The sequence below is a fragment of the Paraburkholderia sp. IW21 genome, assembly GCF_041321145.1.
Lineage (GTDB): Bacteria > Pseudomonadota > Gammaproteobacteria > Burkholderiales > Burkholderiaceae > Paraburkholderia.
This window is the reverse complement of the sequence record NZ_JBGGWA010000012.1, coordinates 55434-112256: the sequence shown is the minus strand read 5'-3', so window position 1 is coordinate 112256 and position 56823 is coordinate 55434. Positions and strand designations below refer to the sequence as shown.

Here is a 56823-nt window from a genome sequence, read left to right as displayed (position 1 = left end):
GCCACCGCCCTCACGCTTGCACAATTGCTGGCGCTGTGCGGCGCTTACGGGCTGCAATTGCAGGTCCGCGACAAGAACCAGCCGGTAGCTGAGCCGGCGCCTTTGGTCGAGTGGTGAGCATGGGCCGTCAGACTCATTCGCGGGCACTTTCGGTGTGGGCTAATGGCGAGCGCGTCGGCGCCTGGCGCCTGCCCGCCCGCGGCCCCATGGAGTTCGCTTACGATCCCACGTGGGTCGCCTCGCCTGCGGGCCGGCCGCTTTCGCTCTCACTGCCGTTCACGCCGAGCAACGTGGCGCAAAAAGGGCCGCGGGTGCTCAACTATTTCGACAACCTGCTGCCCGACAGCGAGGCGATCAGAAAACGCATCGCCCAACGCTACCAGACCGATACGCTGGATGCGTTCGACCTGCTGCAAGCCATCGGCCGGGATTGCGTGGGCGCCGTTCAACTGCTTGCCGAAAGCGACGCGCCGACCGGGGTCGAACGGATCGAAGGCACGCCGCTGTCGGACAACGAGATCGAGACGACGCTGGCGCGCACGGTCAGCAATCCCGCCCTCGGCACGCCCGACGAAGCGGACGATTTCCGCATCTCGCTCGCCGGCGCGCAGGAGAAAACCGCGCTGCTGTGGCACGGCGGCAAGTGGCAACGCCCGCACGGCGCCACGCCCACCACGCATATTTTCAAGCTGCCGCTCGGGCTGGTCGGCAACAAACTCGCCGACCTCAGCACCTCGGTCGAAAACGAATGGCTGTGTCTGCGGATCCTGCGCGCCTACGGTCTGCCGGTCGCCAATACCGAGATCCTGACGTTCGGCAAGCAACGGGTGTTGAGCGTCGAACGTTTCGACCGGCAACTGCATTCGAGCGGGCAATGGCTGTTGCGCCTGCCGCAAGAAGACTTCTGCCAGGTGTACGGCGTACCTTCGCATCGCAAGTACGAAAACGAAGGCGGCCCAGGCTTGCTGGATCTCGCGCGGATTCTCCAGCAATCGGTGTCCGCCCAGCAGGACATCGAGACGCTGCTGGCGAGCCAGATCCTGTTCTGGATGCTGGCGGCGCCGGACGGCCACGCCAAGAACTTCAGCATTCGCCTGCTGCCGGGCGGCCAGTACCGTCTGACGCCGCTTTACGACGTGATGTCGATCTGGCCGGTGGAAGGCAACGGTCCGAACCAGTGGTCATGGTTCAAGGCCAAGCTCGCCATGGCGATGTGGTCGCGGAGCAAACACGACGCCTTTCGCGACGTGCAACGGCGCCACTTCAACGCGATGGCGCTGAGGTGCTCGTATGGGGCGAACGCCGAGCCTTTGATCCAGCGGCTGATCGACCAGACACCCAAGGTCATCGAACAGGTCTCGGCCGAGTTGCCCGAGCGGTTTCCGGGCAAAGTCGCCGAGCGGATTTTCAAAGGCCTGAAAGCCTCAGCGGCCAAACTCGAAAAAATGTCAGCAACATAAGGTGGCCTTAAGGCTTATCTGAAATATTCCTGCACAAATGCGGCGCTGTTTCATCGTGTCCGTATCGCCCCCACAACCACCCTTAAGAAGGCGGATCCTCACGCAGTATGGCTAACGAAACAAACTCACCCGACTCCATCGCAGTCGCCGAGCGTGTGCGCGAGTTGATGAGCCGACACGGAATCGGCAAACGCCAGCAAACCACTGAACTGTGCCGCGTCCTCGATCTCAGTTTTTCGCAAGGGCACCGCAAGCTGCGCGGCAACAGCCCGTGGACCCTCTCACAGATCAAGAAGGTCGCCGAAGTGTTCGGCGAACCCGCCGCCCAGCTATTCGGCGCGCAGTCGCTCGATCCGGGCATGGTCGGCGCAATCGCCCAGGAAGCGGTGTTCAGCATCGGCGCGATCGAGCTGGCCTGCACCGCATGGGTCGGCGCCGCCCTCGAACCGGGCAGCCGCCCGGAATTTGTCGCGTACTCCAAGCTCGGCCAATGGCGCGTTGCACGTCACGACGGCGCGCTTTATCAAAGCGCCTACGAAGTCCACAAGATCGAGATCTATCCGCGCCGCGCCGAAACCGACAAGCCGACCATCGCCGTGGTCGACGACGATCAGGCCTCCGCCGACAACCTGCGCGACTATCTCGAACGCAGCGGTTTCGCGGCCGTGGCGATCTACGGTCTGTCCGCGTTCGCCGAACAGCTGCAAACGCAGATCTTCGACGGCGTGGTGATCGACTGGCTGTTCGGCTCGCAGACTTCGGCGGCGGCGATTCGCGCGGTGCGCGCGTCGGAAAATCCGGACGCGCCGATTTTCGTGCTGACCGGCGAATTGCTGACCGGCAAGGCGAGCGAATCGGAGATCAGCCAGGTGATCCGCAATTACGACGTCGCGTGCTATGAGAAGCCCGCGCGTATGGCGATCCTGGTCGCCGATCTGTCAAAGCGGCTCAACCGGCCCTGACGAGCCCGCACGCGGCGGAAGGTGTGTGCTCAGGGTGAGCCCTCCTCCATCTGCACGCCTTTGGACATCGCGTCAAACCGTATGCCGCGAAGCCAAAGCGCGCTGCAATGCGACGCGCAACTCCTCGTAATGTACGGGCTTTAATAACGCTTCGAAGAACGGCTGCGAGCCGGTCCCTGCATCCTCGTCTTCCGCAGCGCCCGCCCCCGGCGCATAGGCGCTGACCACGATCACCTGAGCCCCCGACGAGGGACCGCTGCGCGCGGCAAAGTCCGCGAGAAACGTATAACCGTCGCGCTGCGGCATATGCAGATCCAGCAACACCACATCGCAGTGGCCCGCATCGAGCCACGCGAGCGCGTCGTCGGCGTTGGCGACGGCCTGTGCGTCGAAACCCATGTGCGCGACCATTTCGCTGAGCGACTCGCGAATCAGCCGGTTATCGTCGACGATCAGCACGCAGGGGCGCACCCCGCCCGGCTCGGCGTGTGCCACCACGTGAGGCGGCTCGGACGCCACGACCGGCCTGACCGGAATCGTCACCGTGAAGATCGTGCCCTCGCCGACCTTGCTCGCCACGTCGACGGCGCCGCCGAACAGCTTCACCAGCCCCTGCACGATGGCCAGCCCCATCCCCGCGCCTTCGAAGCGGCGCGTGCGCGACGCGTCCAGCTGCGTGAACTCCTGGAAGATCAGCGGAATCTGCGCAGGCGGCACCCCCGGCCCCGTATCGCTGACGACGAAGATCAGCACCGCCGGCCGCTGTTTCAGGTGCACGCGTACCGTACCGGTTTCGGTGTAACGGATTGCGTTGGTGACGAGGTTGTTGACGATCTGGCGAATGCGGTGTGGATCGGAATCGACGAGGCCGCGCATGCCGCTCATCTCGCTTTCGAGCCTGAGCCCGCGTGCGGCGGCCGACATCGTGTGTTCGTCGACGATCGACGCCAGCAGTTCGCGCGGTTCGAAATGCTCGTGACGCAACTCGAGCTTGCCGGCGCCAAGGCGTGCGTAGTCGGTCAGATCTCTCATCTGGGCTTCCAGATGCCGCCCCGCGGTTTCGAGCCGCTGGATCACCTTGCGGTCAGCCTCGGAGTGATAGTTGAAGCCCAGCAATTCGATCGACGACACGATCGCGTGCAACGGCGTACGCAGTTCATGGCTGATCATGCCGAGAAACGCGTCCTTCGCGAGACTCGCCTCGCGCGCCGCGCGGCTCGCCTGATGCTCCGCGTCGAGCGCCGCCTGCTGCTGATGCATCAGGCGCGTGCGGCGCCGGCCGTTGAGCACCAGCAGCATGGTCGCGGCCGCCGACAGCAACAGCAGCAACATGCCGCCCGCGAACAGCATCCGGCGCTTGTCGATGAAATCGCGGTTCATCGCCTCGCGGTCGGCCACGTCGGCGAAACGGCGGCTCAACGCGAGATCGTTGACCTCGTCCCAATGCTGGCGCAACGCCATGACGATCTGACTGGCGCGGCTGCGGTCGTTCGGCAGCGCATCGACCTCAGGCTGAATCCCGACCAGCAGATGACCGAGCGACTGGATCGCGTCCAGTTGCCGTTGCAGCAGCGCGGGTTGCGTGGTCAGCCGGCGCGTCGATCCGGCCATCACGTGCAGCTTCGATTGCAGCAACTGGTCGCGCAGCATGAGCCGCTGATAGTCGTCGTCGACACCGGATTGATACAGCAGCAGCTGGTTCTCGAAACGCGCGTAGGCGATCTGCAACTGCGCAGCGTCCCAATAGAAGCCGTCGTACGTGCCGGTCAGCTGTTCGGTTGCGTGCGGATTAAGCAGGTTCGCGTACAACAGATAGCCGATCGCGCCGGCCGGCGCCGCGAGCGCGGTCAGCCAGATCAGCACATACAGGACGCGGCGCCATGGACGGCGCGCTATTTGACGATGAGTGCCTTGATCTGCCATACGAATTTCGAATCGCCCGAGGCGCCCGTGAGTTCATCGGGGAACGCGTCGCGCGGGTAGATAAGAAACAGCGGCCCGAAGTCGCTGATCTTCAGGCGGCGGCCGTTCATGCTGTACGCAACCACCACGCCGTAGCGATCGCAATCGGACACTGGAACGGTGTAGGTATAGTCGTCGAGCGTATGGATCTCGACTTCGCTGCCGTATGCGCCGACTGTCTTCAGAATATCCGCGAGCAGCGGCCCTGTGAAGGTGGAACGCGGAGTCCAGGTCGTGACGGTCGTAATCGAATGGACCGGCAGCGCGAGCAGTTGTGCCTCGCTGAAGTGATAAAGCTGGTGCGACGCGTCGGTGGTCTTGCCGATTTTACCCGCCACGTCGAGCGACAACGGCAACGACTCCGCCTGCGCCTCTGCCTGCATGCTCCACGCGGCCAGTGCGAAGATCAGGCCCAACGCCCACCCTACGCCCCTGTCAGCGCTTTTCCTGCCACCCACCCCTGCGGTCGCCTTGGTCATCTGCCTGCTTATTCCGTTGTTTGTTTTTTTTCGGGCGGCTGCGCTGCGCCGACGCCGCCGGCTATCGAAACTGCAGCCCCTTTGCGCGACTGCGGCGCCGCTCTCACGCATGCCCCATCCGGTGCCGCGCGTCATGCCGACGCGCGATCCTTGGACGCATGCATAATATCTCCAAAATTCTTTGTCTCAAAAAAACGAGGGCAGGCTGCGGCACCACCGCCGAGCGCCGCGCCCCGTATTCGAGACACCCGCCCCACGTGCGCAACGCGACGCCATACGAGTCATGAACAAGCCGGTTTTACCCCTGACGTACGAACAACTGGATCACTGGATCGAATCGCTGCAGCCGGCGTTGCTGGCAGAGCGCTTCACGATGGCGATCGGCATTCTGCGCGGCGGCGCGCCGCTCGCGCTGATGGTGTCGCATGCGGCCGGCATGCCGGTCGCCTTCCTGCGCTACGACCGCCGGTCCCGCACGGTCGCCTGGGACTCGACGCTGCCGATGCCGCCCACGGGCGCCAAAGTGCTGCTGTGCGAGGACATTGCAGGGCGTGGCTTTACGCTGACCGATTGCATCGCGTTCCTCAAGCAGCACGGCCTCGACGTCAAGACGCTGACGGGCGCGGCCGACGACCTGAGCCGCATGCAACCCGACTACGCGATCGATGCACGCGGCTACTTCACGCTCTTCCCGTGGGAGCGCCAGGCCTACACCGAACGTTATCGCGAAGACTGGGCACGCGTCGAAGCAGGCACTGCACCCGCGATGGCCGACGATCACGAATACGCAACCTATGCGATCGACCTGGACGGCATCCTGCTGCCCGACGTGCCGCTTGCTCGCTACGACGAGGATCTGGCCGCCGCGCTCGCCGAACGCGACGCCCTGCTGCCGTTCGACGTGCTGCCGGGCATCGATCTGCAACGCGTTCGCACGATCATCACCGGCCGGCCGGAACTGGATCGCGCGCGCACCGAAGCGTGGCTCGCGCGGCACGGTTTCGGTCATATGGAACTGGTGATGCGCACGCCCGACACGCACGACGAAAGTTCCGCCGGCGCCGCTGCTCACAAGGCCGCCGCGGCATTGCGCGGCGGCGTCACGCATTTTGTCGAGAGCGATCCGGTGCAGGCACTGCTGATCGCACAGCAAGCGCCGCTGCTGCGCGTGATCTGGTGGGACGCGCACACGCGAACCGGCATGCTGGTCGGCGCCCGCGCGTGGACTTGAGCGGGCACGCCTGACATCAGGCTTCTTTTGCCTCGCCGATCTCTTTGACTTCCTGGACCTCTTTACCGTCGCGCAGATGCAGATGCCGCGCGGCCCGCTGCGACGCGACGATGATCAGCTTCATCGTCGCACGCGTGGCGCCGACGAACAGTTTGCGCGCGATGCGCTCGTCGAAGGCATCGAAGTCGACCTCGGTGAGAATCACGCACGGTGCCGCCTGGCCCTTGAAGCGATAGATCGACTCGAACACCACATCCCCCTCTCGATACTCCGGGTTGCCGAACAGATCGTACTTGCCGGTGAAACTACGCAGCCGATGCGGCCCGAGATGATCCTGCGCGGTCATCGCCGAGCCTTCGCGGCCACGAAACGACAGCACCGCGATATCCTGCTTGCGAAACCCGAGCGACAGTGCCTGCGTAATCGCCCGCTTGGTCGCCTCGATGCTGCCTTCGGCGGCATTCGCCTCGTCGTAGACGGAGAGCGAAATATCGGAACCGTCGAACGGACTGCCCGATGCAAGACCTGCCGCGACCGGTACCGAGGCGCCGACCACGTCGCGCACATAATCGAGAATGTCGCGCGGACTGCGGTAGTTGGTGGTCTCTTTCAGTGTGGTCCAGCCGGGCAGCTCGACCGGTTCGCGCATATACAGGTTCTGCAGCGGGTCTTCGAGCCACCACCACGCGGCGCCCGGCCGCAACAGACGCTCCAGCGCGGCGACCCACGGCTGCTGGAAGTCCTGCCCTTCATCGACGATCAGAACGTCGAACTGCCAGCGCGCCTCGATCGGCGTTTCGGCGAAAACCGTTTCGAGCTGATCGAACGCCCTGAGGGAAGTCCCCCGCCCCGAAGAAAGTCCCCTTGGGGGATGGGGGGACACGTCGCCGGACTGGAAATCCGGTGCACGTCCTACGTCGCGCGCGATCCAGTCGCATAGCTGGTGATAGTTCGCCACCTTCGCTTCGGGCGGCGCGACCCGCGCGATGTGATCCGCAAGCGGCCGGTTGAAGCACACGTACAAAGGCCGCTGCCCGCGCGCCACCACGTCCTTCATCACCTGCACCGCCAGTTGCGTCTTGCCGGAGCCAGCCGTGCCGATCACGCGCAGGCGGAACGGCGAGAACTCGAGCCGCCGCGCCCAGGTCGCAAGACCGCCCGCCAGCCGCGTGACGAGCGTGCCGGCCTGGCCGACCAGCGCACTGGTGTCGGGCGTGAGCGCGAGTTCGTCGGCAAGAAAGTGGTGGATTTTAGGCGCGCAGGCAAGGCGCGGCTCGTCGGCCGGCAGCGCCTCGCGGATGACCGCTGCGAGCCGGTTCTTGCGCGTTGCGTCGACGATCCGCGCGGGATTCACGCCGGCAATCGCCGCGTCTTTGACGATGTGGTCCGGGCAATACAGCAGTTCTTCGACAAAATAGGTGCCCGCGCCGAACGCCGCGGTAAAGCGCCGGTGCAGCGTTTCGATGGTGTGCGCGAGCGCGATCGCCACATTGCGTTCCGTCTGAAGATAGACCTTGACGAGCCCCTTAGGCGTTTCGCGCAGAAACCCGGTTTTCTGTTCGATGATCATCACGCGCCCGGCCGGGCTGACGATCACGAAATCGGCCTCGCCGAACACCGAAAAACTCTGGTTCAGGCGGGTCCAATGCACGCCGTGATAAACGGTGTAGCCGTCGGGGAGCGCCTCTTCAAGCAACGCGAGAGTTTCGCGTTCACGTGCCGCCGCGCCGGTGGCGGCAAGGCTCTTCCAGTCGTCGGGGACAATGCGGGCCATGCGGTGCCTCGTCGTATTCGGGTGCGCTCATTGTACGCAACGCCCGCGCCCTGCCAGCACGCAAAACCACCGCATCGTGTATCGTTACTGGCTGAACGCCGCGCTGCTTGCGCAGCTTGCCAATCAAAAAGAAAAGGATTTGCAGGATGATAACAATCTGGGGACGCACCAACTCTGTCAATATTCAGAAAGTCTTGTGGTGTTGCGACGAACTGGTGCTGCCGTACGAGCGCATCGACGCGGGCCTGCAATTCGGCCGCAACAACGAGCCCGACTATCTCGCGATGAATCCTACGGCCAAGATTCCGACACTGGTCGACGACGACTTCGTGCTGTGGGAATCGAACTCGATCCTGCGTTATCTGGTGCTGCAATACGGCGAATCGAGCCTTCTGTATCCGTCCGAGCCGAAACTGCGCGCCAGCATCGACCGCTGGCTCGACTGGTCGCTCTCCACGCTGCAACCCGCCGAGCGTCCGGTGTTCTGGACCCTCGTGCGCACGCCGGCCGCCGAGCGCGACGCCGCCAAACTGGCCGCCGACTTCGGTGCGGTCACGCTGCTGTGGCGCATGCTGGACAACCATCTGCAAGGCCGCTTCTTCCTCGAAGGCGAGAAGTTTACGCTTGCCGATATCGTGATCGGCGCGTACGCGAAACGCTGGTTCGGGCTGGACGGCGTCGAGCGTCCCCCGCTGCCGAGTCTGGAGCGGTGGTATTCGCGGATTGCGACGCGCTCGGGCTTCAAGAAATACGTCGACTTCCCGCTAACCTAAGCCGTCCGGCCGCTCTTGCCTGATCACGGCGCCCAGCCGCGGCCGGCAGGCGCGCCGCGCGCTGGCACAGCGCGGTGCGTTGGCCTTTATAATCGACGCATGAAGACCGCCAAGCCCGCCGCGACCGCCGACCAAACCACCCCTGCCGCCTCCACTCATCGTCATGAGCCGGGGCACGCACACGGTGGTTCTCAGGAAGCCGCACTGACGCTCGCGGAAGAATATTGCCGCGAACGTGGCGAAAAACTCACGCCGCTGCGCCGCAAAGTGCTCGAATTGCTGCTGAATTCCGGGCGCGCCACCAAAGCTTATTCGCTGCTCGACGACATGCGCCAGATCCATCCCGGCTCGGCCCCCCCCACGGTTTACCGCGCGCTGGACTTTCTGCTCTCGGCTGGGCTCGTGCATCGGATCGAGTCGATCAATGCGTTCACCGTCTGCCACGACCTGACCCAATGCCAACACGGCATTCTGGTGGTCTGTCAGCAATGCGGCAACGTCACCGAACTGCACCAGCCGAAGCTTCGCCAGGCGCTTGTTGCGCAAATCGAAGACGCGGGCTATCGCCTTGCCAGCGATGAAATCGAATTGAAGGGATTGTGTTCCGCCTGTCAGGCCGTGGAAGCGGCCAGCGCTGGCGCTGCAGCACCGGTCGTGGCCGCCAGATAGCAACACGAACAGCAGCGCGAACGCCTGCGCCCACCGCCCGCCCGCGGCCGATCAACCCGCCGCGCGAGCGTCGATTGCGTCGTGCAGCAGCTTCACAAGATCTTCCGGTAATGCGGGCTTGGTCATGAAATGCTGAAAGCCCTCGCCGATGCTGCGCAAGCGGTAAGCGTCGTCGGTATGGCCTGTGAGCGCCACGGCTACCGAAGGCACGTGATCGCCACGAATCTCGTGATCGCGTAGCCGCTGGATCAGATAAAAGCCGTCCATGGCCGGTAATTCGAGGTCGCACACCACTGCGTCGGGCAACAGTCGCAGCGCCGCTTCGACGCCCGCTTCCGCATCCGCCACGGCGACGACATGCGCCCCTTCCGCTTCGAGTAATAAGGTCAGCGATTCCCGGCTATCCGGGTCGTCTTCGACGAGCACGATCACGGCCTGATCGAGTCTCAATGCTCCGTTCATTTTCTGTTGTTGCTCTAAAAAACCGGTTAGGCCCTCGGACGCGGCCAATGTATCGCCCTGCTGTTTGCCGCCGATTTGCACGGCTGCGGTATTGCTGTTCATGATCCGACTCGATTTCATGCGTCGAGTTGCATGCAGGCCCACGATTGTAAAACATGGCCCGAACGCAACGCGTGCATACAGTAACGCGCCAAAATTGCACGCTGATGAAAAGCCGGCATTCGGCGCCATTGCCATGACAGACCGATGCCGACACCCGATTCGCTGTGGCAGCTCGTACAAACCCTGTTTGTACCGCCTTTTACGCCCAGCGTCTTTTCCGACATTCGTATTCTTTGCGACGCGACCACGTTGCGTTCCCGCACGGCGCCCACCTCCCTCTCTCGAATAGCACGCTGCGTGCCACGGCGGTTTCGACATCACGCCGACATGTTTGCGCGAGCCGTCCGCCCCGGGGGCGGCGCTATCATCGCGTACACGAGACCGCAGCGGCTGCGTTCCGCCGCTGCGATGCAGCACGGCATGTGATTGCCATCTCTCCATTCCCCAAAATCTGAGGCGCTCGACACCATGTCCGATCTCGGCGAGCGCGGCAGCGCATCGTTCGGTTCGATCCTGATGCAACGGTTGCAGGTGCGCGGCGTGGCGGGCATGGTGTCCGATGGCCCGGTGCGACAGCACGACGATCGCCGCGCTCGGCCTGCCAGTGTTCTGCGCGGGAGCGAGCGCGCCGCCGAATCTGATTCGCCACCATGCGGTGGACATCGATGTGCCGATCGGCTGCGGCGGCGTAGCCGTATTTCCGGGGGACGTGATCGTGGGCGATACCGATGGCGTAGTGGTGATCCCACTCAAAATGGCGGCCGAAGTTGCGCAAGCCGCCGCCGAGCAGGAGCAACGCGAAGCGTTTCTCACCGAGCGTATTCGTGAAGGCGCCGCTCTGCCCGGCACTTATCCGCCGAACGAAACAACACGAGCTGCGTATGAAGCGTGGCGGCAGAAAATCAAGGCATGAACTGTCTTTTTACACGGATAGGCGGACCGCCCGCAAGCACAAATCCATCTCTTTATCGAAACCATTTCGTAATGATATTTCGCATACCGTAACTATTGAACTTAAGCTTCGTGTCATGCATCTACGTACCGTTACCCACATGATCGGTAAGTACGATGCAAAGAAATCCTCAACATCCGGTTGGCAATGAAATCGACGACCTATCATCCAATTCTCGCCGTCGCTTCATGTTCAAATCAGCTGCCTTGCTTCCCGCAGCCGTCACGCTCGCTGCCTGCGATTCAAGACAATCATCGACAACCAGCACGCTGGAACCAGCAGGCAAGTCCTACAGTCCTCGCTACTTCAACGCGGACGAATGGACCTTCATCCATGCTGCCGTCGCGCGGCTGATCCCTTCAGACGACATAGGCCCAGGCGCACTCGAACTCGATGTGCCCGTGTTCATCGATAAGCAGATGGAAGGAGAGTTCGGTTACGCCGCACGCTGGTACATGCAAGGTCCATTCACCCAGGCGTCGCCGCAGTTCGGCTATCAATCGCGGCTGACACCGCGCGAAGTTTACCGGCTCGGCATTGCAGAAACGAATGCCCATTGCTCACTGCAACATGGAAATCATTTTGCCAACCTAAGCATTCCCGACCAGGATGCCGTGCTGCATCAACTGGACGGCGGCGAACTGCGATTCAACAGCGTCGACGCCAAAACCTTCTTCGATTTCCTCCACTCGAACACGATCGAAGGCTATCTCGCGGACCCCGTGCACGGCGGCAACAAGCACGCGGGCAGCTGGAAGATGATCGGCTTTCCCGGCGCGCGGGCCGACTATCTGGACTTTGTCGGCCAGAACCAGCCGTATCCGTATGAGCCGGTCGGCGTCAAGGGCAAGGAGAATTGAGATGGCGGCAATCAAAACAAAGCCCGTGGACGTCGTACTGGTCGGCTTCGGCTGGACCGGCGCGATCATGGCAATGGAACTCACCGAGGCAGGTCTCGACGTGCTCGCGCTGGAGCGCGGCCCCGCGCGCGACACCAATCCGGATTTCGCCTACCCACGCATTGCCGACGAACTGACGTACGGCATCCGCTACGGTCTGATGCAGAACCTCGCGACCGAAACCGTCACCGTCCGTCATACCGCGCAAGATCAGGCGCTGCCCTACCGGCAACTCGGTTCGTTCCTGCTGGGCAACGGCGTAGGCGGTGCCGGCGCGCACTGGAACGGCATGCACTGGCGCGCCACCGCCGGCGACCTGCTCCTGCGCAGCCACTACGAACAACGCTACGGCAAGCGCTTCATTCCCGAGGACATGACGATTCAGGACTGGGGCGTGACCTACGAGGAACTGGAACCGTTCTACGACAAGTTCGAATATGTATGCGGCGTGTCGGGAAAAGCGGGCAATCTGAGCGGCAAGCCGAGCGCCGGCGGCAATCCTTTCGAGAGCCCGCGTACGCGCGACTACCCGTTGCCGCCACTCAAAGACAACCTTCCTGCGGCACTGTTTGCACAAGCCGCGCGCTCGCTCGGCTTCAAGCCGTTTCCGTCGCCTGCGTCGAATGCGTCCCAGGCCTATACCAACCCCTACGGCATGCAACTCGGCGCATGCAATTTCTGCGGCTATTGCGAACGCTTCGGCTGCTACATGTATTCGAAGGCATCGCCGCAGACCACCATCATTCCCGCGCTGCGCAAGAAGCCGAACTTCGAGTTGCGCGCGCAAGCGCACGTGACGCGCGTGAATCTCGATTCGTCGGGCAAGAAAGCCACGGGCGTCACGTACATCGACTCGCTGGGGCGCGAAGTAGAGCAGCCCGCCGACCTCGTGATTCTCTGCGCATACCAGATGCACAACGTGCGCCTGCTGCTGCTCTCGAAGATCGGCCGCCCCTACGATCCGCTCACGGGTCAGGGAACGGTCGGCAAGAACTACGCCTATCAGATGAATGGCGGCGTCTCGCTGTTCTTCGACAAGAACGTCTACCTGAATCCGTTCGCCGGCTCAGGCGCGGGTGGGCAAGCCATCGACGAATTCAACGGCGACAACTTCGACCATGGTCCGCTCGGTTTCATCGGCGGCGCCTACACGGCAGTCAACGTCACCGGCGGCAGGCCAATCCAGCAAGCCATGCTGCCGCCGGGCACACCGGCGTGGGGCGCGAAATGGAAAAGCGCGCTCAAGGAAAACTATCTGCATTCGATGACCATCGGCACCGAAGGCTCGGTGATGTCGTACCGCGACAATTTCCTCGACCTCGACCCGACCTATCGCGATGCCTACGGCCAGCCGCTTTTGCGCATGACCTTCAACTGGAAAAGTAACGACATCAGGATGTCGCAATACACCACCGGCCGAGCGGCGGAAATCGGCCGCGCAATGAAGCCGAAGCAACTGGTGATCAACACGAAGAAGATCGGCGATCAATACGACGTCCGTCCGTACCAAACCACCCACACCACCGGCGGCGCGATCATGGGCGAGCGCCCCGACCGCAGCGTGGTCAACAAGTATCTGCAAAGCTGGGACGTGCCGAACGTCTTCGTGCTCGGCGCCAGCGCCTTCCCGCAAAATTTTTCGTACAACCCGACCGGCACGGTCGGCGCACTTGCTTACTGGGCGGCACATGCGATTCGCACGCGCTATCTGAAGAACCCCGGCGCGCTGCTGGCCGTCTGATGAGGACGCAGAGCATGAAAAACTCTCTCCGGCTTCGCGTGACCGCCTCTGTCAGCACGGCGGCATTGTTGGCGTTTTTATCGGCGGCGCGCCTTGCATTCGGTCAAGCGGCCGTAACCCCTGCCGCTCGGATCGCATCCGCGGCCGTCGCCGCGCCAGGCACGCGGGCAATGGACACGCTCGCGCAACGCGGCGCTTATCTGGCCCGTGTGGGGGATTGCGCCGCATGCCATACGGCACCGGGCGGCAAACCGTTCGCAGGCGGTCTGCCGATGGAGACGCCGTTCGGCACGATCTACTCCACCAACATCACGCCCGACAAAGACACCGGCATCGGCGCCTACAGCTTTCAGGCATTCGACGACGCGGTGCGCCGCGGCACCTCGAAACGCAGCGGGCACCTCTATCCGGCAATGCCTTATCCGTCGTTCCGGATTTTGTCTCGCGACGACATGGCGGCGCTGTACGCGTACTTCATGAAGGGCGTCGCACCGGTAAATCAACCGGATCGCCCGAACCAGCTGCCGTTTCCGCTCAATGTGCGCGCTTTGATGATCGGCTGGAACCTGTTGTATCTGAAGGCCGACACGCCCTATCGCAACGATCCGTCGAAAAGTATCGAATGGAATCGCGGCGCCTATCTCGTGCAAGGGCTCGGCCATTGCGGCGCATGCCATACACCGCATGGCGCGACGGGCCAGGAAAAAGCCTTCAGCGAACAGGATGGCAGACGCTATCTGAGCGGCGCCACGCTGGCCGGCTGGAATGCGCCGACGCTCGCCGATGGGCTCGGCAGCGGGCTCGCGGGCTGGTCGACGGAGGAACTGGCGGCGTTTCTGAAGACCGGTCGCGGCGCGCATACCGCGGCATTCGGCGCCATGACGGAAGTGGTGAACGACAGCACGCAACATCTGCGCGACGCCGACCTGAAAGCCATCGCGGTCTACCTGAAGAGCCTCCCCCCCGAAGACGTCGCGCTCGGTCCGCCCGCCAGCGCCGAAGAAACCGCGAGGGCCACGCGCGCGTTGCGCGCCGGCGACCTGCGCGCTCGCGGCGCAGGCATCTATCTCGACAACTGCAATGCCTGCCATCGCTCGGACGGCACGGGCGCCGGCCAGACCTTCCCGTCGTTATCGGGCAACCCCGCGGTCAACGCAGTCGACCCGACCTCGCTGATTCATATCGTGCTGACCGGTTCGACGATGCCGTCGTCGTCCGCGCTGCCCGCGCCACTCGCCATGCCGGACTTTGGCTGGCGGCTGAGCGATCAGCAGATCGCCGACGTGCTGACGTTCATCCGTGGCAGTTGGGGAAATCAGGCGAAGCCGGTTGATGCATCGGCGGTGAATAAAATTCGGGCAGCACTTCACGCGCAGGCGCCGCGCAATCCCTGAACCAGGCGGAAAGCCGTGGCGCTGCCGGCGCACCTGACGGCGTTGCACCAGAACCAGAGCGCGCGCAAAAATCCGGCGCCGCCGTCAGCCCGCTTTTTTTGGACCGATGCCCTGCACCAGCAAAGCCACCGCATGCCGGGCAATTTCTTCGCCGCCGATTTTGCGCCGCACGGGGTCGTTACGCCACAGCTTCGAGGTGGCCAGCGGCAGAATTGTCAGGCCGAGCAGCGTGACGAACACCAGCGATGGTTCCAGCCCGGCATTCAGGCGTCCTTCCTTTTGCCAGCGCGCGATAGATGACAACGACGCCTTCTGATGCGTGTCGCCGAACCGTTCGTGCATGCGCTGGCGCAGCAGGCCGCCGTCGCTGATCACTTCGCGCACCCACAGCGACGGAAACCACGGATGCTCGGCCGCCACCTGCACCAGCCGCTGCGCGAGCTGCGTGATCGCCGCCACCGGATCGTCGGGATATTCCCGAAAAGGAACGCCGAGCGCCGCGCGCAGCGGGGCGAAACGCTCATCGATCAACACGTCGAGCAGTTGATCGCGTGTCTTGAAGTAGTAATGCACCATCGCCGGCGTGAAACCCGCCTCGCGGGCAATCTCACCGAGCGTGGTATCGACGATGCCCTGCCGCGCGAACAGCGCGAGCGCGACGTCGAGCAGGCGGCTGCGCTGCTCCGGGCCGCGCGCCGCCCCCGAAGGCCTGCCGGGACGCCGTGCGGGTGCGGCATTCGCGGAAGTGCCCGAGGGAGCCGCAGCCTGCTTCGACGTTTTTCGAGCCTTCACCGCGGGCGTGCCGCGCGGCCCGCTTCGCACCTTTTGTACTTCGGACGGAATCCTTGCCATTGCATTCAATTTGACGAGTGACGCGATGTCGCATATATTAATCTCTGAATTAATTAATTTCAATGCCGTGGTCCCATGAACCAATCGACAACGACTCAACCCACCGGGCTCATGCAGTCCGATGCGCAGCCGGACGCGCAGCCCGCCATGCCGGTAAGCGGCCACCCGCCGATCCGTCTGCTGTTTCCGGCGCTGCTGCTGGTGATGCTGCTCGCCGCACTCGATCAGACGATCGTCTCGACCGCGCTGCCGACCATCGTCGGCGAACTCGGCGGCCTCAACAATCTGTCCTGGGTGGTAACGGCCTACCTGCTCAGCTCAACCATCGTCGTGCCGCTGTACGGCAAATTCGGCGATCTGTTCGGCCGCAAGATCGTGCTGCAGACGGCAATCATCGTGTTTCTGGTCGGCTCTGTCCTGTGCGGCATCGCCCAGAACATGACCCAGCTTATCGTGCTGCGCGCGCTGCAAGGGCTCGGCGGCGGCGGCCTGCTCGTCGTGACGATGGCCGCTATCGCGGACGTCATTCCGCCCGCTGAACGCGGCCGCTATCAGGGCGTGTTCGGCGGCGTGTTCGGTCTCGCAACTGTCGTCGGGCCGCTGCTTGGGGGCTTTCTCGTCGAGCATCTCTCGTGGCGCTGGATTTTCTACATCAATCTGCCGCTCGGCATCATCTCGCTGGTCGTGATCGGCGCAGTCTTCAAACCGCACGTCCGGCATGTGAAGCACACCATCGACTACATGGGCGCCGCGTTTCTCGCCGGCGCGCTCACCTGCATCATCCTGTTCACGAGCCAGGGCGGCACGATCCTGCCGTGGTCTTCGCCGCAGTTGTGGTTCACGCTGGGCATGGGGCTGGTCGCGATCTGGGGCTTCATCCATGAAGAACGTAGCGCAGCGGAACCGATTCTGCCGCTCGCGCTCTTCAAGCAGCGCACGTTTTTGCTGAGCAGTCTGATCGGTTTCATCATCGGCGTGTCGCTGTTCGGCTCGGTCACTTTCCTGCCGCTTTATTTGCAGGTGGTCAAAGGCTCGACGCCGTCGGAAGCCGGCATGCAGATGCTGCCGATGATGGGCGGCCTGTTCGTGATGTCGATGGTGACCGGCCGTTTGATCAGCAAGATCGGCAAGTACCGCATGTTCCCGATCGCCGGCACGTTCCTCGTGGCCGTGGCCATGCTGCTGCTCGCGCGCCTGCAGATCAGCACGCCGATTCATGTGATGTATATCGACATGGGCATTCTCGGTTGCGGCCTCGGCATGGTGATGCAGGTGCTGATTCTCGCCGTGCAGAATACGGTCGAGTTCAAGCACATGGGCGTGGCCACCTCGGGCGCGACGCTGTTCCGCTCGATCGGCGGCTCGATCGGCGTGGCCAGTTTCGGCGCGGTGTTTTCGAACGGCCTCGCCACACGCCTCGAAAAACTGATTCCGCCCGACACCGAATTGCCGCGCGCGCTCGGACCGATGGCCATCCACCAGTTGCCCGAAGCGTTGCGCGACGACTATCTGCAGGCGTTTGCCGGCGCGTTGCACACGGTGTATCTGTCGGCAGCCTGCGTGGTGGTGCTGGCCTTCGCGCTCGCGTGGCTTCTGAAGGATCATCCCCTGCGCAAACGCTGATCGCGTCACGTTTCCTGCAAGCGCTCCCGCCAAGCGCTTGATGACGAGGTCGAACGCCGCCCGTTCGTCCCGCCGACATATCCAGTGTTTCGTCATACCGATAAAAGTGCGCCGACGCAGATAAAGTAGGTGAGAACGTCGATTGACGTTCTCACCGAAACGCCACATATTGCAAGCAGCGGCACCGCAAGCAAGGACTTGCGTCCCGAGGCTCTCCCTTGCATGTGGATCGTGGTTTCCGCGGACATCGGTCCTGCCTCAACACGATCTGGAGCATGCCGTAACGGCATCGTTTTCCAAAGGTGGGTCCACAGTATGTCCACCCAGACAGCACTCGGCCATAGTTTTCCGACGCCCTGCAAACGCTGTGGCGGTGCCCTGTACCGGCAAGTCGACTATTGCCCGTATTGCGGCGAGGTGCATCCGCTCGACACGGGCCCGCACAAGCGCACCGTCATTCCCGGCAGCCGTGCCAGCGCCATGAGTAAATCCGCGCAGAAAAACGGCTTCGAAGCGGTACCGCCCAGCGAAACCGACCTCACCGCACATCCCGCGCCCACCGGCGAGGCTGTGCACGCAGAGACCGCCATCCAGGCGCCGATACTCGCCACGCCCGCTGCGACTATTCCCTCGCTCGACGAGCTGCCGCCTTCGAGCGGTCGCGGCGTGCTCACGGTGCGCCGGGTGTTGCTTGCGATTGTGGCGATTGTCGCCATCGGACTAGCGTATGGCGGCTACGCGCTATTCAACGACAACCACGAGTCGCATACCGGCGATACGGACCAGACCGCCGACAACGTTCAGGATGCCAGGACGACGACTGGCACGATCGCGCCGTATGTCCCCGCTCGGCCGGCCAATCAGGTCGCCGCGGTTAAGCCCATGGTTCCGGCCAATCCTGCAAAGACCGCTCCGGCAACACCAGCACCGCCGATCGTGCCGCCGATAGCCGCAGCGCCTGTCAAACCGGCATCGCCGCAGTTCCGCGATGCCGCGCAAGCGCTGCAGGCGGCGCGGCTCGCCTTCCGCGCCAACGACCTGTCCGCGGCTCAAGCGGCGCTGGGTGCGGCGCAAACGTTGCAGCCCGGCAACCCCGACGCGCAAAACCTGCTGACCGAATTGAGGCCGCTTACCGCGCGTCGCGACACCGCGTTGCAGGCTGCGCAAATGTGCGCCGCGCAGCAGTCGTGGACCTGCGCACGCCAGCACGCCACCGAGGCGCTCACTATCGACACCGGCAATGACGCCGCGAAGACCATCCTCGAACGCGTGATTCGCGAGACCGGCTGGGCGCCGCTCAACCCGCACGCCGCGACAGGCAGTCCGGCGCATTAGCAATCTTTTGGACACCGAATTTCGCAGCCTCTCGCACGATGAAGCGCATGACTTGCTGGATGAAACACGGCATGCCCGATTACATCTCTGTTCGCGTGGGCTGTGAGCGGCAACAGACGGACATTGCACGCGCAGCGCACTGAATATGACATGGCAACCGACTCTCCAGTGCTTCGCGCGCGCGGGCGCGAGAAGCTGTTCAAACCTGACCGATAGGTAGATAGACCATGCTGAAGAGACTTCTGGCGGGATGGCTGGGACTGGCGCTGATGGTCATGTCATCGTTTGCTTTCGCGGAACCCGCTCACTACAAGATCGTCACCGGTCCGGAACGGGGCACGTATATTCAGATCGGCCAGGATCTGTCGAAATGGGTGGCACAGCCGGCGGGCATCGACCTGGAAGTGATGGCGTCGAAGGGCTCGGCTGAAAACGTGCAGCGCATGCGCTTCGAGCCGGGTGTGAAGCTCGCGCTAGTGCAGTCCGATGTGTATCAGGCCTACATCGATATGGCCAACGCCGGCAACGCCGACGCGGGCACGGCGATCCGGCCGCTACGGCTCATCATGCCGCTCTACGACGAGGAAATTAACGTCGTGGTGCGCGCGGACTCGCCGATGAAAACCTTCGCCGACATCAAAGACAAGAGCATCAGCGTCGGCCTGCTCGGCAGCGGCACCGCTCAATCGGCCACGACGCTGTATCACCTCATGTTCGGCCAGACGATTCCCGAGCAGAACGTCCAGCACCTGAGCAACGAAGACGCGCTGGCCGCATTGATCGTCAAGAAGGTGGACGTTGCGATCATCGTGGTCGGGCAGCCGGCAAAACTGTTCAACGACATGAATCCCGACCTGTTGCAACAGATCCGCCTGCTGAAAGTCGATTCCGCCGCGCCCGAAACCGCCCGTGCGAAACAGACGTATTTTCCCGCGACGATCCGCGCGGCCAGCTATCCGAACTGGCTCAAGGAAGACGTCCCCACATTGACCGTGAAGGCCTTTCTCGTCACCTACGATTACGGTCTGCGCGATACCGTCGGCAACCTGAATCACTTTGCCGACTCGCTGTGCGCCAACTTCGACAATCTGCAGGAACACGGGCACCCGAAGTGGAAACAGGTGAAGCTTGAATTGCCGGCGCTCGTGCGCGGATGGAAATACTACGGACCGGTGGAGAAACATTTGCGCGCGTGCCTCGCGAACAGGAGTGCGACGATCAACGCAACGGCCGCCGCTGCGCAAGCCGCGCGGAAACCACGCCCCTCCTGCACGGATCAGGAGCGCCTGCTTTTGCTGTGCAAATAAAGTCGCGCGGCGAAACGCGCGTTCAGGCGTGCGCTTTCGATGCGGCGGATGCTTCCATCGCCCGTTGCAGCGCTTCGTACACCTTCGGGCGGTTGCATTGCGACACATTGAACCGCAGGAACCCGGCCGCCGATTGCGACGCGCTGAACACATTGCCGGGCGCGAACACCACGCTTCCGGCTAACGCATGACGCGCGATGTCGGCGGCGTCGAGCGCATCCGGCAAACGCGCCCACACGAACATACCGGCGCGTGGCCGCGTCCACACTTCCAGGCCTGCATAGCCCAGGCGCCTGACCGTCTCCCCCATGGCGTCCGCGAGCTTCGCGCGCATCGATTCCAGATGCCGCCGATACGTGCCGTCCACCAGCAAACGGTGCACAACGCTCGCCGCGAGCTGGCCGTTGCCGAACGACGTTGCCAGCTTCAGATCGATCAGCGGCTCGATCCATTCGGCACGCGCGGCGATATAGCCGCAACGCACCGCCGCGGACAGCGTCTTCGAAAAACTGCCGATCGACACCACCCGCGAGAGACCGTCGAACGCCGCGAGACGCGGCGCGGGTTCGTCTTCGAAGTCGGCGAAGATATCGTCCTCGACGATCAGCAAATCGTGCTCACCCGCCAGTTTCAGCAGCCGATGCGCGATGGCCGGCGCAAGTGTGGCGCCAGTCGGATTGTGGATGGCGGAATTGGTCACATAAAGCCGCGGACGGTGCTCGATCAGTGCCCGCTCGAATGCCGCCAGATCGGGCCCCGACGGCGTATAAGGCACGCCGACGATGCGGGCGCGATGCGCGCGCAACAGCGCCTGGAAGTTGAAATAGCACGGGTCGTCGATCAGGACGGTGTCGCCGGGTTCGAGCAGCAGGCGGCACACAAGATCGAGCGCGTGCGTGCCGCCATCGGTCAACACGATCTGCTCCGGAGGCGCTTCCACGCCGTGCTGAGCGAGCCGCCACGCAAGTTGCTGACGCAGCGCCGGCAAACCGCGCGGGCTCGCGTATTCGGCGAGCGGCGACTGCGGATCGCGCGCCACCGCACGCAACGCGCGGCGCACGCCGTCCTCCGGCAGCCATGAAGGCGGCATCCAGCCGCATCCCGGCTTGAGGACCTTCGCGTCGGCCTCCAGCGACTGCCGCGTAAGCCACAATGGATCGAGGTCGCGATCCAGGCGTGGTCCGAGATCGGCGAGCGCGAGGGGCGGCGCATGGCCCGACACGAAAAAGCCGGAGCCGCGCCGCGCCACGATCACCCCTTCCGCGACCAGCCGGTCGTACGCTTCCACGACCGTCGACTTCGACACGCCGAGCGTCTCGGTCATTACACGAATCGACGGCACGCGCGCGCCCGGCATCAGCGAACGGCTCGCAATGCGCTCGCGCAAGCTGTCCATCACCGTGCCGACGCGCGTGCCTTGCACACCTGTGGCCGCGCGGTTGCTATCACTTTCCGCCATCTGTACTGCTCCATGTTCGGTACAGTTTGTACGAATTGTACTGATCCGTAGCTTACCCTTTAGAACCGGAAAGCGGATGCTATGGGTTCAATTTTCAAATGCGCATGGGCTCTTCCGATGGACAAGACAACGAACGGCTGGGTGAGCGGCATGGTGGGGGTGTTGATTTTCAGCGGCTCGCTGCCCGCCACGCGAATCGCCGTGCAAGGCCTCGATCCCGTGTTCCTGACGGTAGCCCGCGCGACCATCGCGGGTACCTTGGGTCTGCTGCTATTGCTCGTGTTTCGCCAGGCCCGGCCGGCCAGGCGCGACCTCATCCCGTTGGTGGTGGTCGCACTCGGCGTGGTGGTCGGCTTTCCGCTGTTGACCGCTCTCGCGCTGCGTCACGTGAGTTCTGCGCATGCCGTGGTGTTCGTCGGACTCCTGCCGTTGTCCACCGCGATCTTCGGCGTGCTGCGCGGCGGCGAGCGCCCGCAGCCGGCGTTCTGGCTGTTTTCGGCGCTCGGCAGCAGCGCCGTGGTCGCGTTCGCCTTGCGCCACGGCCTGGACGCGTCGCCGCTCGGCGATGCGCTGATGCTGGCGGCGATCGTTGTCTGCGGTTTGGGTTATGCAGAAGGCGCGCGGCTGTCGCGCCATCTCGGCGGCTGGCAGGTGATTTCGTGGGCGCTGGTACTGTCGCTGCCGGTGATGCTGCCGCTCGCCTGGTGGGCACGGCCTGCATCGTTCGAAGGCGTGAGCCACGCCGCGCTCTGGGGGCTCGCGTACGTGTCGCTGTTCAGCATGCTGATTGGCTTCGTGTTCTGGTATCGCGGACTGGCGCTCGGCGGCATTGCCGGCGTCGGACAGCTGCAATTGCTACAGCCGTTTTTCGGCTTGCTGCTGGCCGCGTTGCTGCTGCATGAACAGGTCCCGCCCGCGATGATTCTGGTCAGCGTGGTAGTGGTGGCGTGCGTGGCTGGGGCGAGGCGCTTTTCCCGACCGGTGCCGGCACGGCAGGTCGTGTAGGAATTGCTTCGCTAAATCCTATCGAACATCGCTTCCCGATTACTTTTTTAAGCTGGCGCTGAGTTTATTGGTTTTGTTAGATACGTGTCATTGCTAAAAATAATGACAAACAACTAACCCCGATCAGCGCCACGATGCCGACTGCTTTCGCCCAGACCGTCGAAGCCCGCTTCGCCGAACTCACGCCTACCGCCAAGCGGATCGCCAGTTATCTGCTCGCCAATCTGGACAGGCTGGGCCTCGAGACCGCCGACCAGATCGCGCAGCAGGCCGGCACGAGCGGCATCTCCGTCGGCCGGTTCCTGCGCAGCGTCGGCTACCAGAATCTCGACGATCTTAAACGCGAACTGCGCGGCACGCAGGAACGCCCGTGGATGATCACGGATCGCCTCGACGCGTTCCGCCGCGTATCCAGCGAACAGGGCGAAGCCGCGCAGGCCGGCACCGCGCCCGCACCGAGTCCCGCCCTCGCCCGCTCGCTCGACCTCGAAATCGGCGCGATTCAGCACGTCTACCAACTCGCGCAGTCGACGATGTTCGCGCGCGTGGCCGAACGCATTTCGAGCGCGGACGCCATCTATATCCTCGGCATTCAATCGACTCGCGGCATCAGCAATGCGTTCTACAGCTACCTCGAATATATCCGCCCGCGAGTGTTCTATTCCGACGGCATGTCAGGCTCGTACGTCGATTCGCTGAACTCCGAGTTCGCGTCGCCGTATCTGATCGTCACCGACACCCGCGCCTACTCGACGATCGCGCGCCGCTATTGTGAGGCCGCCACGCGTCGCGGCCTGCCCTTCGTGCTCGTCACCGATATTTATTGCCCGTGGGCGAGAGACTTTGCGGGCGATCTCCTGCAGGTCAAGACCGACGTCGGCCAGTTCTGGGACTCGCTCGCGCCGCTCACCTGTCTCTTCAATCTGCTGATCAGCGCGATCGTCGACAGGCTCGGACCGACGCTAGACGAACGCGTGGCCCGCAATCGCGAACTGCAAGGCGAACTCAACCAGTTCGATCTTTGAACCTCACTTCACCGACATGAACCACCACCGACTCATCGAGATCACGCCCGCCACGCACGGCGTCCACATCGACCTCGTCTACGCGACGCCGCGCAATCTCACCGGCAAGCCGATCTACAAAGCCGCGCACTGCCTGCTGCTGGAGCCCGCCGAAGCAGCCCTGCGCCGCGCGGTGGAACTCGCGCGCAACATCGGCGCGACCCTGCGCATTTTCGACGCCTACCGTCCGCCGCAAGCACAGCAGGTGCTATGGGACTTTCTGCCCGATCCCACCTACATCGCCGATCTCAGCCGCGGTTCCAACCATAGCCGCGGTACCGCGCTCGACCTGACGCTCGTCGATGCGAACGGTGAGGAACTCGACATGGGCACCGGCTTCGACGCCATGACGATCGAGTCCGAGCACTTTCACCCCGGCTTGCCCGAGCATGTGCAACGCAACCGCACACTGCTGCTCGGCGTGATGCACGGTGCGGGCTTCACCCATATCAAAAGCGAATGGTGGCATTACGAGCTGCCGGGCTCGCTCGCCTTGCCGCTGCTCGACAACAGCGAGAGCGGCCCACTACGCTTGATGTAACGCCTTCGACTTTGCAGTGCCCATCTTCCCAGGTTTTTTACCTTCCTCACGGAGCGAGTATGAAAGTGGTTTTGCGCAATGCGCTGGCAGTGGCCGCCGTCGCGTCGGCTTTGGCGCTGTCTGTGGCGGGTGGCCCCGCTCAGGCGGCCACGCCGAAAGACATGTTCGTCATGGCGACGCTGCTAGATGAATTCACCACGCTCGATCCAGGCGAAATCTACGAGCTCGTGCCGGAAGAATATGTGGCGAACACCTACGACCGCCTCGTGCGCGTCGATCTGCGCGATCCGTCCAGATTCAACGGCGACGTCGCGCAATCGTGGACGGTCAGCCCCGATGGCCTTACCTTCACGTTCAAGATCCGCCCGGGCCTCAAGTTCCACTCGGGCAATCCGCTGACGGCCGACGACGTCGCGTGGTCGATCCAGCGCGCCGTGCTGCTCGACAAAGGCCCGGCGACGGTTCTGCAGGGCATCGGCCTCGGGAAAGACAACGTACTGCAGCGCGTGAAGAAAGTCGACGACAGCACCGTCAGCGTGACGACCGACCAGAAATACGCACCGACCTTCGTGCTCAATGTGCTCGGCTCATGGCCCGCCTCGGTACTCGACCAGAAGCTGTTGATGTCGCATCAGAAGGGTAACGACTTCGGCAACGACTGGCTGCGCACCAACGAGGCCGGCTCCGGCGCATACAAGCTGGTCAAGTGGACCGCCAACGACAGCATCGTGCTGCAACGCTTCGACGGCTACCGTGTGCCGCTCGCGATGAAACGCATCGTGTTGCGCCATGTGCCGGAAGCGGCGAGCCAGCGTCTTCTGCTGGAAAACGGCGACGTCGACGTCGCGCGCGACCTGAGCCCCGACGACCTCGCCGCCCTCGAGAAGAGTGGTAAGGCGCGCGTGACGCCGGTGCCGCAAGCCACGCTGATGTATCTCGGCCTGAACGTGAAGAACCCGAACCTCGCCAAACCCGACGTGCAGGAAGCGATGAAATGGCTGATCGACTACAAGGGCATTCAGGATCACATTGTGCGGTCGACCTACAAGGTGCATGAAACCTTCCTGCCGGAAGGCTTTCTCGGCGCGCTGAATACGAACCCGTATCAGCAGAACGTCGCCAAGGCCCGGGCGCTACTGGCGAAAGCCGGACTCGCCAACGGCTTCACGGTGAAGATGGACGTGCGTAACGACTACCCGTACAACGAAATCGCGCAGGCAGTGCAGGCTAATCTCGCGCAGGCCAATATCAAGGTCGAGATCATTCCGGGCGACAACAAACAGACGCTCGCGAAATATCGCGCCCGTCAGCACGATATCTATATCGGCGAATGGTCGGCGGACTATATCGATCCGCACAGCAACGCCCAGGGGTTCGCGTGGAATCCGGACAACAGCGACGGTTCGAGCTACAAGATGCTCGCCTGGCGCAATGCGTGGAACATTCCCGAGTTGACGAAGGAAACCAACGCGGCGCTCGCCGAATCGTCGACGGTCAAACGCGCGCAGATGTATCAAGCGATGCAGAAGGAAGTGCTGGCGAAGTCGCCGTTCGTCATCATGTTCCAGAAGGTCGCGCAGGTGGCGTACCGTCCGGGCGTGAGCGGTCTGGACGTCGGCCCGATCAATGATCTCGTGTCGTATCGCGATCTGAAGAAGCAGTAAGCGTCGAGCCTGAGCGTGGCCATTGCGAATTGCAGGGTCGCGCTTCAGGCAAGGAAGATAAACATGTCGACTCCCGTCACGCCCGTCAGCCCACTGGACCGCGTACGCGCGTTCTCCGCCGATCACGGCGGCGTACGCTGGACCCTCCTTCTGCTGCGCTGGGCTCTCACGCTGCTGATCACGTTTGTCGGCCTGCTCGCGGTGACCTTCATCATTGGCCGCAAGGTGCCGATCGATCCGGTGCTGGCTGTGCTCGGCGATCGTGCTTCCGCGCACGCCTATGCCGCGATGCGCGTCGAACTCGGCCTCGACAAACCGCTCGCGGTGCAATTTCTCATCTACGTGCGCGACGTGTTGCACGGCAATCTCGGCGTCTCGCTGCTGACCGCGAATCCGGTACTCGACGACATCAAGCGCGTATTCCCCGCCACGCTTGAACTCGCAACGCTATCGACGATTCTCGGCGTGCTGGTGGGTGTCCCGCTCGGCGTGATCGCCGCGGTGCGCCATAACCGCTGGATCGATCATGTTGCCCGCTTCGTGGGGCTCATCGGCAGCTCGGTACCTGTCTTCTGGCTGGGCTTGATGGGCCTGCTGCTGTTCTACGCCAAGCTGCATTGGGTGTCCGGTCCCGGCCGCATCGATCCGGTGTTCGACGGCATGGTCGACACCCATACCGGCAGCCTGCTGATCGACGCGCTGATCGCCGGCGAATGGGACGTCTTCTTCAACGCGCTGTCGCATATCGCGCTGCCCGCGGCGATTCTCGGCTACTACTCGGTCGCTTATCTGAGCCGTATGACACGCTCGTTCATGCTCGACCAGTTGAGCCAGGAGTACATCACCACGGCGCGCGCCAAAGGCCTGCCCGAGCGCCGCGTGATCTGGCGGCACGCGTTCGGCAACATTGCCGTGCCGCTCCTTACCGTGATCGCGCTCACCTACAGCTATCTGCTTGAAGGCTCGGTGCTGACCGAAATCGTATTTGCGTGGCCCGGCATCGGTTCTTACCTCACCGGCGCATTGCTCAATGCCGATATGAACGCGGTACTCGGCAGCACGCTCGTGATCGGCATCACCTTCATCGCCCTCAACCTGCTGACCGACGCGCTGTACCGCGTGTTCGATCCGCGCGCTCGCTGATGCCCCGGAGATCGAAGCCGTGCTCCCTTCCCCCCACGATGCATTGCAGGATCAGCCGATGAACGCCGCGCCCCGACATTGGAAAGACTGGCTGCTGAGCGACACACCGGGTTCGCGCAAACAGGCCGCGCTCGGGCTTGCTTACCGGCGCTGGCGGCGCTTCACCGGCAATCCGCTCTCGGTGTTCGGCTTCGCGATTCTGGTGCTGCTGATTGTGGTCGCGGCGATCGGGCCGTGGTTCGCGCCGCACGATCCATTGCAACAGGTGCTGGCGGACCGCTTGTTGCCGCTCGGTTCCGCGTCGCATTGGCTCGGCACCGACCAGCTCGGACGCGATATTCTCTCGCGCCTGATCTACGGCTCGCGCCTGACGTTGTCGATCGCGATCCTTGTTGTCGTGATCGTCGTGCCGGTCGGCTTGCTGGTGGGCATGACGGCCGGCTTCTTCGGCGGCTGGATCGATAACGTGGCGATGCGCATCACCGATATCGCGCTCGCCTTTCCGAAGATCGTGCTGGCGCTCGCTTTCGCCGCCGCGCTCGGCCCGGGCGTCATCAATGCGGTGATCGCCATTTCGGTCACCGCGTGGCCCGCCTATGCGCGGCTCGCGCGCGCCGAAACGCTGCGCATCGTGCAGGCCGACTTCATGCACGTCGCGCGTTTGCAAGGTGCTTCGCGCCTGCGTTTGCTGCTGCGCTACGTGATGCCGCTGTGCTCGTCGTCGGTGATCGTGCGGGCGACGCTCGACATGGCCGGCATCATTCTGACGGTGGCCGGCCTCGGTTTTCTCGGCCTCGGCGCGCAACCGCCCAGTCCGGAATGGGGCTTCATGGTGGCGTCGGGCCGCAATGTCCTGCTCGACGCCTGGTGGGTCGCGACGATTCCTGGCCTCGCGATTCTGCTCGTGAGCCTGTCGTTCAATCTGCTCGGCGACGGTCTGCGCGACGTCTTCGATCCCCGTCATGGAGGCTAAAAAAATGGCCCTGGATTCCAGCCACCCGCTGTGCGAAATCGATGACCTGCACGTGGGTTTTCCCGGCCACGACGGCAAACTGAGCGACGCGGTGCGCGGTCTCTCGCTAACCGTCAACAAGGGCGAAAGGCTTGGCATCGTCGGCGAGTCGGGCTCGGGAAAATCGCTGACAGGACGCGCGTTGCTCGGCCTGTTGCCGCCGGCCGCGCATTGCACGGCGAAGGCGCTCAGGTTCGACGGCCAGGATCTGCTTGCCATGCCGCCACGCAAACGGCGCCGTCTTTGCGGGCAGCAGATGGGCATGATCCTGCAGGACCCGAAGTATTCGCTCAATCCCGTGATGACCGTCGCGCAGCAGATGCGCGAAGCGTTCGCACTGCGCGATCCGAAACTGAGCCGCAAGGCGATGCGCGAGAAGATCGTCGACGCCCTCGCCTCGGTGCATATTCGCAATCCCGAACGAGTCGCCGATGCCTGGCCGCACGAGCTATCCGGCGGAATGGGCCAGCGCGTGATGATCGCGATGATGGTGTCGTCAGGTCCGCGCCTGCTGGTCGCCGATGAACCGACGAGCGCGCTCGACGTGCTGGTCTCGATACAGGTGCTCGGCATCCTCGACGAAATGATCGCCAGGCACGATACCGGCCTGATCCTGATCAGCCACGACCTGCCGCTAGTCATGTCGTTCTGCGACCGCGTGGTCGTGATGTATGCGGGGCGGGTGGTCGAAACCTGCGCGGCGTGCGATCTGGTCCATGCGCGGCATCCTTATACGCGCGGCCTGCTGGCCGCCAATCCGCCGCTCGTCAATCCGCCGGACGAATTGCCCGTGCTCCAGCGCGACCCCGCGTGGCTCACGGAAACCATCGGAGCAGTGGCATGATCGACGTACAGGCAGCGCGGATCCGGTTCAAAACAAAAACCGGCTATTTCGACGCGGTGAAGGACGCGAGCTTTCAGATCGGCGAAGGGGAGATATTCGGCCTCGTCGGCGAATCAGGCTCCGGCAAGTCGACCATTCTGCGGGCGCTCACGGGTCTGGTGCCGCTGGCAGGCGGAAGCATGCGGGTGGGCAAGCATCTGCTCGGCGAGAAGGTTGACCGCTCGTTCCGACGCGACGTGCAGATGGTGTTCCAGGATCCTTACGCGTCGCTGCACCCACGTTTCACTGTCGATCAGACGCTGCGCGAGCCGCTCGTCATCAACGGGATGGACCGGCAGGAAGAGCGGATCACACAAGCGCTGCTCGAAGTCGGGCTCGGCCCGGCGTTCCGCTTTCGTTATCCGCATCAGCTTTCCGGCGGCCAGCGGCAGCGTGTGGCGATTGCGCGCGCGCTGATCGTCGAACCCCGCGTCTTGTTGCTCGATGAACCGACTTCCGCGCTCGACGTCTCCGTGCAGGCCGAAATCCTCAACCTGCTACGGCGCCTGCACCGTGAACGCAAACCGACCATGGTGCTGGTCAGCCACAACCTTGCGGTGGTCGGCTTTCTTTGCCAGCGCGTCGCGGTGATGCGCAATGGCGAGATCGTCGAACAGCGCGATATCGAGCAAATTCGCGCGCAACGGGTCGAGCACGAATACACGCGCAGCCTGTTGCTCGCGACCGGAGGCTATCAGCGCAAGGCGGTCGACGTGATCGGCGTGGACGCGGCGTTGTAGCTCGCGGATTAAGAATCGCGCCTGTTCCCTCTCCACGCGCTGATACCACCGCTGATACCAGCTATAAGTCGCGGCGATTTTTGACTCCCTTCAAATTCGCACTCGCGACGGGCATAGTAAAACGTATCCTCAGATCCACCGGCCACGCCAGGACACGCATGAGCACCACCCGCCCCGCGCCCTCCACCCCCCATTCGACCGACCGAGCCGCCACCCCGCCACTCATCCGCGACGCCACCGAAGCCGATCTGCCCGCGATCCAGTCGATCTACGCGCACCACGTGCTGAACGGCGTCGCTTCGTTCGAAGAAATTCCGCCTTCCGTCGACGACCTGCGCGCGCGGCTCGCGTCGGTGCGCGGTCATGGGCTGCCGTACATGGTGGCCGAGATCGATCGTGAAGTCGCCGGCTATTGCTACGCGACGCCCTACCGGCTGCGCGCCGCCTATCGCACCACCATCGAAGATTCGATCTACATTGGCGACGCGTATCGTGGGCGCGGCCTGGGCCGCGTGTTATTGCAGGCGCTGATCGAACGCTGCGAAACTGGACCGTGGCGCCAGATGGTCGCCGTGATCGCCGATGGGGGCAGCGGCGGGTCGCTATCGCTGCATACCCAACTGGGTTTCGAATTGACAGGCACATTGAAGGCTGTCGGCTTCAAGCATGGTCGCTGGCTCGACACCACCTTGATGCAGCGGACCTTGGGGGTGGGCGATTCAGCCGTGCCGGACGATGTAACCGGACAAACCTGAAAAATAGCGCAGCGCGCGTCATATTCAAATCTGCATTGCTTCGTTTGAGCGGCGAGACGTCCGTGCGACGATCCTCGACCAATCGAACGCAATGGAGATTCGCCGAATGGCTCCTCATACCCGTTTTTCGCTTCACATCGCCACCGCGTTGCTAGCGGTGTTCACGACATTGAGCGCGACCGCGCAGAGCAGCGGCACTGGCAACGGCAACGCCAACGAACCGGCCAAGGTACTGCGCATCGGTTATCAGAAATCAGGCTTGCTCGCGGTGCTCAAAGCACAAGGCTCGCTCGACGAAAAACTCAAGCCGCTCGGCTACAGCATCAAGTGGTTCGAATTTCCCGCCGGCCCACAACTGCTCGAAGCCCTGAACGCGAACAGTATCGATTTCGGCTACACCGGCGCGCCGCCGCCCGTGTTCGCGCAGGCCGGCGGCGTACGCTTCGTGTACGTCGGCGCGGAGCCGGCGGGCCGTCATAGCGAAGCGGTGCTGGTCAGAAACGATTCGGCATTGCGTAGCGTGGCCGATCTGAAGGGCAAACGCGTCGCGCTGCAGAAGGGTTCGAGCGCGAACTATCTGCTGCTCGAGGCGCTGAAGAAAGCCGGTCTGCGTTACGAGGACATTCGCCCGGTGTATCTGGCGCCCGCGGATGCGCGCGCCGCCTTCGAAAGCGGCACCGTCGATGCATGGGTCATCTGGGACCCGTACTACGCGTCGGCGCAACAGGCGCTGAAAGCGCGCGCGTTGGCTGACTATTCGGATCTCAACGGTCCTTATAACTTCTATGAGGCCACGCGCGACTTCGCTCAGCAGCATCCTGATGTGGTCGGCGCGATTCTCGGACAGTTGCGCACCGCCGGACTGTGGGTCAATGACCATCCGGTGGAAACCGCCGCGCTGATCACGCCAAAGGTCGGTCTGGATCCAAAGCTGGTCGAAACATGGGTCCGCCGGTATCCGTACGGCACCACTGTTGTGACCGACGAGATCGTGCGCGCGCAACAAGTGGTCGCCGATGCGTTTTACGGCGCCCATCTGATTCCGCAGAAAGTTACCGTGAAGGACAACGTATGGCAAAGCCGCGAGGTGGCAGCCAGTCTTGCGGACAAATAGACACTGGCAGTTCGAAAAAATACGGCACGACAGATTATTTCGCTATCCGTAGCACATCATGCGCTGACGGGGCCACGACAACACGCCCCCTCACGTCGCTAGCGCGCGCCCCGCGCATGCGCCAGTGCAGTTCATCTTGCCGATGCGCGATCGCTACGTCGAGCCGGCGCTTTCATTGGATCGAAGGCTGGCTCGGCACTTCGACGATCAACGCCCGTGCGGCAGGCGCGTGAACAGCGTCGGATAATCGGTCACGAGACCGTCTTCATCCACCGTCAGGTTCGCGGCGAAATTGCGGAAGATGCCCTCGTAGCGATACTCGCGATTCAACTCGATGCACGAATATGCCTGCTCGGCACGCGTGACCTGCAAATCCGGCGTCGAAATATACGCCACGGAAATCGGCTGACGTTCGCCTTTGGCCAGTTGCAGACGGCGGATCGGCAGTGTGTTCGTCAAGGGCGTGGCGGCGATATCGATATCGATGCACCCTTCGATCGCGCTGAGCACGAGACCGTGGCCATCGTGCCAATGACCGGCGCCGTCGCCGTGCAATTCCAGTTCCCCACCGCCGACGATCTTCAGCCACGCATAGGTGGTGCGCCATTGCGCATCGCAGCGCACCTTGTAGTGCAGGCCATACGCCTTGCCGTAGCGCTGGCCGACCAGGACGCTCTCCATCGCAAAGCCGTCTTCGCGCGCGTCGAACGCCAGATGTTCGAAACCGTCGCCCTCTTCCGATGCCCACCGTAGTTCACGCATCCGCCTGTCTCCTTGTTAAACGGCGCGGCAAGCGCGCCAGCGCTCTATCGTAGCGCGAAAGCTTTCGGTTCGCCGACAGCGCGCCCATGGCGCGCATGTGTCGCAAATAGCCACTATCAATGGGCGGCGATGCCAGACGCGGTGCCGGTGGCCTATGCTCGCGGTTCACGCTCATTCCGACCCGTCGCGTGCGCCCGTCGCTCACGCGCCGACGTCGCGCATCATCGAATTCACGCAGCCCTCAAACCATGCACGCCGCCGCCGAAGCACAATCCACCGTCTTGCGCACGCTGTTGCGCAGTCTCGGTCAGATCGTGCTGCAACCGAACGCTTTCACCGGCGCCTGCCTGCTCGCCGCGTGGCTGCTATGCGATCCGCGCCTCGCATGCGCGGCGCTGACGGGTGCGGTTGCGGCCAATGTGAGCGCGATACTGGCCGGCTATCGCGAGGATGACACGCGCGCCGGCTTGCACGGCTTTAACGGTGCGCTAGCCGGTCTCGCCGCGTTCAGCTTCATCGCCGACAATGCGACCGCCGCCGCCGTGGCGATTCTCGCCGCGACGGGCACCGCGTGGCTGCTTGAACCGTGGTCGCGCCGGCTGCGCGCGCGTAGGCTTGGCGTGTTTTCGAGCCCCTGTTTGATCGTCACGTGGCTTTGGCTGCCGTTAGTGACCGGCGGCACACTGCCAGCGAACCTGTCCACCGTGTACACGCTCAGCGCAGCACAATTGAGTAGCGGCTTACTCGCCGGGTTCGCGCAAACAGGCTTCGCGACCGGCGCGTGGCCGGGCTTGCTCGTGTTGACCGGAATTGCCGCGGCATCGCGGCGCCACGCGCTATGGGCGTTGATCGGCGCGGGCCTCGCGAGCGCCGCGCACCTGCTGCTCGGCGCGAATGCAGGCTCGTTCGACGCGGGCCTGTTAGGATTCAACGGCGCGCTGACCGCGATCGCGCTGGCCGATTGCGGAGTCGCGATGACGCTCGGCGGGGTTGCCGTTTCGGTTGTGCTGCAAGTGTTCGCTACTTACTTTGGCTGGCCCGCCATGACTGCACCGTTCGTGCTCGCGACGTGGTGCATGCAGTGGCTCATCGGCCGCTTTACGCTTGGCCCAGCGGCGCCCGAAACAATGGAAAGCGCCTCAATCACGCGTTCCGTCACATCGACGGCAGCGGCCGTCCGGCGCGCGGATTAGCGCCGCAGGGTTGGGCCGCAGGTATTAAGTCGCCGGTATTAAGCCGCAGGGTTTTAGGCGGCAGGTTTAGGCCAAAGCTTAGACCCATCGAGCAATCTCAGGAGACAGACATGTCATTCACCCACACGCCCGCAGGCCGTGTCGCCGAGACGGGGCCGCTGTCCGAAGCGGAGCAGCAGACCCGTGTCGACCTCGCCGCCGCCTATCGCCTAGCGGCGCTCAACGGCTGGGACGATCTGATCTACACACATATCTCGGCGAGCGTTCCCGGCGAACCGGGCCACTTCCTGATCAATCCGTTCGGCCTCGCGTTCGACGAAGTGCGTGCGTCCAACCTGGTGAAGATCGATATCGAAGGCAACGTCGTCGGCGCAAGCGAACATCCGGTCAACGCTACCGGTTTCGCGCTGCACGCCGCCGTGCATGCTGCACGCGCTGACGCTTTCTGTGTGATGCACCTGCACAATACAGCGGGCGTTGCGGTTTCCGCGCAACCGGCCGGTTTGCTGCCGGCGTCGCAACATGCGCTGCGTTTTTACGGCCACCTCGCGTATCACGATTACGAAGGCCTGGCCTTTACGCCCACCGAAGGCGCTCGCCTCATCGCGCATCTCGCCGACAAACCGGCCATGCTGTTGCGCAATCACGGCACGCTGACCGCCGGCCGCACCGTCGCCGAAGCCTACGTGCTGATGGCGACGCTGATCAAGGCATGCGAAATCCAGTTGCAGGCGCAAGCATGCGGCGCCGAACTCGTGGTGCCGGGCAATGCCGTAGCCGCCCGCACCGCCGAACAGCTATACGACGGCGGCGCGATCGAGGGCGCGCTGGAATGGCCTGCTTTACTACGCAAGCTCGATCGGCTCGACCGCACTTATCGCGACTGAATTCATTTCTTAACGTTGTTGATCACGGAGTCACGCAATGCCCACGTTTCATATCGAACTCTTCGAAGGCCGCTCGCTGGAACAGAAACGCCAGTTCGTCGAAGCCATCACCCAGGCTACCTGCGAATCGCTTGGCGTCGAACCGAATTCGGTGGACATTATCCTCACCGACGTCAAACGCGAAAACTGGGCAACGGGTGGACGTTTGTGGTCCGAAGCGGACGCCTGAACGTCCATCCCGTGAAGTCCGGATCGGCCGAACTCACCGTGGCGGCATCTCAAGACGCCGCCACGCCACGATTAGAACTTGTGGATGATGCCCACGCCTGCCGCAAACTGGCTGCGTGACGAGGACGGCGCGCCATTCTGGCCGTCGCCGATATCGGCAGTTGCGTTGATGATGCTGGTGCCGGTCTTGGTCGGGGCCAGGGTCTGGCCGCCCGCACGTTGATAGGCCTCCAGCGCATACAGCCCGGTACGCTTGGAAAGGCTGTAGTACTGCGAGAGATTGAACTGCTGATAGCGCGCCGAGCTCGAAATGCCGTTCGACTGCGTTGCGCGCGTATAGCTATAGCCGGCAGCCAGGTCCAGCGTCGACAGCGGCTTGAAGTGCAGCACTGCGCCAGCCGTGTTGAAGATCGCTTCGCTGTGGAACAGCGAGTTCACGCCCGGAACGTATTGCACGTTCGAATACGAGAACGAGACGTCCCATTGCGAACTGAACGCATAACCGCCCGTCACTGCAACCCGCTGCTGCGCCTGCGCCGTCTGATAGCCGTTGTTGATGCCCGACACACCCGCTTGGGCGCCGGCATTCGACGTCGTGGAGTCAGGACCCCACGCACCGCCGCCCGGTGTCGAGTTGTTGATGCGCTGGAAGCCCGCCGCGATACCGAACGGACCGTTGAGGTACTGCGCCGCCGCGCTCCACGTCGAGCCCGCATTGGTGCTGCCCGCCACACCGCCCACCGAATACGAACCGCTCACCGTCAAGCCGTGCATGTTCGGCGACGTATAAACCAGCGAGTTATTCGCGCGGTACAGCGTGTCCAGCGAATCGATATCGCCCGGGTGTGCGCCGTAAGCGCCCGTCAACCACGTGGTCGGGCTATAGGGCGACAGCAGCGTGTAGTACGACGTGTACTGGCGGCCTGCGGTGAACGAGCCGTAGGTGGCATTGGCGAGGCCGACATACGCTTGCCGATTGAACGCCAGGCCGGAGACGGACTGCGCGCCGGTTGCGCTGTTAAAGCCCTCTTCCAACTGGAAGATCGCCTTCGTGCCGCCGCCCAGGTCCTCGCTGCCCTTCATGCCGAAGCGGCTGCCTGCCCAGATCCCGTTGATCATCTTGACGACCGAGTGACCGCCGCTGGTCGAACCGAGCGACGTTTGGCTGCTCTGATAGCCGATCCCCGTATCGACGATACCGTACAACGTCACGCTGCTTTGAGCGTGCGCGCCAAGAGCGACCAACCCAAGGGCCGAGGTTGCTAATACCTTTTTCATTTCTGCTCCTCTGTAAAAAATTTATTCCTTGTGCCTGGCAGTGCATCACCAGCGCCGACTCTTAATCAAGCATTCAAAACACCGGGTGGCCATTGATCAGGCTCGGCAACCATGTCGAAAACATGGGTACGTAAGTCACGAGGTTGATCGCGCTGAAGATAGCCAGGTAATATGGCCAAGCAACCTTCGTGGTTTCACCGATAGACACATTCCCGATTGCACAGCCGATAAACTGCACCGAGCCGATCGGCGGGTGAACCAGGCCCAACGCACAGTTCAGCAGAATCATGATCCCGAACTGCACGGGGCCGACGCCGGCGTGCATCGCCATTGGCAGGAATAACGGCGTGGTGATCAGGATGTGTGCCGCCATGTCGACGAACGTGCCCAGGAAGATCTGGATGACGTTGATGTAAAGCAGCATCAACCAGGGCAGGCTCGTCGCACCATCGAGCATGCGTTCGATTGCATCGGGAATCTCCAGATAAGCCATCTGGAAGCGCAGCATGTTCGACACGCCGATCAGGAGCAGCACCACGCCGGTGGTTTTAGCCGCCTTGGACAGCGCATGAAAGAGCTTCTTCATCGTCATCGTGCGGTACACGACGATGGTCAACACCAGCGAATAAAACACGGCAATGGCTGCCGCTTCCGTCGCTGTGGCAATGCCCTTAGCCACGCAGACCAGAATGATCGCGATCACCATCAAGCCGGGCAACGCGCCGAGGAACGTGCGGGCCACGGCGAACCAGCCGGGAAAGCGCTGCAATTCGGTCGAGCCGTCAGGGCGGCGCGGATAGCCGAACTTGACCGCCTGCCAGTACGCAGCGATGAGCACGAAACCCATCACCCACAGAACCGGCAAGAGACCCGAAAACAACAGATCGCCGATCGACACACCGCTCATCTGGTGACCGTTCAAGGTGCCGGTGATGCCTTGGGCCGCGAACGCATAGATGATCATGTTCGTCGACGTGGGCATCAGCGCGCCCGCCAGCGACGAATGGGTCGTCACGTTGACCGCATAAGCCGCGCTGTAGCCTTCGCGCTTCATCAGCGGAATGACGACGCCGCCCATGGCGGACGTGTCCGCCGTCGGCGAACCGGACACGCCGCCGAACAGCGTGCAGGCAACCACGTTGGCCATGCCGAGCCCGCCGCGAAAATGGCCCACCGTGGCCTGCGCGAAACGCAGGATGCGGTCGGCGATACCGCCGTGCAACATCAACTCGCCGGAGAAAATGAAGAACGGGACCGCGAGGAACGAAAACGCGTTCATTCCCGAAATCATCGACTGCATGGCGGTAGCCGCCGGCAAGCCTTCATACAGATAGGTCAGCACGCATGAGAGTCCCAACGCGAACGAAACGGGAACCCCGAATACGAGGAAAACGAGGAAACTAACTGAGAGGATGGCAAGTTCCATGATTCTTCTATTTTTGTTTCTGTGCGAAAAGCCCCAGCAGGTTCTCGAACGAGAACAGAGCAATGCAGGCGCTGGCAATGATCGGAATCAAATAACGAAGCGCTTCCGGAAGGCCCAGAATCGGGATCTTGTCGTCCATCGTCGTCTCCGCCATCTGCGAACAGCCGAAGAAAATCGCCACGGCCAACACGATCAGGCAGATATGCTGGAACGCGTGGGCGACCACTTGCCCTTTCGGCGGCAACTTCTTGACGAGCGAGTCAAGCCCGATGTGACCGCCCTCGCGAACCTTGAGCGCGGCGCCGAACATGGCGATCACGATCACCAGCAAGAGCGCAATGGGTTCGACGAAATCCGGTGCGTCGCTGAAGACATAGCGCATCACGACGCTGTAGATCACCAACAGGCACAGCGCAGCGAGACTCACCGACGCCACGACAACCAGCACGTGGAAGAGAAAATCATTTGGGCGCTTCATGAATCTCATTGACCCCATCCTTGCATACAACGGACTTATATTTAATCTTCAGGAATCCTGCTAACCGTCACCGGCTCAGGAAACCATACGGCGGGAAAAACCTGCAGCGCTCGCTGCAAGGTCTTTCGCCACCGCGTTACTTCCGAACTTATTTGACCGCCTGGATTTCGTCGACGAGCTGCTTCATTTGCGGGGTCTTTTCATACTTCGCCCAGACCGGCTGCATCGCCTTCACGAAAGCCGGACGGTCGATCTGCGACGCGGTGATGATCGTCGCGCCGCCCTTGGTGACCATCCTGGCCGCATCGTTTTCGCGCGCGGTCCACAGCTTCTCGTAGTAAGGCACCGAATCAGCCGCCGCCTTCTTGATGATTTCCTGCTCTTGCGGCGCTAGTGTGTCCCACACCTTCTTGGAGAACACCAGCACTTCCGGCGTCATCGAATGCCGGGTTTCGGAATAGACCTGCGCGACTTCGAAGTGCTTGGTCTCTTCGTACGACGGCAGATTGTTTTCCGCGCCATCCACCAGACCCGTCTTCAGGCCCGTATAGACTTCGGCGAACGGCATCGGCGTCGGCGTGCCGCCCATCGCCTTGATTTCGTCGACCATCAGATCCGAAGGCTGCACGCGCACCTTGAGGCCCTTCATATCGGCCGGCGAATGGATGGCCTTCTTCGCGTACATGGAACGCGCGCCGCTCTCGTAGAACGTCAGCGCGATCATGCCCTTCGCCTTGAAGGCGTCGAGAATCTTCTGGCCTTCCGGGCCGTACATCACTTTGCGGAAATGGTCGATGTCGCGAAACAGGAACGGCAGCGACGGAATCATCGACTCCGGAACGATCTCGTTGAATGCGGCACCGTTGGCGCGAGCCATATCCAGTGCGCCGATGCGCACCTGATCGATCGTGTCGTTTTCGGAACCCAGCGCGCTATTGCCGAAGACCTTCACGGAATCCTTGCCACCGGTCGCCTTGCTGATTTCCTCACCCATGTATTTCACGGCCATGTTGGTCGGATAGGTGTCGCCATGCACGTCCGATACCCGGAATACGCGCGCGTGCGCCGACACGGTGCTAAATGCGAGCACGGAGGCCGCGACAATCATCGAAACACGGGAAGTGGCAAACTTCTTGTTCATCGTGACATTCCTTGAAAAATAGATCATCAAATCGATTGCGGAGGGCCGCTTTCGGAGGGCCGCTGGCGAATGCGACATGGGTTTGATGCGTCTCCCAACTCCACGCGCGCCGCCCTGCGGGTAGCGAGCGCTTTGCCATGCTGACCTGTTAGACGTCCCCGGCACAGATGCTCAGCACTCCTGTCAGACAACTCGACTTCTTTACTTCGACTGTATCGGCATGAGCCCCGCGCGAGTGGTCACGTGCGCGGAGAACGCTGCCCGCTTCGTCCAGCGATCCAAAGCTATCTCGAAAGGAGTTTGTTTGGACTCGTATGTTGTACGACGACATACGAAGTCTATAAAACACGATTTGAGTTGTACAGCCGGTATTTACCCGCACGACAGAAGTACGGGCGTAATAGTTTCCGTATTAAATCTACACGCCAATAGTCAAGCCAGAAGCGCCGGAGAGCGAATTCCGCGCTTCAAGACACTATATTTTTCGTAGAAAGGAGCGAGGCCGGAAAGTGGTTTTTACGCCACGATGTTGTACGACGAGTGACGAATAAAGGTGGAAAACGTCAAGGATCGGCATGGCAGCACGCCAACGCTCGTCTCACGCACGTATCTTTTATAGTTCGCCCGCATATTCGGGCTCGGGCAACCCGGTCACACCGGGACGAACCGCAAACAGATGGCCGTCGTGCTCATTGGCACCAACTGCCGGACGAATCGACGTGACGAACAAGGTAGCCAGATCGCGGTCGCCGAACGCGCACATCGACGGCTTCACGGCCGGTAACGCAATCTGTCGGTCCAGCTTGCCTTGCGGGGTGAAGCGCAGCAGCAGGCCCGCGTCGTTCGCGCAAATCCAGTAGCAGCCGTCGGCATCCACCGCCGCGCCGTCGGGCCGCCCGGCGTAGTCATGCAGGTCGGCAAACATGCGCCGATTGCGCGGCTCGCCCGCTTCGATGTCGTAATCGAATGCCCAGATCTGCCGGCGCAAAGGATGCGAGTCGGACAGATACATCGTGGTCCCATCGGGCGACCACGCCAGACCATTTTGGGTGATCAACGCATCGACGACGGGCTCGGACAATCCACCTTGCGCGTCGAACCGATACAGCGCGCCGGCAGGATTAGCCGCTGCCATGTCCTGCACCATCGTGCCGGACCAGAAGCGCCCTTGCCGGTCGCAGCGGCCGTCGTTGAAACGCATATCGGCAAATGGGAATATCGGCGCGGCGAGTTTCTTTCCGGTCACTGCCAGCGGTTCGCCGTTGGACGCGCCTTCAGTCAGCGTGACCGCAAAAAGCCCAGTCTCGCAGCCCGCCAGCACCGTGCCGCGATGATCGAACGCCAGGCAGGCCACCTTCTCCGGCAATACCCACTCAGACCGCTCGCCAGTGCCGAGCCGCAGCCGCACGATCTTCCGCGCCGGAATATCCACCCAGTAGAGCGCCTGTTCCGCAGCACGCCACACCGGGCTCTCGCCGACCGACGCGGGCGCCTCCCCTGCCGCCTCGACGCGCTCCACCCGCGGATTCGCCATGACACTCATCGTTTCGGCTCCATCGGACCGGCCAGCACGAACGCGCCGCCCTGGAAACGCTGCGTCGGATCATCCAGTTCGGCGGTGGGCGCTGTGACCGGAAAGAGGTGCTCGAACTCGATCGAACTGTCCTGCGGACGAAAGCCGAGGAATGCGGCCTTCGTGTTATCCACCCACTTGGTCCGGTTATCCGAAACGCCATAAACGATCGCGTGTCCCACCCGGTTGGTGAACAGCGAGCAGCGTACGAGTTCGATGAAGTCGCGAAAGCTCAGATACGTGACGAGCATGCGCGGATTCTTAGGCCGCTCGAACGACGAGCCGATCCGCAGGCACACCGTCTCGAGACCGAAGCGGTCGAAGTAATAGCGCGACAGCGATTCGCCGAAGCACTTCGTCACGCCGTACAGGCTGTCGGGACGCAGCGGCGCGTCGATATCGATCACCGACGTCGTCGGATGAAAACCCACCGCGTGATTCGAGCTGGCGTACACGATGCGCTTGACGCCCTGCTTCTGCGCGGCCGAATAGAGGTTGTACAGACCGCGGATATTCGCTTCGAGCAGATCGTCGAACGGTGCCTCGACGGAAATGCCGCCGAGATGAACGACCGCATCCACACCTTCGAGCAGCGCGTGAACGGCCGCTTCATCTGCAAGGTCGGCAATCGATGCTTCCTCATGCGCCGCCACAACGCCCAGCGGCGCGATATCGGTGACGCGCACAACATCGGCCCACGCGGCGAGCGCACCGCGCAACTGCTGGCCGAGATTGCCGGCAGCGCCGGTGAGCAGAAGACGGCGAAAAGGTTTCTGTGCCGCCGGGCGGTCGAGGTTCGAGTCAGTCATGTCTAAGTCTTTGTCGTGATTTCTATCAGCACTATCAGGTCACCGGCGCCGGATTGAACAGCGTCAACGCATTGTGGAGCTTGAGCTTCTCCGCGCAGGTCTGCTTGCGCCCGCTTGCGACGTCGAGCATCAGGCGGAACAGTTCCCAGCCCACGTCTTCGATCGTCGCGGCGCCGGTGGCGATGGTGCCTGCGTTGATATCCATCAGGTCATGCCAGCGGCGCGCGAGATCGGAGCGCGTGGCGACCTTGATGACGGGGACTTCCGCGAGGCTGTACGGCGTGCCACGGCCCGTGGTGAACACATGCAGGTTGATGCCCGCCGCGACCTGCAGCGTGCCGCAGATGAAATCGCTGGCCGGCGTGGCCGCGTAAATCAGGCCCTTCTGCTTGACCTTTTCGCCCGGCGAGAGCACGCCCGAAATAGCCGAATTGCCCGATTTGATGATCGACCCCATCGCCTTTTCAACGATGTTCGACAAGCCGCCCTTCTTGTTGCCAGGCGTGGTGTTGGCGCTGCGGTCGGCGCCGCCACGCTTCAGATAATCGTCGTACCACTGCATCTCGCGAATGATCGCCGCAGCGACCTCCGCGTTGGCCGCGCGTGCCGTCAGTTGATCGACACCGTCGCGCACTTCGGTGACTTCGGAGAACATTACGGTTGCACCGGCGCGTACCAGCAAGTCGGTGGCGAAGCCCACCGCGGGATTCGCGGTCAGCCCGGAAAATGCGTCGCTGCCGCCGCATTGCACGCCGATCACCAGATCGGAGGCCGGGCAGGTTTCGCGGCGGCGATTGTTCAGCCGCTTCAGATGCCCGTCGGCCATTCTCATGATCGACTCGATCATCGACTGAAAACCGACGTGCGCTTCGTCCTGAAGCACGACCACGTCGCCATTCATGTCTGCCTCGACGTCGCCGATGTCCGCGACTTCGGCGACATTCGCAGCCGCCGCAATAGGAATCGTGCCCGGCGGCATCAGACGTTCAGGCTGCAGCTTCTCGCAACCGAGGCTGACCATCATCACTTCGCCGCCGAAATTCGGATTCAGACTGATGTTGCGCACGGTGCGGATCGGCACCATCGCGTCCGGGGCGTCGATCGCGACGCCGCAACCATACGTGTGGCCGAGGCTCACTACATCGTCGACGTTCGGGTATTGCGGCAGCAACTCGGCCTTGATTCGCGTGACCGCATGCTGAACCACGTCGGCCACGCATTGCACCGTGGTCGTGATCGCCAGAATGTTGCGCGAGCCCACCGAGCCGTCAGCGTTGCGATAGCCCTCGAACGTGAAACCCTCCAGCGGCGGCATGTCCGGCGCCTTGATGGTGGCGATAGGCAGATCGTCCAGTCCCGGCGGACTCGGCATGCGGATCACGTGCTCGTTGATCCAGCTGCCCTTCGGCAAGGCCTTGAGCGCGTAGCCGATCACCACGTTATAGCGGATGACCTCGTCGCCTTCCGCGAGATCGGTCAATGCGACCTTGTGCCCTTGCGGCACACGCTCGCGCAGCGCAAGACCATCGGGAAATACGGCGCCCTCACCCAGACCGCCGTCGTTGACGACGATCGCGACATTGTCATTGGGGTGAACGCGAATGTAGAGCGGGGGTTGTTCCATTGCATCGATCCTTATGGCGCTTAACGCCTGCTGCACCAGCCATTCATACGTCATCCTACAACATGAAAGATTGCGCAGGCGTTCCGTATTTACCCTAGGGCGCGCATTATGCCGCCAAAACATCGTTGAGTTAGCCGATTTGTTGTTGTACGATGACGTATAAGAAATCTCCATTTCTACCTATCGACCTCTATTCGACGCCTTGGATACTCATCATGACGACACCGCAGGAACTGAAGCAGATCGTTTCGGAAGGCCTTCTGTCCTTCCCCGTGACCGACTTCGACGCACAAGGCGAGTTTCGCGCCGACACCTATGCCGAGCGCCTGGAATGGCTCGCTCCTTACGGCGCTTCGGCACTCTTCGTCGCCGGCGGTACGGGCGAATTCTTCTCGCTCACGCACAACGATTATTCCAACGTGGTTCGCACGGCAGCCGAAGTCTGCAAAGGCAAGGTGCCGATCCTCGCCGGCGCCGGCGGCCCGACCCGCGTGGCGATTGCATACGCACGGGAAGCCGAACGTCACGGCGCGAACGGCATTCTGCTAATGCCGCATTACCTGACCGAAGCCTGCCAGGAAGGCATCGCGGCGCACGCGGAAGAAGTCTGCAAGTCCGTGCCGAACATGGGCGTGATCATCTATAACCGCGCGAACTCCAAGCTTAACGCCCACATGCTCGAAGGGCTGGCCGAGCGCTGCCCCAATCTGATCGGTTTCAAGGACGGCGTAGGCGAGATCGAAAACATGGTGACGATCCGCCGCCGTCTGGGCGATCGCTTCTCGTATCTCGGCGGCCTGCCGACCGCGGAAGTCTATGCCGCGGCCTACAAGGCGCTGGGCGTGCCGGTGTATTCGTCGGCGGTATTCAACTTCATCCCGAAGACCGCGATGGACTTCTACCGCGCGATTGCCGCGGACGACCACGCTACCGTCGGCAAGCTGATCGACGAATTCTTCCTGCCGTATCTGGCGATCCGCAACCGCCGTGCGGGCTACGCGGTCAGCATCGTGAAGGCCGGCGCGAAGCTGGTGGGCCATGATGCCGGACCAGTGCGCGCTCCGCTGACCGATCTGACCGAAGAAGAAATGGGCAAGCTCGACGCGCTCATCAAGACGCTCGGCCCGCAGTAAGTCATAAGCGCAGCAAGCGCCCAACGGCCGTGCGAACCTGGGTCGCGCACACGGCTTCGCAAAAAACGCCCGGGACGGCAACGTTGCCGGGCGTTTTTTACCGCGCCATCGCGCCATCGCGCCAGGTTGTGCTTCCCATCAAGAAGCGCGAGCTTGACCGGCGAGAACCGTGGTCAACGGCCGGTTGCGGCGCAAGGCCTGGGAGCCCGCTCCCTTGCATAAAAATTCAGGAGATGACGATGGAAATGAGCCGCGCGGCCAGCCCCGCCCATGCCGGGAAGCGCACTAACGTCCGCTACACGATTCTGCTGTTGATCTTTCTGATCACAACGTTCAATTACGCGGACCGCGCCACGCTCTCGGTAACCGGCTCCGCGATGCGCGCCGAGTTCGGCTTCGACGCGATCAGGATGGGCTACATCTTCTCCGCGTTTAGCTGGGCCTATGTTCTGTCGCAACTGCCGGCAGGGTGGCTCCTCGACCGGTTCGGTGCGCGGCGCGTCTACGCGGCGAGCATTTTCCTGTGGTCGTTGTTTACGTTGCTGCAAAGCTCGATCGGCTTGCTGGGCAGTGCAGCCGCCGCCGTCACTGGGCTGTTCGTCTTGCGCTTCGCGATGGGCGCTGCGGAATCGCCGGCGTTTCCGGCCAATGCCAAGGTCGTTGCCAGCTGGTTCCCCACGAATGAACGTGGCACGGCGTCCGCCATTTTCAATTCGGCCCAATACTTCGCGGCGGTCATTTTCACGCCGCTGATGGCCTGGCTCACCCATGCGTTCGGCTGGCACATGGTCTACCTCGTGACGGGCGTGGCCGGGCTCCTGCTCGCCTTCGCCTGGCTGAAGGTGATGAAGAACCCCGCCGACCACCCACGCGTCTCGCGCGCCGAACTGGACTACATCGAGCAGGGTGGCGGCGTGGTGAACGGGCACCAGAAAGCGGCCCAGCCCGAGGACGTCGCTAGCGTCGGCGGCTGGTCCCTGGTGCGTCAACTGCTGACCACTCGCATGCTGCTCGGCGTGTATCTCGCGCAGTACTGCATCAACGTGCTGACCTACTTCTTCCTGACCTGGTTTCCGATCTACCTCGTGCAGGCACGCGGCATGACGATTCTGCACGCGGGTCTGGTGGCCTCCCTGCCGGCGATTTGCGGGTTCTCCGGTGGCGTGCTCGGCGGCATCCTGTCGGACGGTCTGATCCGGCGCGGCCATTCGCTTACCGTCGCGCGCAAGGTGCCGATTGTCGGCGGCATGCTGCTGTCGGTGTCCATCATCGGCTGCAATTACGTTTCGACCGACTGGGTCGTGGTCGCGCTCATGTCGCTCGCATTCTTCGGCAAAGGCATCGGTGCGCTCGGCTGGGCCGTCGTGGCGGATACGGCGCCGAAGGAAGCCCTCGGTCTGTCGGGTGCGATCTTCAACATGTTCGGCAACGTGGCGGGCATCGTGACGCCCATCGTGATCGGCTATCTCGTCGCGAAGACCGGGTCGTTCAACGGCGCGCTGGTTTTCGTCGGTCTGAATGCGCTGCTGACCGTGTTCAGCTATCTCGTGATCGTGAAAGACATCAAACGGGTCGAACTGCGCCGGCGCTGATCACCGGGCAGTTATCGTACTTCCCGAAAGCGTCTGAGAAAGCACCGCCGCCGCACCAGGAGGCGCCTGCAACCGGGCGCCGACGCGAGATCTGACATCGACGCCGAAAATGATCCGGCGTTTATTTAATCAGTCGTCAGACGACGGTATAATGGGACGCAGGACGTATCTGCAACTATCTGATTCGAGGGGCGTTTTCGATGGCTACACCACTGGCTTCCGCCGCACCGCCACGACGCGCGCGTAATCTTGCCGAGTTTGTCGTCAGCTACGTCACCGAGCAAATTGCGTCCAACGCCTTGAAGCCCGGCGACAAACTGCCGACCGAATCGCAATTGATGGTCACGTTGAGCGTGAGCCGCACCGTCATCCGTGAAGCGATTTCACGCTTGCAGGCGGGCAAGATCATCGAGACACGCCACGGCATCGGCAGCTTCGTGCTGGAACCGCAGCGCGAAAAGCTGGGCATCGACATGGTGCCCGCCACCACGTTGCGCGACGTGCTGTCGATTCTGGAACTGCGCATCAGCCTCGAAACAGAATGCGCGGGTCTCGCGGCTCAACGGGCCAAACCGGACGACCTCGCGCGCATGCGCACGGCGCTCGACGCGATCGAAGCAACCCGCCACAACGGACTGGATAGCGTCGACGCCGATTTGCAGTTCCATATCTCCGTGGCTCGGGCAACCGGCAACCGGTATTTCGTCGACATCCTTACGCAAATGGGCAGCGCGCTGATTCCGCGCAACCGGCTCGACTCCGCGGGCATCGCACGCGCGGAACCGGACGCTTATCTGTCGCTCGTCAACCTCGAGCACGAAAGCATTCTCGAGGCGATCACGCGGCACGATGCCGAGGGTGCGCGCGCGGCAATGCGCATGCATTTGTCAAATAGCCGCGAGCGGCTGAGGCGCGCGAACGAAGCCGCTGAAGCGAACAGCTGATTCGCCACCCGTATCGCTCGCAAGGCCCGCTACTCTTAACCGGGAGCGGGCCTTGCGTTTTGTGCCGGTGAGCCCGTACTAGAGGCGACCATCGAGGTCACGGGTTAGTGTCCGCCTATATGCTGGCAAAGCTGCGAATTTGGGCTCGGTGAAACAAACTCCTTTCGGCGCAGGCCGATGAACCAACCGCACGACGCGTATCCTCTGCGAGACGCGTTATCCCATGGTGAGGGCCGGCCCGACAGCGCTGCGATCGCATTTCGCCGTGCTCGTCCATCAACCCAGTCGATTCCAAATTTCAAAAACTATTTTGGGTACGTAATCGCTCGACTATTAAAAAATTTCTCGATCATTTTTGACGAAATGTCCTCGTCCGCTAATGAGCAGGCGTTATGCCTTCCGATTCGGAATTTCGTAGCAGATGATTTAGAAAAAATTGTCGAAATATGCAAAAATCACAACGCTGTGGGAAACTTTTCCCGCGAACTGCAACCTCAGCTGACTAAGCTAAAAAATAGAAAATCGCCTCGTCGAAACTCCAACTACGGAGACACTCACTTTGTCGATAACGACAAAAAATATTTTCAATATGGGAAAGAACGGCATTCTCGCGTGCAAACAGGAGCTCCCCACAGCCGGCATTGCGGACTCAACGCAAACTTCAGGTTCGGGAAAAGGATAGCTTCCGACCGACACTATAATGTCACGCGAGTATTACGGGAAGAGACGAAAATCAGCGGAGATTTCCGCAACTGCCACGATGAGAGCATCACCGTCCAAGAGACTAGTCACCTGAACATGTTCAGTAATGGTTACTTCTAAATGAAAAAGCGGAAATCTATCGATTTCCGCCCTTGTTCAATATCTATCGCAATTTTCCTCCCGCTGAAGGCGATAGCATGGATTGCGACACTAAAACGAAAAACAACAGTTTCGCTTCTGGCGCTTCTGCACACTACCGAACCTTCACTAGCCGATTCAGAGTCCAAACAACGATATTGGATGCGCTGAATCGAACGGGTTTGGGGCGTAGATTAAGTTTGGAGGCTACCGCGTGTCGCCGGAATGTCAATCGCAGGGGGCGACCGCGTGATTGTCAAAGCTCGCGGGATCGAGCCTCAGCGGCCGGTCCCTTCGGGGACTTTAGCTCTGCCAAACGCGCGCCGCTCACCCATCGTTCAGCTGCGCGTGATCTCGCCATCACGACTGCGCCACAAGTCCAACGGATTGGCGTCGGCCAGCGACTCCGGCAGCAGATCGGCCGGGAAGTCCTGATAGCAAACAGGCCGCAGGAAACGCTCGATCGACGTCGTGCCCACCGAGGTTGCACGGCTGTCAGACGTGGCCGGGAACGGGCCGCCGTGGACCATCGCGTGCGACACCTCGACACCCGTCGGGAAACCGTTGACCAGAATCCGCCCAACCTTGCGCTCGAGGATCGGCACCAGCTTCTTCGCCGCCGGCAGATCGGCGCTGTCCATCTGCACCGTAGCGGTCAGCTGACCGACAAAGTGCTCGGCAACCGTGAGCATTTCCTGCTCGCCCTTGCAACGCACGATGGTCGACGCGGGCCCGAACACCTCATCCTCCAGCGCCGGCGTGGCCAGGAACGTCTGCGCATCCGTCACGAACAATGCCGCGCGCGCCTGCGTCGGGCCCGTCGCGTCGACGCCGCGTGCAACCGCCTCGACGCCCGGGGTCGCCGCCAGCTTGTCCTCGCCTTCTTCATAGGCGGCGTGAATGCCGGCCGTCAGCATGGTCTGAGCCGGCTTGCCGCTCAGCGCCTCGGACGCCGTCGCAACGAAGTCTTTGAGAGCGTCGCCGTCGACAGCGATCGCGAGCCCTGGGTTGGTACAGAACTGCCCCGCGCCGAGCACCAGCGAATCGACGAAGCCACGTGCGATGCTTTCGCCGCGTTGCGACAACGCGTTCGACAGCAGAAACACCGGGTTGATGCTGCTCATTTCGGCGTAGACCGGAATCGGTTCGGCACGAGCGGCCGCGACGCGCATCAGCGACGTGCCGCCTGCGCGCGAACCCGTAAAGCCGACCGCCTTGATCGCCGGATGCGCAACCAGCGCTTCACCGACCAGATTGCCTGCGCCGACGATCAACGAGAACACGCCTTCAGGCAGGTCCATTTCCTGCGCGGCTTGCTGAATCACCCGGCCGACCATCTCCGAAGTGCCCAGGTGAGCGCGATGCGCCTTCACCACCACCGCGCAGCCCGCCGCGAGCGCCGCTGCGGTATCGCCGCCCGCCACCGAAAAAGCGAGCGGGAAGTTGCTGGCGCCGAACACCGCGACCGGGCCCAGCGGAATCTTTTGCATGCGCAGGTCGGAGCGCGGCAGCGGCTTGCGCTCGGGCAGCGGCGAATCGAGCGTCGCGGCGAGCCATTGGCCGGCGCGCACGACTTGCGCAAACAGATTGAGCTGCCCCATCGTGCGGGCGCGCTCGCCCTCAAGGCGAGCCTTGGGCAGGCCGGACTCCTGGTGGGCGCGCTCGATCAATGCATCGCCCAATGCCGCGATGCCGTCGGCGATGCGCTCGAGAAATTTGGCGCGCACCGTAAGCGGCAGTTGCCGGTAAGGGTCGAACGCTTGCTGAGCGAGCTCGCAGGCGAGCCCGACATGCGCGACCGAGCCGCTGCCGAAGACCGGCTCAGCGATGTCCGATCCCGTAGCGGGATTGAACGCGCGCAAGGGTTTCTCATCGCCGCGCACTGCTTTGCGGCCAATCAGCATGTCGCCGGTAATAGACATTTCGCTTTCCTTGGATGGGCATTTTAGATATAAGTCATCCTACAACATAGAGCAGTATGCACGCAAGCTGAAACCCTTTCTCCGACACGAATTCGGGTTTACGAGCCCGTTACAGCAATACGAGCCGGTGCTAATCTTCAATTAGATGTACGACGACCTATAACATGATTTGGGCAAACATCGGCGCTTGTCCGATCAATCGCAGTTCCAGGAGACATGCCATGTCAGCCGCCACGCCTTACCAGCCCTTGCCCAATAGCTTTCGCCGCGCCGTCTGCGGCGGCGAAACCCTGATCGGCTGCTGGGCTTCGCTCGCCAGCCCGATTGCCACGGAACTCCTCGGGATTGTCGGCTTCGACTGGATGCTGCTGGACGCCGAACATGCGCCGAACGACGTCCTGACGCTGATCCCCCAGTTGATGGCGCTCAAGGACAGTCCGAGCGCGCCGGTCGTGCGGCCCCCGGCCAATGACAGCGTGTTCATCAAGCGGCTGCTCGATAGCGGTTTCTCGAATTTTCTGGTCCCGTTCGTCGAGAGCACCGACGACGCCGCGCGCGCCGTGGCCGCGACGCGCTACCCGCCGCAGGGCATCCGCGGTGTGTCGGTGAGTCATCGAGGCAATCGCTATGCGACCGTGGCCAACTACTTCGACATCGCCAACGACAACGTCTGCGTCATCGTTCAGATCGAAAGCCGTAAAGCCGTCGACAACATTGATGAGATTCTTGCCGTGGACGGTGTCGATGCCGTTTTCGTCGGCCCCTCCGATCTTGCGGCCGCCTACGGCCACATCGGCAACCCGAACCATCCCGACGTGCAGCAGGCGATCGCGCATGTCGTCGAGCGCGCGCAGGCCGCCGGCAAACCGAGCGGCATCCTGGCGCCGGTCCAGGCCGACGCGGAGCGCTATATCTCGATGGGTTGCCGCGTCGTCGCGGTCTGTGCGGACATGGGGCTGCTGAAAGCCGCCGCGCAAACAGTTCAAAAACACTTCATGCTGAAACAAGCGGACCGGAAGTAAAGCGGCCGCGATGACATCTCCGGAGATTTCCATGCAAAAGGCAGGCTTTATCGGACTCGGCATCATGGGCAAGCCCATGGCCGCCAACCTTCTCAAGAACGGCGTCGCCCTTGCTGCGTTCACGCGTAGCGGCGTGCCGGACGATCTCACCCAGGCTGGCGCGATTGCGTGCGACAGCCCGGCCGCCGTGGCCGCGCGTGCCGACGTGATCTTCGTCATGGTGCCGGACACGCCGGACGTCGAACGTGTGCTGTTCGGCGAACAGGGACTCGCTGAAGCATTGCGCCCAGGACAAACGGTGGTCGACATGAGCTCGATTTCGCCGATGGCCACCCGCGACTTCGCGGCACGCGTGCGCGAGCGCGGCGCGGACTATCTGGACGCACCGGTGTCTGGCGGCGAAGTCGGCGCGAAGGCGGGCTCGTTGACCATCATGGTGGGCGGCGAAACAGCGACCTTCGAAAGCGTGAAGCCGCTCTTCGACATGATGGGCAAGAACGTCACGCTGATCGGCGCGGTAGGTGCGGGACAGGTGTGCAAGGTCGCCAATCAGGTGATCGTCGCGGCGACGATCGAGGCGGTCGGCGAAGCGCTGCTGCTCGCCTCCAAAGCCGGTGTCGATCCGGCGCGTGTGCGCGAAGCGCTGATGGGCGGATTTGCATCCTCGCGCATTCTCGAAGTGCACGGCGAACGGATGACGAAGCGCACTTTCGATCCGGGTTTCCGAATCGAGCTCCACCAGAAGGATCTGAACCTCGCGCTCTCGACCGCCCAGGCGCTCGGCGTTTCCTTGCCGAATACGGCCACCTGTCAGGCACTCTTCAGCGCCTGCGTGGCGCATGGCGGCAAAGCATGGGATCACTCCGCGATGGTGCGCGCGCTCGAAATACTCGCTAATCACGAAATCGGCCAGCAGACCGCTTAAGCCGGCAGCCGTCGCTCGCAGTGCCGTTCCGTTTGCTCTATGCAAATAGAGAAGATGGAACGGCACACGTGCGCGCTCGGCGTCCGCACGAATCTCTACGACAACCGAATCACACTCACCAATAAAGTTTTATTACGAATATCAAGGATGACTTACGGCCATGGAAGCATGGTTCGATTTCGCCGCATATTCAAGCGACGGATCGACGAGCCATGGCCCATCGAGCAATGACGATCACTCACAACGCCCGCAAAGGGCAAGGAGACATCCATAACGGTGTGACGACGGCAGTCTCCGCCGGACCCGCAAGCGCGACGACGCCTGGGTCGATCTATGCCTACAACGTCAACGGAATCACGTTGAATAACGTGATGATCGGTTCGACAACCTACAACAACACGGTCGTCAATCAGCGTTAAGCGGGAGAGTGTGGGGTGAAGGTGATCCTTCGCCTCGCAGGTTACGCAGATCAGGCAGGCGGCTCGCAGCTTCAAAGCCGGTGGGCCGCGAAACACAGCAGGCAAGTCACAAAAAATGACGGCGCCCGAAGACGCCGCCATTTTTCGCCATTTTCATTACCCGACCTTCCTCGCTGCCGGGCCGACCCGTCACTCACTTGGCCGCAGCAGCCGCCACCGTCCAGCGCGGCTGCGGCGTCTTGTCGGCGCTTCTCGCCAGCAGGCACACTACAACAGCCGCGATGATGTCGAACACCGCCAGCACCACGAACAACGGGCTATAGCCGATCTGCGTGACCAACACGCCGAACAGCGCCGTGAACGCAGCGGCGCCCAGGTAGCCCGCCATCCCGCCCATGCCGGTGGCGGTGGCGACCTCGTTCTTGCCGAACATGTCGGAGGTGATCGCGTACAGCGCACCCGACAAGGTCTGATGGGCAAAGCCGCCGACACACAGCAGCGCAACGGCCGCGTAAGGACTCGCCACCAGCCCGACACATGCCGGCCCGATCATGCAGAGCGCACCGACGACAAAAACCATCTTGCGTGACGTGAACAGCGAAACCTTCGCGTACTGATGAAACAACGGGCTCAGGTAGCCGCCGAGCACGCAGCCGATATCCGCGGCCAGAAAGGGCATCCACGCATACAGCGCGACCTCCTTCAGGTTCATGTGCCGCTCGGTCATCATGTACAGCGGAATCCAGGCGTTGAAGGTCTGCCAGGCCGGCTCGGAGAGAATCCGGGGAATGCCGATTGCCCAGAAGCCGCGGCTGCCGAGCATGGCAGTCCAACTGCGCTTGACCGCGCCGGCGTCGCTGTGCTTCGCCTCCTGCCCGCTAAGGATGTAGTCCCGCTCTGCGTCACCCAGCAGCTTCTGATTGCGCGGGTGCTTGTACAGCAGCATCCACAGCGCGCTCCAGACGATCCCCGCCACGCCGACGATCAGGAAAGCCCACTGCCATTGGCCATGCAACAACGCCCAAACGACCAGCGGCGGCGCGAGCAGCGCGCCGATGGACGAGCCGATGTTGAACCAGCCGATCGCCACCGAACGCTCCTTGGCCGGGAACCATTCGCTCGTCGCCTTGACGCCGGCCGGAATGCCGGCCGCTTCGGCGATACCGAGCACGCCGCGGAAGAACGCCAGGCTGCGCCAGCCCGTCGACCATGCCGCCGCGGCGCAGGCCAGCGACCAGGCCAGCGCGAACACCGCAAAGCCGATCTTGGTGCCGACGGTATCGAGCACGTAGCCCGCGACCGGCTGCATGAAGGCGTAGCACAACTGCCACGCAACCACGACGTGCGAGTACTGCGCGGTCGTGATGTCGAGGTCCTTCATCAACGTCGGCGCCGCCACCGACAGCGTGTTACGCGCAAGGTAGTTGATGATGAGCCCGGCCGCGACCAGGCTGACCATCCACCAGCGGATGCCCTTGATTTTCATGACTGCGTCTCCTCGTATTCTCTAACCAATCAGAAAGGCCGGCCCGCGGCGTCTTCGCTCGCGATGTCGTCGCGCGAGTAGTCGATGCCGACGAAGCTGCCGCCCTGGTAACGCTGGCCCAAAGCGTCGAGCGGGTTCGGTCGCGCCAGAACGTCCTCGGCGTATGCCTCGGCGTCCTGGGTCGGCTGATACCCCAGGCGTTCGGCACTGCTGTTGTCCCACCAGCTGCGTTTGTTGGCCGAGACACCCCAGACGGTGATGAATCCCACGTCGTCTGCCTCGACACAGCGGTCGAGGAAATGCAGCAGGTCGCGATGGCCGAACCATGTGCTCAGGTGCCTGGGCTCGGTCGGCCGTTCGAGGCAACTGCCGATGCGCACGCAAATGCTCTCGATGCCATGCTTGTCCCAATACATCCGTGCCAAGGCTTCGCCCCACACCTTGCTCAGGCCGTAGAAACCGTCCGGGCGCAACTCACAGTCAAGGCTGAGATGTTCCGTGACCGGATACATGCCGATCGCGTGGTTCGAACTGGCGAACACCACGCGCCGAACGCCTTGCCTGCGCGCGCCTTCGTACACCTCGACCAGAGCGCGCAGGTTGTTGTCGATGATTTCGGGCAGCGGACGCTCCACGCTTGTGCCCGCGAAGTGGATCAGCACGTCGACGCCCTTCAGCAGGCGATCCACGACAGCGGGATCGCGCAGGTCGCCGTGCATCACATCCTCTCCGTCAACCAGAGGAACCAGGGGCCTGGAGCCCGCGGCCGAGCGCAACGGGATACCGCGTCCGAGCAACGCAGTCCGCACTACCGAACCGAGCTGGCCGCCGGCCCCGCTCAGGGCAATCTTCTTCATAAGGTTCCTTTACAGCGCCGCGCGCGATAGAGCCGGGGAAAGGCAAGCGGTCAAGCCGTGGCTGCACCGGACCGAAGCCACGCTCTTAGTTGTACGATAACGTACTATCTACGATGCTAAGACGGATTTCAACCAGGCATTTACCCGCACTCCTCCCCCAGCAACCAGCGAATTATCTTTAATAAACTAACATGTACGAACATTGTATTTATATGATGTCGTATAACATAAAGTGCAATAAGTTCCGAGCAATACGTTATCCGGCCAACGTTCCTGCTGGCTCGAAGGGGCAGCCGCACTGAAGCACGCGCAGACCTCAGCATCTGCGCATCCCAGCCGTCCGCGGACAACGGCTAGCCGTGCGGGAAGACAACTGGACGGCCTTTGCCCCAATCCTTGTAGAAGATTTCCGTACCGTCTCCTGTTGACTAGCCAACAGGCTAATAGAAGGTTCGGCGCGAACGGCGTTATTGTCGGTTGTTGACGAGTGGACCTCGTGTCCGCTATTTCGATTCAGTCAACCCGTGCAAAGGGAGACCTCCACCGTGCCGCGCCCGATATCGCGTCCCGCACGAATCAACCCAGCCGAACACCTGGTTGCGCCAACGCCTTCGTAACCGCTCATCGCGGTCCAGCCTTCGCCCTCTTCCCGTCGTTCGATTCCACGCCACGCAACGCCTCCGTTGTTGCTGATTTCAACAACAACCGGCAAGGGCATCTGCTTGCGCAAAAATAACATATTTGTTATCATTGACTCCAATGGCATTTACGATCGGCTTCTACAACGAAAAGGTCAAAGTGAACGTTGCCTCATTGCCGAAAACGCTGCTCGCCCGTTTTATCGCGCTAGCCGATCGCATGGAGGAATACGGTCCGAATCTCGGCGAGCCGCATACCGCGTCCATGGGAGGCGGTTTGTTCGAGATGCGCCTGAAAGGCGCCGAGGGTATCGCCAGAGTGTTCTACTGCGCGATCGTGGAACGGAAAATCGTCATGCTTCACAGCTTCGTGAAGAAGTCGCAACAAACGCCGCGTAACGAACTGGACGTGGCACGCAAAAGACTGCTGGAGATCAGAAATGGCAACCTATAAGGCAATGCGCGAACGCGCGCTCGCCGACCCTGAAGTACGCGCCGAATACGAGCGGCTGAACCGCGAAGAATTCGCGCTGCTCGATCAGATGCTCGCCGCGCGCCGCGAAGCCGGTTTGACGCAGGCGCAAGTCGCTGAGCGCATGGGTACCAAAGCGCCGGCTATCACCCGGCTCGAACGGGCGCTTGCTTCGGGACAACATTCGCCTTCTATCGACACGTTGCGCAGGTACGCGGCCGCTTGCGGCAAGCAACTGTTTATCTCGATCGCGTAGCCCGTGCACCGTGGCGCTGAGTCTTCGCGGTGAAGCGGGCTGCGGAGAAACATCAGGCCGGCATGCTCTCCGACGAAGGCGCACCGGTTGCGTTGTTGCAGCGCGGTCTATTGCCGCACCTCCGCCTCGGCCGAGATAAACAGGCGCAAGAACGCAATAAGGAAAACTTGTTACCCATCAAGGCTTTGCCGTCTCAAAAACGAAATTCCGCGCAAAACAACGCGGTTTTTTGACGCACATCGCGTCGCAGCAAAGAATTCCGCCATCCCCTACTCTTGCGCCATCTGCCCAGCGCAGTGCGCACCGACAACGGTCGACGCGCGTAGTCCGCCCCCACGGGCATCACGTACTTCACGCTCATGAACTCCGCTCTATCGGCATTCGATCTCGCCCGCATTCAGTTTGCGTTCACCGTCTCTTTTCACATCGTTTTTCCGGCGCTCAGCATCGGCCTCGCCAGCTTCATCGCCGTCCTCGAATGGCGCTGGCTGAAAACCGGCAAGGCGTACTACAAAGATCTTTGCCTGTTCTGGTCGAAGATCTTCGCAGTCGCCTTTGGTATGGGCGTCGTTTCCGGCGTCGTGATGAGCTATCAGTTCGGCACCAACTGGTCGGGTTTCTCCAGTTTCGCCGGGCCCATCACCGGACCGCTTCTCATGTACGAGGTCATGACCGCGTTTTTCCTCGAAGCGGGCTTCCTCGGCATCATGTTGTTCGGCTGGCAGCGCGTGAGTCCGCGCGCGCACTTCGGCGCGACGCTGATGGTGGCGATCGGCACGCTGATTTCGACCTTCTGGATTCTCGCGTCCAATAGCTGGATGCAAACGCCGCAAGGCTTCGAAGTCGTGAACGGCCACGTCGTGCCGCTCGACTGGTTCAAGATCATTTTCAATCCGTCGTTCCCGTACCGGCTCGCGCATATGGCGCTCGCGGCGTTCATCGTCGCGGGGCTGGTGGTGTCGGCGGTGGGCGCGTGGCATCTGCTGCGCGGACGACGCGACCCCGCGGTCAAGAAGATGTTCTCAATGGCGCTCTGGTTGCTCCTGATCCTGACGCCGATCCAGGCATTCGTCGGCGATCAGCACGGTCTGAACACGCGCAAGTATCAGCCGGCCAAGATCGCTGCGATCGAGGGTCTGTGGGAAACCGAGAAAGGCGGCACGCCGCTGAACCTGTTCGGCATTCCTGATATGCAGGCGGAAACCACGCGTTATGCCCTGTCGATTCCACACCTGGGCAGCCTGATTCTCACGCATAGCTGGGATGGCGAGATTCGCGGCCTGAAAGAATTTCCGCCGCAAGACCGGCCGAACTCGACCGTGGTGTTCTGGAGCTTCCGCATCATGGCCGGGCTCGGCGTGCTGATGATCCTGATGTCGCTGGCAGCATGGGCACTGCGTCGTCGCGAACGGCTGTTCGAAGCGAAGTGGTTCCAGCGCCTCGCCGTGGCGATGGGCCCGACCGGTTTCATCACCTTGCTGGCCGGCTGGGTCACGACTGAAGCAGGCCGCCAGCCGTGGGTGGTGTACGGCGTGATGCGCACCTCGCAGGCCGTGTCGCC

The 56823-nt window shown here is 62.4% G+C and carries 53 protein-coding genes and 1 pseudogene (2 of these 54 running past the window's edge); 37 read left to right on the top strand and 17 right to left on the bottom strand.

Annotated elements, in window-relative coordinates; all coding sequences use genetic code 11:
* From ACAX43_RS25810 to ACAX43_RS25800, 3 genes are all read left to right on the top strand, one after another.
* A protein-coding gene (locus ACAX43_RS25810; protein WP_370711235.1) for a helix-turn-helix domain-containing protein crosses the window boundary here: on the top strand, positions 1-117 show its end. It extends 138 nt beyond the left edge of the window; 117 of the gene's 255 nt are visible here — the last part of the coding sequence; its start codon lies beyond the left edge, outside the window; the stop codon is at positions 115-117.
* A 2-nt stretch (positions 118-119) separates the two neighbouring features.
* The gene (locus tag ACAX43_RS25805) at positions 120-1460 is read left to right on the top strand and encodes a type II toxin-antitoxin system HipA family toxin (RefSeq protein WP_370711234.1); all 1341 of its coding nucleotides are present in this window, start codon (positions 120-122) and stop codon (positions 1458-1460) included.
* Between the two features lie 107 nt (positions 1461-1567).
* The gene (locus ACAX43_RS25800; protein ID WP_370711233.1) at positions 1568-2422 is read left to right on the top strand and encodes a helix-turn-helix domain-containing protein; all 855 of its coding nucleotides are present in this window, start codon (positions 1568-1570) and stop codon (positions 2420-2422) included.
* A gap of 72 nt (positions 2423-2494) precedes the next feature.
* On the opposite strand, the gene ACAX43_RS25795 is transcribed toward ACAX43_RS25800, so the two are convergent.
* Entirely contained in the window at positions 2495-4345 is a 1851-nt protein-coding gene (locus ACAX43_RS25795; RefSeq protein WP_370711232.1) for a hybrid sensor histidine kinase/response regulator, read from the bottom strand.
* Positions 4315-4863 (bottom strand): molybdopterin-dependent oxidoreductase, encoded by a 549-nt coding sequence (locus ACAX43_RS25790; protein ID WP_370711231.1) that lies wholly within the window; start codon positions 4861-4863, stop codon positions 4315-4317. Before ACAX43_RS25790 ends, ACAX43_RS25795 begins: the two co-directional genes overlap by 31 nt.
* 283 nt (positions 4864-5146) lie before the next feature.
* Here ACAX43_RS25790 and ACAX43_RS25785 point away from each other — a divergent pair, with 283 nt between their 5' ends.
* On the top strand, positions 5147-6094 hold the full coding sequence (locus ACAX43_RS25785; RefSeq protein ID WP_370711230.1) for a phosphoribosyltransferase: 948 nt from the start codon (positions 5147-5149) through the stop codon (positions 6092-6094).
* A 16-nt stretch (positions 6095-6110) separates the two neighbouring features.
* Here the strand turns inward: ACAX43_RS25785 and ACAX43_RS25780 are convergent, their stop codons facing one another.
* Positions 6111-7868 carry an ATP-binding domain-containing protein gene (locus ACAX43_RS25780; protein ID WP_370711229.1) on the bottom strand — a complete coding sequence of 586 codons (1758 nt, stop codon included), beginning with the start codon at positions 7866-7868 and terminating at the stop codon, positions 6111-6113.
* Between the two features lie 146 nt (positions 7869-8014).
* On the opposite strand from ACAX43_RS25780, the gene ACAX43_RS25775 reads away from it, so the two are divergent.
* Together ACAX43_RS25775 and ACAX43_RS25770 are read left to right on the top strand one after the other, a co-directional pair.
* Positions 8015-8641, top strand: coding sequence for a glutathione S-transferase family protein (locus ACAX43_RS25775; RefSeq protein ID WP_370711228.1), 627 nt, complete (start codon positions 8015-8017; stop codon positions 8639-8641).
* Between the two features lie 99 nt (positions 8642-8740).
* The gene (locus tag ACAX43_RS25770; RefSeq protein WP_370711227.1) at positions 8741-9310 is read left to right on the top strand and encodes a Fur family transcriptional regulator; all 570 of its coding nucleotides are present in this window, start codon (positions 8741-8743) and stop codon (positions 9308-9310) included.
* A gap of 51 nt (positions 9311-9361) precedes the next feature.
* Here ACAX43_RS25770 and ACAX43_RS25765 read toward each other — a convergent pair whose 3' ends face one another.
* Entirely contained in the window at positions 9362-9874 is a 513-nt protein-coding gene (locus tag ACAX43_RS25765; RefSeq protein WP_370711226.1) for a response regulator, read from the bottom strand.
* Positions 9875-10354: 480 nt separating this feature from the next.
* On the opposite strand from ACAX43_RS25765, the pseudogene ACAX43_RS25760 reads away from it, so the two are divergent.
* From ACAX43_RS25760 to ACAX43_RS25745, 4 genes and pseudogenes are all read left to right on the top strand, one after another.
* A pseudogene (locus ACAX43_RS25760) lies at positions 10355-10787 on the top strand (ribonuclease activity regulator RraA); the annotation flags it as partial.
* A gap of 227 nt (positions 10788-11014) precedes the next feature.
* Positions 11015-11686, top strand: coding sequence for a gluconate 2-dehydrogenase subunit 3 family protein (locus tag ACAX43_RS25755; RefSeq protein ID WP_370711225.1), 672 nt, complete (start codon positions 11015-11017; stop codon positions 11684-11686).
* A 1-nt stretch (position 11687) separates the two neighbouring features.
* Entirely contained in the window at positions 11688-13466 is a 1779-nt protein-coding gene (locus tag ACAX43_RS25750; protein ID WP_370711224.1) for a GMC family oxidoreductase, read from the top strand.
* Between the two features lie 14 nt (positions 13467-13480).
* Positions 13481-14860, top strand: coding sequence for a cytochrome c (locus ACAX43_RS25745; protein WP_370711223.1), 1380 nt, complete (start codon positions 13481-13483; stop codon positions 14858-14860).
* Positions 14861-14944: 84 nt separating this feature from the next.
* Here ACAX43_RS25745 and ACAX43_RS25740 read toward each other — a convergent pair whose 3' ends face one another.
* Positions 14945-15712, bottom strand: a complete 768-nt coding sequence (locus ACAX43_RS25740) for a TetR/AcrR family transcriptional regulator (protein WP_370711332.1) — start codon at positions 15710-15712, stop codon at positions 14945-14947.
* A 111-nt stretch (positions 15713-15823) separates the two neighbouring features.
* On the opposite strand from ACAX43_RS25740, the gene ACAX43_RS25735 reads away from it, so the two are divergent.
* The 3 genes from ACAX43_RS25735 (at position 15824) to ACAX43_RS25725 (ending at position 19977) form a co-directional block, all read left to right on the top strand.
* Entirely contained in the window at positions 15824-17335 is a 1512-nt protein-coding gene (locus tag ACAX43_RS25735; RefSeq protein ID WP_370711222.1) for an MDR family MFS transporter, read from the top strand.
* A gap of 315 nt (positions 17336-17650) precedes the next feature.
* Positions 17651-18670 (top strand): hypothetical protein, encoded by a 1020-nt coding sequence (locus ACAX43_RS25730; protein WP_370711221.1) that lies wholly within the window; start codon positions 17651-17653, stop codon positions 18668-18670.
* A 227-nt stretch (positions 18671-18897) separates the two neighbouring features.
* On the top strand, positions 18898-19977 hold the full coding sequence (locus ACAX43_RS25725) for a TAXI family TRAP transporter solute-binding subunit (RefSeq protein WP_370711220.1): 1080 nt from the start codon (positions 18898-18900) through the stop codon (positions 19975-19977).
* Positions 19978-19999: 22 nt separating this feature from the next.
* Here ACAX43_RS25725 and ACAX43_RS25720 read toward each other — a convergent pair whose 3' ends face one another.
* Positions 20000-21436 (bottom strand): PLP-dependent aminotransferase family protein, encoded by a 1437-nt coding sequence (locus ACAX43_RS25720; RefSeq protein ID WP_370711219.1) that lies wholly within the window; start codon positions 21434-21436, stop codon positions 20000-20002.
* A 117-nt stretch (positions 21437-21553) separates the two neighbouring features.
* Between ACAX43_RS25720 and ACAX43_RS25715 the strand changes: the two genes are divergently transcribed.
* The 10 genes from ACAX43_RS25715 (at position 21554) to ACAX43_RS25670 (ending at position 31357) form a co-directional block, all read left to right on the top strand.
* Positions 21554-22441 carry a DMT family transporter gene (locus tag ACAX43_RS25715; RefSeq protein ID WP_370711218.1) on the top strand — a complete coding sequence of 296 codons (888 nt, stop codon included), beginning with the start codon at positions 21554-21556 and terminating at the stop codon, positions 22439-22441.
* Positions 22442-22575: 134 nt separating this feature from the next.
* Positions 22576-23466, top strand: a complete 891-nt coding sequence (gene sapR / locus ACAX43_RS25710) for a sap1 transcriptional regulator SapR (protein ID WP_370711217.1) — start codon at positions 22576-22578, stop codon at positions 23464-23466.
* Between the two features lie 16 nt (positions 23467-23482).
* Positions 23483-24046: a D-alanyl-D-alanine dipeptidase gene (gene ddpX / locus ACAX43_RS25705; RefSeq protein ID WP_370711216.1), complete on the top strand. Its 564-nt coding sequence runs from the start codon at positions 23483-23485 to the stop codon at positions 24044-24046.
* A gap of 59 nt (positions 24047-24105) precedes the next feature.
* Positions 24106-25710: an ABC transporter substrate-binding protein gene (locus ACAX43_RS25700; protein ID WP_370711215.1), complete on the top strand. Its 1605-nt coding sequence runs from the start codon at positions 24106-24108 to the stop codon at positions 25708-25710.
* 63 nt (positions 25711-25773) lie between these two features.
* The gene (locus ACAX43_RS25695) at positions 25774-26853 is read left to right on the top strand and encodes an ABC transporter permease (RefSeq protein WP_370711214.1); all 1080 of its coding nucleotides are present in this window, start codon (positions 25774-25776) and stop codon (positions 26851-26853) included.
* Positions 26854-26911: 58 nt separating this feature from the next.
* Positions 26912-27826 carry an ABC transporter permease gene (locus ACAX43_RS25690; protein ID WP_370711331.1) on the top strand — a complete coding sequence of 305 codons (915 nt, stop codon included), beginning with the start codon at positions 26912-26914 and terminating at the stop codon, positions 27824-27826.
* A gap of 4 nt (positions 27827-27830) precedes the next feature.
* The gene (locus ACAX43_RS25685; protein ID WP_370711213.1) at positions 27831-28709 is read left to right on the top strand and encodes an ABC transporter ATP-binding protein; all 879 of its coding nucleotides are present in this window, start codon (positions 27831-27833) and stop codon (positions 28707-28709) included.
* Positions 28706-29488, top strand: a complete 783-nt coding sequence (locus ACAX43_RS25680) for an ABC transporter ATP-binding protein (protein ID WP_370711212.1) — start codon at positions 28706-28708, stop codon at positions 29486-29488. Before ACAX43_RS25685 ends, ACAX43_RS25680 begins: the two co-directional genes overlap by 4 nt.
* A 158-nt stretch (positions 29489-29646) precedes the next feature.
* On the top strand, positions 29647-30243 hold the full coding sequence (locus tag ACAX43_RS25675) for an N-acetyltransferase family protein (protein ID WP_370711211.1): 597 nt from the start codon (positions 29647-29649) through the stop codon (positions 30241-30243).
* Between the two features lie 106 nt (positions 30244-30349).
* Positions 30350-31357, top strand: coding sequence for a sulfonate ABC transporter substrate-binding protein (locus tag ACAX43_RS25670; RefSeq protein ID WP_370711210.1), 1008 nt, complete (start codon positions 30350-30352; stop codon positions 31355-31357).
* Positions 31358-31564: 207 nt separating this feature from the next.
* On the opposite strand, the gene ACAX43_RS25665 is transcribed toward ACAX43_RS25670, so the two are convergent.
* Complete coding sequence (locus ACAX43_RS25665; protein ID WP_370711209.1) at positions 31565-32119, bottom strand: putative glycolipid-binding domain-containing protein; 555 nt, start codon at positions 32117-32119, stop codon at positions 31565-31567.
* Between the two features lie 248 nt (positions 32120-32367).
* On the opposite strand from ACAX43_RS25665, the gene ACAX43_RS25660 reads away from it, so the two are divergent.
* The 3 genes from ACAX43_RS25660 (at position 32368) to ACAX43_RS25650 (ending at position 34428) form a co-directional block, all read left to right on the top strand.
* The gene (locus tag ACAX43_RS25660; protein WP_370711208.1) at positions 32368-33312 is read left to right on the top strand and encodes an urea transporter; all 945 of its coding nucleotides are present in this window, start codon (positions 32368-32370) and stop codon (positions 33310-33312) included.
* 110 nt (positions 33313-33422) lie between these two features.
* Entirely contained in the window at positions 33423-34199 is a 777-nt protein-coding gene (locus ACAX43_RS25655; protein WP_370711207.1) for a class II aldolase/adducin family protein, read from the top strand.
* 37 nt (positions 34200-34236) lie between these two features.
* Complete coding sequence (locus ACAX43_RS25650; RefSeq protein ID WP_370711206.1) at positions 34237-34428, top strand: 4-oxalocrotonate tautomerase; 192 nt, start codon at positions 34237-34239, stop codon at positions 34426-34428.
* 71 nt (positions 34429-34499) lie between these two features.
* Here ACAX43_RS25650 and ACAX43_RS25645 read toward each other — a convergent pair whose 3' ends face one another.
* The 7 genes from ACAX43_RS25645 to garD form a co-directional block, all read right to left on the bottom strand.
* Positions 34500-35705: a porin gene (locus ACAX43_RS25645; RefSeq protein WP_370711205.1), complete on the bottom strand. Its 1206-nt coding sequence runs from the start codon at positions 35703-35705 to the stop codon at positions 34500-34502.
* A 73-nt stretch (positions 35706-35778) separates the two neighbouring features.
* Complete coding sequence (locus ACAX43_RS25640; RefSeq protein WP_370711204.1) at positions 35779-37131, bottom strand: TRAP transporter large permease; 1353 nt, start codon at positions 37129-37131, stop codon at positions 35779-35781.
* A gap of 7 nt (positions 37132-37138) precedes the next feature.
* On the bottom strand, positions 37139-37618 hold the full coding sequence (locus tag ACAX43_RS25635; protein ID WP_370711203.1) for a TRAP transporter small permease: 480 nt from the start codon (positions 37616-37618) through the stop codon (positions 37139-37141).
* Between the two features lie 139 nt (positions 37619-37757).
* Positions 37758-38750, bottom strand: coding sequence for a TRAP transporter substrate-binding protein (locus tag ACAX43_RS25630; RefSeq protein WP_370711202.1), 993 nt, complete (start codon positions 38748-38750; stop codon positions 37758-37760).
* Positions 38751-39363: 613 nt separating this feature from the next.
* The gene (locus ACAX43_RS25625; RefSeq protein WP_370711201.1) at positions 39364-40293 is read right to left on the bottom strand and encodes an SMP-30/gluconolactonase/LRE family protein; all 930 of its coding nucleotides are present in this window, start codon (positions 40291-40293) and stop codon (positions 39364-39366) included.
* Positions 40290-41132 carry an NAD-dependent epimerase/dehydratase family protein gene (locus tag ACAX43_RS25620; protein WP_370711200.1) on the bottom strand — a complete coding sequence of 281 codons (843 nt, stop codon included), beginning with the start codon at positions 41130-41132 and terminating at the stop codon, positions 40290-40292. The genes ACAX43_RS25625 and ACAX43_RS25620 overlap by 4 nt, the downstream gene beginning before the upstream one ends.
* A 34-nt stretch (positions 41133-41166) precedes the next feature.
* Entirely contained in the window at positions 41167-42756 is a 1590-nt protein-coding gene (garD, locus tag ACAX43_RS25615; RefSeq protein WP_370711199.1) for a galactarate dehydratase, read from the bottom strand.
* A 215-nt stretch (positions 42757-42971) separates the two neighbouring features.
* On the opposite strand from garD, the gene kdgD reads away from it, so the two are divergent.
* The 4 genes from kdgD (at position 42972) to ACAX43_RS25595 (ending at position 47247) form a co-directional block, all read left to right on the top strand.
* The gene (kdgD, locus tag ACAX43_RS25610) at positions 42972-43889 is read left to right on the top strand and encodes a 5-dehydro-4-deoxyglucarate dehydratase (protein WP_370711198.1); all 918 of its coding nucleotides are present in this window, start codon (positions 42972-42974) and stop codon (positions 43887-43889) included.
* Positions 43890-44128: 239 nt separating this feature from the next.
* Complete coding sequence (locus ACAX43_RS25605) at positions 44129-45481, top strand: MFS transporter (protein WP_370711197.1); 1353 nt, start codon at positions 44129-44131, stop codon at positions 45479-45481.
* Positions 45482-45681: 200 nt separating this feature from the next.
* A complete protein-coding gene (locus ACAX43_RS25600; protein ID WP_091802078.1) occupies positions 45682-46425 on the top strand; it encodes a FadR/GntR family transcriptional regulator in 744 nt (247 codons plus the stop codon).
* A gap of 177 nt (positions 46426-46602) precedes the next feature.
* Positions 46603-47247: a hypothetical protein gene (locus ACAX43_RS25595; protein ID WP_370711196.1), complete on the top strand. Its 645-nt coding sequence runs from the start codon at positions 46603-46605 to the stop codon at positions 47245-47247.
* Between the two features lie 356 nt (positions 47248-47603).
* On the opposite strand, the gene ACAX43_RS25590 is transcribed toward ACAX43_RS25595, so the two are convergent.
* Positions 47604-49187 (bottom strand): aldehyde dehydrogenase (NADP(+)), encoded by a 1584-nt coding sequence (locus tag ACAX43_RS25590; RefSeq protein WP_370711195.1) that lies wholly within the window; start codon positions 49185-49187, stop codon positions 47604-47606.
* A 221-nt stretch (positions 49188-49408) separates the two neighbouring features.
* Between ACAX43_RS25590 and garL the strand changes: the two genes are divergently transcribed.
* The 3 genes from garL (at position 49409) to ACAX43_RS25575 (ending at position 51553) form a co-directional block, all read left to right on the top strand.
* Entirely contained in the window at positions 49409-50209 is an 801-nt protein-coding gene (gene garL, locus ACAX43_RS25585; RefSeq protein WP_370711194.1) for a 2-dehydro-3-deoxyglucarate aldolase, read from the top strand.
* Between the two features lie 10 nt (positions 50210-50219).
* Complete coding sequence (locus ACAX43_RS25580; protein WP_370711193.1) at positions 50220-51134, top strand: 2-hydroxy-3-oxopropionate reductase; 915 nt, start codon at positions 50220-50222, stop codon at positions 51132-51134.
* 212 nt (positions 51135-51346) lie between these two features.
* Positions 51347-51553, top strand: coding sequence for a hypothetical protein (locus tag ACAX43_RS25575; protein ID WP_370711340.1), 207 nt, complete (start codon positions 51347-51349; stop codon positions 51551-51553).
* Between the two features lie 193 nt (positions 51554-51746).
* Here the strand turns inward: ACAX43_RS25575 and ACAX43_RS25570 are convergent, their stop codons facing one another.
* Positions 51747-53039, bottom strand: a complete 1293-nt coding sequence (locus tag ACAX43_RS25570) for an MFS transporter (protein ID WP_370711192.1) — start codon at positions 53037-53039, stop codon at positions 51747-51749.
* 29 nt (positions 53040-53068) lie between these two features.
* Positions 53069-53896, bottom strand: a complete 828-nt coding sequence (locus ACAX43_RS25565) for an NAD-dependent epimerase/dehydratase family protein (protein ID WP_370711191.1) — start codon at positions 53894-53896, stop codon at positions 53069-53071.
* A 759-nt stretch (positions 53897-54655) separates the two neighbouring features.
* Here ACAX43_RS25565 and ACAX43_RS25560 point away from each other — a divergent pair.
* The 4 genes from ACAX43_RS25560 to ACAX43_RS25545 form a co-directional block, all read left to right on the top strand.
* Positions 54656-54988: a type II toxin-antitoxin system RelE/ParE family toxin gene (locus tag ACAX43_RS25560; protein ID WP_370711190.1), complete on the top strand. Its 333-nt coding sequence runs from the start codon at positions 54656-54658 to the stop codon at positions 54986-54988.
* Complete coding sequence (locus ACAX43_RS25555) at positions 54975-55262, top strand: helix-turn-helix domain-containing protein (RefSeq protein WP_063498788.1); 288 nt, start codon at positions 54975-54977, stop codon at positions 55260-55262. The genes ACAX43_RS25560 and ACAX43_RS25555 overlap by 14 nt, the downstream gene beginning before the upstream one ends.
* Positions 55263-55324: 62 nt before the next feature.
* Positions 55325-55495, top strand: a complete 171-nt coding sequence (locus ACAX43_RS25550; RefSeq protein ID WP_370711189.1) for a hypothetical protein — start codon at positions 55325-55327, stop codon at positions 55493-55495.
* 126 nt (positions 55496-55621) lie between these two features.
* Positions 55622-56823 carry the 5' portion of a cytochrome ubiquinol oxidase subunit I gene (locus ACAX43_RS25545; protein ID WP_370711188.1) on the top strand. 211 nt of this gene lie beyond the right edge of the window, so only the first 1202 of its 1413 coding nucleotides appear in the window; the start codon lies at positions 55622-55624; its stop codon lies beyond the right edge, outside the window.

Coding starts and splice junctions, on each gene's coding strand:
- ACAX43_RS25755 (WP_370711225.1), top strand. CDS start 11,015: ATGTTCAAATCAGCTGCCTTGCTTCCCGCAGCCGTCACGCTCGCTGCC.
- ACAX43_RS25640 (WP_370711204.1), bottom strand. CDS start 37,131: ATGGAACTTGCCATCCTCTCAGTTAGTTTCCTCGTTTTCCTCGTATTC.
- ACAX43_RS25790 (WP_370711231.1), bottom strand. CDS start 4,863: ATGACCAAGGCGACCGCAGGGGTGGGTGGCAGGAAAAGCGCTGACAGG.
- ACAX43_RS25800 (WP_370711233.1), top strand. CDS start 1,568: ATGGCTAACGAAACAAACTCACCCGACTCCATCGCAGTCGCCGAGCGT.
- ACAX43_RS25750 (WP_370711224.1), top strand. CDS start 11,688: ATGGCGGCAATCAAAACAAAGCCCGTGGACGTCGTACTGGTCGGCTTC.
- ACAX43_RS25630 (WP_370711202.1), bottom strand. CDS start 38,750: ATGAACAAGAAGTTTGCCACTTCCCGTGTTTCGATGATTGTCGCGGCC.
- ACAX43_RS25745 (WP_370711223.1), top strand. CDS start 13,481: ATGAAAAACTCTCTCCGGCTTCGCGTGACCGCCTCTGTCAGCACGGCG.
- ACAX43_RS25555 (WP_063498788.1), top strand. CDS start 54,975: ATGGCAACCTATAAGGCAATGCGCGAACGCGCGCTCGCCGACCCTGAA.
- ACAX43_RS25805 (WP_370711234.1), top strand. CDS start 120: ATGGGCCGTCAGACTCATTCGCGGGCACTTTCGGTGTGGGCTAATGGC.
- kdgD (WP_370711198.1), top strand. CDS start 42,972: ATGACGACACCGCAGGAACTGAAGCAGATCGTTTCGGAAGGCCTTCTG.
- garL (WP_370711194.1), top strand. CDS start 49,409: ATGTCAGCCGCCACGCCTTACCAGCCCTTGCCCAATAGCTTTCGCCGC.
- ACAX43_RS25575 (WP_370711340.1), top strand. CDS start 51,347: ATGGCCCATCGAGCAATGACGATCACTCACAACGCCCGCAAAGGGCAA.
- ACAX43_RS25635 (WP_370711203.1), bottom strand. CDS start 37,618: ATGAGATTCATGAAGCGCCCAAATGATTTTCTCTTCCACGTGCTGGTT.
- ACAX43_RS25700 (WP_370711215.1), top strand. CDS start 24,106: ATGAAAGTGGTTTTGCGCAATGCGCTGGCAGTGGCCGCCGTCGCGTCG.
- ACAX43_RS25680 (WP_370711212.1), top strand. CDS start 28,706: ATGATCGACGTACAGGCAGCGCGGATCCGGTTCAAAACAAAAACCGGC.
- ACAX43_RS25795 (WP_370711232.1), bottom strand. CDS start 4,345: ATGGCAGATCAAGGCACTCATCGTCAAATAGCGCGCCGTCCATGGCGC.
- ACAX43_RS25770 (WP_370711227.1), top strand. CDS start 8,741: ATGAAGACCGCCAAGCCCGCCGCGACCGCCGACCAAACCACCCCTGCC.
- ACAX43_RS25645 (WP_370711205.1), bottom strand. CDS start 35,705: ATGAAAAAGGTATTAGCAACCTCGGCCCTTGGGTTGGTCGCTCTTGGC.
- ACAX43_RS25660 (WP_370711208.1), top strand. CDS start 32,368: ATGCACGCCGCCGCCGAAGCACAATCCACCGTCTTGCGCACGCTGTTG.
- ACAX43_RS25665 (WP_370711209.1), bottom strand. CDS start 32,119: ATGCGTGAACTACGGTGGGCATCGGAAGAGGGCGACGGTTTCGAACAT.
- ACAX43_RS25765 (WP_370711226.1), bottom strand. CDS start 9,874: ATGAACAGCAATACCGCAGCCGTGCAAATCGGCGGCAAACAGCAGGGC.
- ACAX43_RS25720 (WP_370711219.1), bottom strand. CDS start 21,436: ATGGCGGAAAGTGATAGCAACCGCGCGGCCACAGGTGTGCAAGGCACG.
- ACAX43_RS25675 (WP_370711211.1), top strand. CDS start 29,647: ATGAGCACCACCCGCCCCGCGCCCTCCACCCCCCATTCGACCGACCGA.
- sapR (WP_370711217.1), top strand. CDS start 22,576: ATGCCGACTGCTTTCGCCCAGACCGTCGAAGCCCGCTTCGCCGAACTC.
- ACAX43_RS25670 (WP_370711210.1), top strand. CDS start 30,350: ATGGCTCCTCATACCCGTTTTTCGCTTCACATCGCCACCGCGTTGCTA.
- ACAX43_RS25570 (WP_370711192.1), bottom strand. CDS start 53,039: ATGAAAATCAAGGGCATCCGCTGGTGGATGGTCAGCCTGGTCGCGGCC.
- ACAX43_RS25590 (WP_370711195.1), bottom strand. CDS start 49,187: ATGTCTATTACCGGCGACATGCTGATTGGCCGCAAAGCAGTGCGCGGC.
- ACAX43_RS25580 (WP_370711193.1), top strand. CDS start 50,220: ATGACATCTCCGGAGATTTCCATGCAAAAGGCAGGCTTTATCGGACTC.
- ACAX43_RS25650 (WP_370711206.1), top strand. CDS start 34,237: ATGCCCACGTTTCATATCGAACTCTTCGAAGGCCGCTCGCTGGAACAG.
- ACAX43_RS25685 (WP_370711213.1), top strand. CDS start 27,831: ATGGCCCTGGATTCCAGCCACCCGCTGTGCGAAATCGATGACCTGCAC.
- ACAX43_RS25735 (WP_370711222.1), top strand. CDS start 15,824: ATGCAGTCCGATGCGCAGCCGGACGCGCAGCCCGCCATGCCGGTAAGC.
- ACAX43_RS25740 (WP_370711332.1), bottom strand. CDS start 15,712: ATGGCAAGGATTCCGTCCGAAGTACAAAAGGTGCGAAGCGGGCCGCGC.
- ACAX43_RS25690 (WP_370711331.1), top strand. CDS start 26,912: ATGAACGCCGCGCCCCGACATTGGAAAGACTGGCTGCTGAGCGACACA.
- ACAX43_RS25775 (WP_370711228.1), top strand. CDS start 8,015: ATGATAACAATCTGGGGACGCACCAACTCTGTCAATATTCAGAAAGTC.
- ACAX43_RS25695 (WP_370711214.1), top strand. CDS start 25,774: ATGTCGACTCCCGTCACGCCCGTCAGCCCACTGGACCGCGTACGCGCG.
- ACAX43_RS25725 (WP_370711220.1), top strand. CDS start 18,898: ATGCTGAAGAGACTTCTGGCGGGATGGCTGGGACTGGCGCTGATGGTC.
- ACAX43_RS25550 (WP_370711189.1), top strand. CDS start 55,325: ATGCTCTCCGACGAAGGCGCACCGGTTGCGTTGTTGCAGCGCGGTCTA.
- ACAX43_RS25655 (WP_370711207.1), top strand. CDS start 33,423: ATGTCATTCACCCACACGCCCGCAGGCCGTGTCGCCGAGACGGGGCCG.
- ddpX (WP_370711216.1), top strand. CDS start 23,483: ATGAACCACCACCGACTCATCGAGATCACGCCCGCCACGCACGGCGTC.
- ACAX43_RS25620 (WP_370711200.1), bottom strand. CDS start 41,132: ATGACTGACTCGAACCTCGACCGCCCGGCGGCACAGAAACCTTTTCGC.
- ACAX43_RS25605 (WP_370711197.1), top strand. CDS start 44,129: ATGGAAATGAGCCGCGCGGCCAGCCCCGCCCATGCCGGGAAGCGCACT.
- ACAX43_RS25600 (WP_091802078.1), top strand. CDS start 45,682: ATGGCTACACCACTGGCTTCCGCCGCACCGCCACGACGCGCGCGTAAT.
- ACAX43_RS25560 (WP_370711190.1), top strand. CDS start 54,656: ATGGCATTTACGATCGGCTTCTACAACGAAAAGGTCAAAGTGAACGTT.
- ACAX43_RS25730 (WP_370711221.1), top strand. CDS start 17,651: ATGTCCACCCAGACAGCACTCGGCCATAGTTTTCCGACGCCCTGCAAA.
- ACAX43_RS25625 (WP_370711201.1), bottom strand. CDS start 40,293: ATGAGTGTCATGGCGAATCCGCGGGTGGAGCGCGTCGAGGCGGCAGGG.
- ACAX43_RS25780 (WP_370711229.1), bottom strand. CDS start 7,868: ATGGCCCGCATTGTCCCCGACGACTGGAAGAGCCTTGCCGCCACCGGC.
- ACAX43_RS25785 (WP_370711230.1), top strand. CDS start 5,147: ATGAACAAGCCGGTTTTACCCCTGACGTACGAACAACTGGATCACTGG.
- ACAX43_RS25565 (WP_370711191.1), bottom strand. CDS start 53,896: ATGAAGAAGATTGCCCTGAGCGGGGCCGGCGGCCAGCTCGGTTCGGTA.
- ACAX43_RS25595 (WP_370711196.1), top strand. CDS start 46,603: ATGAACCAACCGCACGACGCGTATCCTCTGCGAGACGCGTTATCCCAT.
- garD (WP_370711199.1), bottom strand. CDS start 42,756: ATGGAACAACCCCCGCTCTACATTCGCGTTCACCCCAATGACAATGTC.
- ACAX43_RS25715 (WP_370711218.1), top strand. CDS start 21,554: ATGGACAAGACAACGAACGGCTGGGTGAGCGGCATGGTGGGGGTGTTG.